Raw genomic sequence first — 50,613 nt, 5'->3', positions numbered from 1 at the left:
TTTGTTAGTAATTGGTTATGCCGCAAAGATATGCTGGGTTGCGATGCGTGTCAAGGCGGAAAATAGAATGGTTACTTCATAATTTTATTTGAGCGCTTGTTTCAACGGAAATAACAAAAAATGGGGTGATGGTTGTACATCGTATTTACGATTCTCACCCCGTCTTTTGTTTTATAAGAGCGTTACTTCCTATTTACTTTCAATCTCCAACACACCTTTCGTTAACCCTTTTCCGGAAGCTTCCAGTATAATCTTTCCAGGCTTGTCGGAAGAAGAAACGATAGCAGTCATCATACCGTTAAAGACCTTCATTTTCGGTGTCTGGAACGATTCGAGCGAAGCAGGATTTCCGTTGGCTCCTGCACGGTATGTTCCCGCACCTTTCACTTTGAAGTTGATAACATTGTCGGCTAGCGGGCAGAGATTCCCATCTTTATCCACTACTCTGACAGTTACAAATGACAAGTCTTTTCCGTCAGCTTTAATTTGTGCGCGGTCCGGTGTCAGTTCGATATGATGAGGCTTTCCGGCTGTATGAATCTCCTTTTCAGCGACAGCCTTGCCGTCTTTGTCATAAGCCACCACTTTCACTGTACCCGGTTCGTACTTCGTATCCATCCACATCAAGCGATAACGCTGCTGGCGTTTAAGGTTGGCCATAGAAACGGAATCGGCACTGTTGTCAATTGTTACAGAGAGGTCTTTCGTGCGTTTGCCTTGGCTCTTGCCGTTGATGAACAGCTCGGCAGACGGATAGTTGGTATAGACAAATATAGGTACTACTTCCCCTTCGTGTCCTTCCCAATTCCAATGAGGCAGGATATGGAGCGTTTCTTCTTTCTTGTTCCAATGACTGCGATAGAGATAATAACGGTCTTTCGGCAATCCGGCAAGGTCGATGATTCCGAATAAGGAAGAATGGCTTGGCCAGTCCGTATAATAAGGCGTCGGCTCACCCAGATAGTCAAATCCGGTCCATACGAATTCTCCGATACAATACGGCAAGTCTTCATGCTGAATGAAATCATCTTCGGGCAGATTAGACCATCCGCAGTGTTCCACGTCATAAGAAGAAGCCTGGTGGTCGGGATATTTATGCATCGAACGGCGGGCAACAGGCAGTTTGTACACACCGCGCGAACTGAGCGTTGAAGCAGTCTCGCTACCCAGGATAATCTGTTGTGGGATTTTCTTGTAATTCTCTTGATATTTGTGCGGACGATAATTAAATCCGGCTACATCCATCACGGCAGCCATATTGTTATTAACTACGGCATCGGGAGCATCCATCCCTTGAGTGACGGGACGTGTCGGGTCTTCACGATGGCAAATGTCTTGCAGAAAGCGGGAGAGCTTAGGACCACGGTCGCCGTTCCACTGGTCGGGAACTTCATTACCGATACACCACATCACCACACTGGGATTGTTGCGGAACTGATGAAGCAGATTTACTAAATCCTTCTCCACCCATTCATCGAAAACCTTATGATAGCCATTCTGCAATTTAGCACCTTTCCATTCATCGAATGATTCGGCCATTACCATCATGCCCATCTCGTCACAAGCACGAATCAATTCCGGTGCAGGCATATTGTGGGAAGTACGGATGGCGTTGCAACCCATATCCTTCAATATACGTATCTGTCGACGAATGCCGGCTTCATTGGCGATGCCACCCAAAGGACCTAAATCATGATGATTGCATACACCCTTGAACACAGTACGTTCTCCATTCAGATAAAATCCTTTGTTCGGGATGATTTCTATAGAACGGATACCGAAGGGTGTAGTATATTCATCTTTCAGCGTATTTCCTTCATAAACCTTGGATACGGCAGAATAGAGTGACGGTGAGTTGGGCGACCAAAGTAAAGGAGTATCCACCACGAAATTCTGTTCAAAGACTTTTTCGTCATACTTAGTCCCCTTTTTCTCGTTGGTGGCTACTACTTTTCCGTCGGGAGCTTTCAGTTCGGTCACGATACGGTAATCGGTAAAGGACTTGCCGGAAGGAAACTTAAGACTGGTCTTCAAGTTCACTTTGGCGAATTCCTTTTTCACGACAGGAGTAGTCAGTTGCGTTCCCCATGTCGGGATATGGGCATCCTCGTTAACCACCAGATGAACATTCCGGTAAAGCCCTGCTCCCGGATACCAGCGTGAAGACTCGTTTTCGTTTTCCAGACGGACGGCTAATGTGTTTTGCCCGTTCGCTTTCAGGTAAGGGGTGGCGTCAATGCAGAAAGAGTTATAGCCATAAGGCCAGCAACCTGCTTCTTGTCCGTTGATATACACATGGGCATGACTCATGGCACCGTCAAGGATAAGGGTTGCTTTCTTGCCGGAAGAGAATCCCGGAGCCTCAAAATTCAGGCGATACCAGCCCACTCCGACAAAAGGAAGTCCGCCTGTACGTCCTGCGTGTTCCATTGCTTCCTTCTGACCATCTTGGGTGATAGCTACTTTCTGTTTGTCATTGTCGATACTGAAAGGGCCATAAATAGCCCAGTCGTGCGGGACGGTAACAGATTGCCATTTGGTGTCATCATACTCTTTCTGACTGAAATCCTTGTTGTCTTCGCGGGTAAATTTCCATCCCTTTTCAAAGGTCTGTTCGATGCGCACTTGTGCGACTGTAAATGTCGGTAAAGCTGCTAATAGAGCTACTGCGATTTTAAGATGTTTATTCATAAATATATGGGTAAAGATTGTTTTTCTTTTTGATTTTTAAGTTATGTGTCCTCTTTCACTTCGTCTTTTGTTTCGGGTGGATTCAGACTGCTTCCACAGTATTTGCAAAATTCCGCATTGTCTTCATGATCGGAACGGTGGCAGTTGGGACATTCCTTGTCCCTTCTTCGTTTATAATCTTTCATCATCGAAGCCGATACGATACCTGTCGGCACGGCGATAATGGTGTAACCGATAAGCATCACACAGGCAGAAAGGAACTTCCCAAAACCGGTGACAGGAGTGATGTCTCCGTAACCTACAGTAGTCATGGTGACAATTGCCCAGTAAATGCTGTTTGGAATATTGTTGAACTGTGAGCCGGGATGCGTGCCTTCAATCATATACATCAACGTGCCGATAGAAGTAACCAAAATCACAACAAACAGAAAAAATACCGCAATCTTTTTGCTGCTCTCGCGCAGGGCTGTGAGCAGCCGTTCGCCTTCGTTTAGAAAGTTGAACAACTTGAATACACGAAATACCCGTATCAGCCGGAAAGCACGTATGATAAGCAGGTAGCGTGCACCTGGGAAGAGTAGCCCGATATAGAGTGGCAGGGTAGCCAACAGGTCAACGATGCCGAAAAAACTAAGAACGTATTTCCGGGGATGGGGCGAGCAATAAATTCTCGTCAGATACTCGAACGTGAAGAAAGCGGTGAACAGATATTCCAGCACGACAAACGGAGTCGTCAGGTATGAAGGAAGTCCTTGCAGGCTTTCAATAATGACGAGTAACACGCTGACCAGGATACAGCCGATAAGAATCACATCGAACAATTTCCCTGCAGGGGTATCCGATTCGAAAATGATGACGTATAACTTTCGTTTCAGTTTCTCATCATGCAGAAAACGTTGGATTCTTTCTTTCAGTTTCATAATAAAGAAAAAATGGTGTTAGTCAATCACCCAATTCTTGTTGTAGGCAACAGTCTTTTGCGGGTTGTAATACATTCCTTCCTGTGTGGGGATATGGAGAACATAGGTTTTACTGGTTTTGTTTTTCAGCGAAGTGTCGCGCAGCCATGGGTTGGCGTCACGGAGTTGTGCATAAGTGATACCTTGTTGTTTGGCAAAATCGCTCAGGTTGTCGATGGAAGTGCTGACAGTCACTTTCTTGTATGGAATAGCCGGGTAGAGATGTTCTCTTTTCAGCAGGAATCCATACCGTTGCGGGTTGCTTAATATTTCTTTGGCAGCGAGCAGACGGAACATATAGCGTGACGTTTCTTCCACCAGCCATAAGTCCATGGCATGGCTTGCCAGTTGCTTGTCGAGTTGGGAAGAGATGCGAGCCTGTCCGGCATTATATGCAGCAGACACTGTCAACCAGTCGCCATATTTGTCATACGCCTGTTTGAAATACTTGCAGGCGGCAACGGTTGCCTTCTCGATGTTGTAACGTTCGTCCACGTTATCATTCACTTCCAAGCCGAATTCCCGTCCGGTGACAGGCATGAACTGCCACAGTCCGGCTGCTCCGGCAGGAGAGCGGGCGATGTTGTTCAGGTTACTTTCAATCACCATCAGATATTTAAAATCATCAGGAATACCGTTCGCTTTCAATATCGGTTCCACGATAGGAAAGTAGCGGTTGGCACGCTTTATCAGGAGCATGGTTGTAGAGTGCATATAGGTGAATGCCATCATTTCGCGGTCCATCCGTTCGCGGCGGTCATAGCGGCGAAGGTCGATGGTGGTTCCGTCGAAAGTGACTTGGGTGGGCACAGTGGGCGAGGTGACGCAGTAGGGCACTTCCGACTTGGCCGAATGTTGTTCATTGACATGGCTGCTACCTATCAGAGTAGGGATAGTGGCACCAATGCAGAACACAGATATAAGAGTTAGGATATAGTTGATTTTAGTTTGTTTCTTCATTTTAATTCTTTATTTAATTTAAAATAAGCAGCCTTTTAGCATAGTTCATACCTGAAGCAATCCATGCCCAAGGCAATTATGCTGCAAGGAAACCTTGCTTCAGCACTACACCGATTGCAAAGATAATCTTATTTTGTTTTTTTCAAAGAACTTTTCCTGTATTTTATACGTTTTGCTAGTATAGTTAAATATACAATAGAATCAAAATGAATATAGCAATGACCGGAGCTACCGGATATATAGGTAAACATCTCTCCAACTATCTGACCGAAAAGGGCGGACATCGCATCATTCTAACCTGGTTGCTCCGCAACAAATCTTCCAATATACTTTCATCCGTGAAATGGCGAAAGCCTACCACGCGTGGGCAACAGTCGTTGTTCCTCAAACAGTCTTTCGAACCCTCGACTTGAACCGCTATATGGGGCTTTGATATGAAATAGCCCGCTACGAGAACCGCTGCCGAACGCCGTGGCTACGATACAAACCGATTGCAATGGATCGAGCAATTCTAAAAAAAACAAGATTATGGATTACAAAATTATTCATCAGCCCGAACAGAAACTGTTCAAGACAGAAGTAGACGGTCGCACCGCCTTTGTACAATATCGCCTTTTAGGTGATTCTTTCGACATCATCCACACGATTGTTCCCCGTCCGATAGAAGGCCGCGGAGTAGCTGCTGCATTGGTGAAAGCCGCTTATGACTACGCGTTGGCTAACGGAATGAAACCGAAAGCCACCTGCTCATATGCCATGAGGTGGTTAGAGCGCCACCCTGAACTGGGATAAAAAAGAACAAAAGGATCTGAGTATGGAGTGTTCCGAGTGGCTATATTGAAAACTGGTATCGTGTTGTTACTTCAAATTCTGGAGATGTGCAAGTTGTTCAAGGGCATCAATATAGGTGTTCTGAAAACGTTTGGTTGCCGAGTAGGCAGGAGCGACGCCTAACCCTTTCGTTCCTGCAATGGAACTGATAACCGCCAGATATCCGCCGCCATTTTTCTTGAAATATGCAAAAGCGGTATCCACCATGCGGATAAATCCCTCTACATTGGTACGTGCCGTATTCAGCTCCACTTCCATAGTCTGCCTGCTATTCCAATTTGCCAGCCTTCCAATAACAGGCATTTTGCTACTTCTTGCCCGATGCCGGAGGTGGCTCCTATAATAATGGCTCGTTTCATTAGAAATATATATGTTTAGATTAACGTTGTTTTCCTATAAATCCAGCAAATGCCGGATAGTTTCCCAGGGTGCATATAGCAACATTCGCGGACCGGAGAAGCGCATTACCTGCCGCATCCGTTCACGCATTGCCGGTTTGTAGCAATGTACCGTGCACTTCTTGCACGAACTCTTCTTCTCCCCAAACGGGCAATGGTCGAGACGCGCGTGTGCATAGCGGAGCAACTCTTCGCAATCAGGGCAAAGGGCGGTATTCTTCTCCTTTTTGCGGCAGTAGAGCCGAATCATCAGTTCTACGGTTCTCTTCTCGTGTGTGATACGTTGTTTTTTCATCTTTTTTTTTACTGTACAAAGATAAGGAAGATTACAGAGAATTTATCCAATTCTGTTTTGTATCTTTGCGGCATGAGAAAATTATTATGTCCGCAATGTAAGATTGCTGCTCTATATGTAAAGAACGACCGGAATGAGAGGTTGTTGGTCTATGTGATGGAAGATGGAGAAATTGTACCCAAGAATCCGGCAGATTCCATGGAGGGGTTCGATTTGACAGAAGTCTATTGTTTAGGCTGTTCATGGCATGGCTCTCCTAAAAGACTGGTGAAAAGATAAGGTAATAGATTCTTTTTTTTGCCCGGTGCGATGTTTGAAAGAGGGCGGAAACTTAAAAATCCGGTTCTTTCTGTATGCAGATGATGTCTCCGTAGACAGGATGGCGGAATTCTATATACTCGGCATGAAGATAGAGTCTGTCCGCTTTCTTGCCATAAAGTTCGTCTCCAAGAATGGGACAGTCCAATCCTTTCGGATGGGCGGCATGTACACGTAACTGATGGGTGCGTCCGGTCAGCGGATAGAAGGCGATGCGGGTATATTGCTTTGATTTTGCGATTATCTGATATTCAGTAACAGCCTCTTTCCCGTATTCTTCACTTACTATCTGGCGGGGACGGTCGAGCGGGTTCAAACAGAGAGGAAGTGAGATTATTCCTGTCTTTTCGGCCTCTGCTATGCCCCCGTCCAGTAAAGCGATATATCGTTTTTTTATGCTCCTGTTCTCGAACTGTGCCTGCAAATGCCGGTGCGCTTCTTTTGTCTTTGCGACAAGTAATAATCCCGAAGTCGCCATATCGAGCCGGTGTACAATCATAGGTCCCGTTGCATCAGGATATTTTTTCTTCAAACGGTGATAGACGGAATCCATATCCTCTGTCTTTCCTGGAACGGACAACATTCCCGCCGGTTTATTGATTACCAATAACCACTCATCCTCAAACACGATTTCCAGTCTCGTATCTTTATGAACATTATCCAATAACGGATTCTCGTCTACTTCCAACCCCTGAAGCATATGTTGCAGAATCGGCTCACATTTTCCCTTACAGGAAGGGTAGTAATAACCATGATGTCTGATTTCATTTTTCGGAGAATCTCCCCACCAAAACTCAGCCATAGCCAACGGCTTTAGTCGATGAAGATACGCATATTGCAGCAATTTGGGCAACGCGCACTCACCTGCACCGCCAGGAGGTACTTTCCGTACAGTCTGCTCAAAAATAGTACATAAGTCTTTCACTTCTCCTTTCGCATTCAACATCCGAAACTCTCCAAACAGCTTTTGCTGCAAAGCCGCCGAACGTTCTTTCCGTTCTGCTTTCAATCTTTCTATTTCATCCTTGAAACGATTAACTTCCGTTTCTCTCTCTTCCAACCGCTTTTTCCAATACTTCTCCTTTCGCTTATATTCAGCTTTCTGATATTGGCTTTCCCGAATCAAAATAGCTTGTTCTTCTTCGGAAATACCATTTGGAGACTGGCGTCGAATCTCTCTGGCCTCCTTCGCGGCTTTTAGTTCCGCCTTGCCCTGATTCAACTCCGCCTGTGCCTGTTCGGTTTCTATCTCCCGTTTTTCTTTCATCTCAAGATAGGAGGGACTATTCTCCAATTCATTGATGCGGATATTGATAGCGGAAATCTGTTCTTCCTCAATCTTGAAAAATCCTTGCGGTTGCAGCAGGTCATAAACAGGAGGAACGAAATAACAATGAAGGTTCTTTCCTGCCAAATTGCCGGAAAAGGCGGCTAAATAACCTATCCTGCTTTTTTCGTCCGTACCTTTTTCTTTGGCTTTGTTCATGGTTCCTTCCGTTTCCTGCACTACAACCAACACCCCGAACATCTTTCCAAGAGCTAATTCTTCCTGCCATTCCTTCCGGCCTGCGATATACTCTTTCACTTCCTCTGCCGCCAATACGCACAACGGATGGGGCGTATAATGGAAAGGATAAGTGAATTTCGCCGGTAGCGCAATGTGTGAAACGGGCTTTTTGAAAAAATGTATCATCGGTTTATATTTGAATGTGATTATTGGTGCAAAAGTAAGGTAAATCCGCGAATTTTGTTCTATATTTGTGACGGATATTATCTACCTTGATGTATTCGACCGCCTGTTGCTGGACGGCAGGCTGAATCCGGATTTAACCATCGACGACCTGCATCTGAATGGCAAAGGTTACAGCATACTGGCCGAAGCTGTGAAACAAGCCGTCGGTTTGTGAGTGATACCCGACTTCTTTTGTTGCTGCTTTTATCGTAAAAATAGATGGTATATCAGTTTATTTTTCCTAATTTTGCCATCAGTTAATAGATTAATAACCCCCATAAAGCGATAAGACTATGGAAAAAGTAATTATCAATTCGTACGAAGAATTTGAAAAACTGGTAGGCAAACAAATAGGCGTTTCTGATTATGTGGAACTCTCTCAGGAACGTATCAATCTTTTTGCAGATGCGACACTGGACCACCAATGGATTCACGTAGATACGGAACGTGCCAAAGTGGACAGCCCTTATCATAGCACAATAGCTCACGGTTATCTGACATTATCCATGCTGCCGTATATGTGGAACCAGATAATCCAGGTGAACAATCTGAAGATGATGATTAACTACGGCATGGATAAGATGAAATTCGGTCAGGCTGTGTTGGCAGGACAGAGCATCCGCCTGGTGACTACACTTCATTCATTGACCAATCTCCGTGGTGTGGCAAAAGCCGAAATCAAGTTTGCCATCGAAATCAAGGACCAACCGAAGAAGGCACTCGAAGGAGTCGCCGTATTCTTGTACTATTTCAATTGATTTAGTTCATGAATAACATAAATAAAGAAGCTGTTTCTTTGACGGGAGACAGCTTCTCTTGTTTTTGATATGTTCTACTTCTTAGCTTTCATCGCCTTTAGTATATTTTTGCGCACAGCACGGATAGCAGGACTTAATAATTCGGGTTCCATAATTTCCAGCATTGTGCGTAACTCCTGTTGCAACTCCGGAATAGAGCAAGTCAGTTGATAGGCAAGTTTTATGCAAAGAGACTGTACTCCGCCCGGTTCCCGCCGGGTTATGACACGCTCCAGACAGAAATCGAGGAAATCCATTCGTGGCGGATTGGCTGCCGGTTGCCGGCTAAGCAGGTTCAGGAGCATCCTTCGTTTTCCCGAATGCGGACAGGACATCGCCGCGTCAATCAGTTCATCCTGTCTCCGGCTCAACCATTCCACATCTTCCTTTGAGAAATGCGTACAAACCCATAATGCCTGATAAGAGACAATCTCGTCCTCGTCAAAGATAAATTGATAGACTTCTTCTCTGAGCTGTCCGTCATCTTGTATGAAGTGAAGTATCTCTCTGATATCTTCGATATGCAGACGCTCGGATAATTTTGCACGCAGGTTCATGTGGCTTTCTTTTTAGGGTTAACTTTCACTTTCTTTGATATTCGCTTCTTTCAACTGTAAATGTAGAATCGGATAAGGTTTGCCCATACCGTCCGTTTCGTCCCTTCCGGTGATTTGGAATCCCATATAAAGGTAAAAACTGAGTGCTTTTTCATTCTGTTCGTTTACGTCTACTTTGTCCATCTGTCTTTTCTGGGTAGCATATTCCAGTAACCGCTTGCCATATCCTTTTCCCTGCTCATCGGGATTTACGAATAACATCTCGATTTGTTCGTCGCTCAGTCCCATAAAAGCCACAATCTTTCTACCGGCATCCCGGATAATGTATAGTTCTACCGCCGGTAAATAGTGATTACGTACCAACGGCTTGTAATACTGGATATGTTCTTCCGTGAGGAAATGATGTGTGTGGCGTACCGATGCTTCCCAGACTTCCAGAATCTCGTCGTAATCCTGCGGGGTAGCCCGGCATATATTAGGAAGATAGTAACACAAATGATCGAATATATTCCCGTTGTATGTCAGTTCCGCCTGATGCAGCACGCCTTCATAGATAAAACCGTTCCGTTCGAGCACCTGCTGAGACCGCTTGTTGTGCGGGTAGCAATTGGCGGTGATGAGGCTGAGTTGCAGTTCGTTGAACCCGTAATTGAGTACAGCCTGCACCGCTTCTGTCATATATCCTTTGCCCCAATACGCTTCGTCAAGCCAGTATCCCAGCATACGCACCTGCGGATTTTCCCGCTTCAGGTCGGGGACGATTCCGATGGAACCGATAAGCAGCTGCGTGTTTTTCAGTGTCATTGCCCAAATATTCTCCTGGCCGATAAACACATTCTGAAGAATCTCCCGCGATTCCTCTATCGTCTTATGTGGCGCCCATCCTGCATTATTACCTAAGTTCGGGTTTTGGCAACAGGCAAAGAAAACTTCCGCATCCTCTTCTTGGAAAGGGCGGAGTAGCAGCCGTACCGTCTCAAGGCTACAGGGCGTCACAGTTTCCCCTGTTTCAGTTTTCTTTTCCATCTTCTTTCTTATATACACATTCTATACGATTCCCGTCTGGGTCAAGGACTATACTTTCAAAATAACCGTTTTCTTCCATCACCGTATTCTGTACATCGGGGCGGCTCATTAATTCCAAAGAAGGTCCTTCACCGAAAGATATGAAGTAAGACTCGAATCCTTTCTTGGGATTCACATATTTTTCATTGCTTTTTCCACCCAGAAAGCGGATATAGAACTCTTTCAATTCCTCCAACTGAGAAGTCCGGATAGCGATATGATGTAGTTTCATTTTGAATCAGATATTCTTTTTATCGTTATGGCTGTTAACTATTATTCCCTCTTTTAGTTGACTGCATCACATATTCATAAACGATACGTGAAATATCAGCGATAATCTTACTGTTGTCCGCAAAACTCTCTTCAGAATCTTTCACGAAGACAGCTATGCTATAAGTGCGTCCATCGGGTAAAAGAACGAAACCGATGTCGTTACAGCCAATCTGTTGTCCTTTCGCATTACGGTCTCCCGTTCCGGTTTTGTGACCTACGGTTACTTTTTTATCAAGCAATGGAGCAACCAAACGGTCTTGCCCGGTCTGGCATTCTACCATTGTCTGCCAGATAAAATCCTTATATTCTTTTGCAAACAACGGTTCCCGCCGGAAAATCTCCAATAACTCGGCGGCAGCCAACGGCGTACTCCAGTTTTGATAACACAAATCCAAATCTTCGTGCATGGCAGCCTCCGTACCGACGATGGCACAATCCTGAATACCTAACGAATGGATATATTTATCTACGGCATCCGTTCCACCCTGATAATTGAATAGTATATCGCAGGCATTGTTGTCGCTCTGTTGAAGCGTGTATCTTAGCAGGTCGGCAATGCTCATCTCAATCTCGCCTTGCGGATACTTATCCCGTAGCGGACTATACGTATCCGGTTTCAAATCCGATTTCTCTATCTTTAGCAGCGTATCTAATGACTGTTTGTGTTTCGCCATATAATCAGCCAGTGCCAACGCCTGATGAAATTTGAAAACACTCATTAAAGGATAATGATTGTCATTATTGACTGTTATCGTATCTTTTCCGTCTATGATGACGGCAATCCCTATTTCGGCTTTCTTGTCTTTGATAGCCTCCTTTAATTGTGCCTCAAGAGGGACACTCTGACAGGAAAACAGCAGGATAGGAATTAAACAAAGAAACACAATGAATGATCGCATAATCAATTTCTTCTTTTAGCGGGTTATTAATTTTCTATTGAAATCACAAAGGTATGAATAGAAATTTGAAAAAGTGAGGATGATATCCTAAATTCTGTTATAACAAAATTGTAAACAAAAAAATTAGGTTTCATATGCTTTTTCCGTTATATTTGTGGAATCTTGTTACTTTACAATTTATAGTAACGGAAATCTATACGAGTAATCCAGAAGCAAATCATCCATTATCTGAATCTGATAGATTATCAGAACCGTATCCTTGAAAAAGTAAAGAAACTGAAGTATTTGAAAGACCAGTTCCTGTTGGAAGAGCATACAAGTATCCGTTCTGTTGCTGCACAAAAAAATCCCGTTTGGATGGAGCCGCAGGTCGGCTATCGCATCAAACTCTCCATTGATAATCTACGTACTTCCGATGAGGCTTTTCAGATTTTGAAGAAACTTGTCGCACGGCAGAAAAATACTCCGAAGGGAATGAAACAATTGGCAGATGCCATTCCGGAAGGATACCTGGATGGGCAGTCGCAAATGATAGATACCGTAAACCTGCAGGAAGTGCATAATTCAGTACGCTGCTTCGTGCTATCCTCTTCTTTTACAATGCTGACAAACTAAGATTGGGCATTCCGAAAGAGAAGAAAAGTTTCGATGCTTTCTATTTTCCTTATGCCAATTCTTACATTATCTATGAGGTGATGCGGGAGAATGGGGCGTATTGTGTGGTAGCTGCCAAATCTCAGGGACGGGTGTTTTTCCGTTTTATTGATGCGCCATTCCAGCAGGACTGGTTTATTGACGAGCATAATGTGGTACATTCCGAATGGGGACGTATCCGCGAACACATCGGTGCGAAGATTCAGATTACTGCACAAGTGACTAGCTATGAAATGTATCGGGACATTATTTTCGGTAATAACCGCAAGCACGAGATGATACCTTACCGCAAGTTTGCCATTGTGGAAAGTGCGAAATATCAGAATATTCCCCGTACGATACAGAACGTCTTTTTGAATTCCAAACTGGATGCCGATTTTATAAAAGATACCATTATCCGTTCGATGAGTGATGAGGATATCTCTGTCGATTTGGATTTCTATCGTAGCCAGATTAAGGAGTTTGAGCAGGAATACAGGGACGTGATGCTTTGGTTTACAAAGAACAAGAATGGAGAAGTGCCTGTCCGGAAGATGGCGGAGAAAGTAATGAACGCCTATCGTGACTTGATTTATACCCAAAAGCAGATTGGTGAAGGGCGTGCGGAGCTTAACTTTGCGGAGAAACGGGCTTTGCATGAGATTCCGTTAGTGAAGGAGGAACAGGCTAAAGCGGAGACAGAGCGTGAACGGTTGTTGCGGCTTATGGGTGAACTGCAACAAAAGTATACCAAAGAACGTGATGGATTGATTACGGAGATAGGTGTAATAAACGATTTGTTCAAAAAGATACGTGAGAAACGTCTGCATTACGAGCAGATGCAGATTGAAGAAATCATCAAACGGGTATCTTGCGAAGAATTATTGGTTCAGGAACTGGAACAAGTCCGGAATATGAAATCGGAACTGACAAGGGCTTATGAGGATGTATTGAGTAAGTACCGATTGCTGTTTGAAAAACTGGAAGCTGATTTCCGTACTTTTGAGAATAGCCAGCAGGCACGGATAAATGTCCGGAATGCAGAGATTGCCGGTAAGCAGGAGGAATTGATGCAACAGCTTCGTGTGGAAGAAGAAAAAGTAAGGGTAACGCAAGAAGAGAAAGTGCAGACAGTGGATAATCGTATCCGGCAGTTGCGCGATGAACAGGCACAGTGTAACCTGAAACTTCAAAAGGTGAAATACGAACATCCCCATCAAAAGGAAATGTCCGATTGTGAAGACGGTATCAACGAACTGCGCAAAAAAGACAAGGAACTGGAACTTAATATTCGTCAGCAGCAAGGAGATATAAAGCAGTTGAGACAGGAGTGTGAATGGAAAGTAAAAGAATTGAAATGGGAATTTCAGGCAAAGATGGAGTCTGTCTGCACAGAGCGGAGCGCGATTGAAGAACAGTTGCAGACATTGGATGCCTTGATTGAGAAACGAAAAGGTTCGTTGTGCGAATGGTTGGAGAAGAATAAACCGGATTGGCAGGAGACGATAGGCAAGGTGGCGGATGAGGAACTAGTGCTGTACAACAATGAATTGCAACCTCAATTAGTGAATAAGGAGTCTACTCTGTCCGGCATTTGTTGTCGTTTATGAAATTCTTTCTGAATGAATTTTATGCTAAATTGGGCAATCGTGCGGAGTTTTTCATTCCTGCGGATGTGAAGAAACGCCTCAAGGACGGCAACCGGCAGCTTTATGATAATCAGTATTTGCGTTATCGGGCCATGTTGGTTTCTGACGAACGTCTAAGCCCATTGGTGGCAATGATTCATAAATATGGGAAAGCGTATGAACAGGAAGGATATATAAAGTATTAAACTAGTCATATGATTACACTGGATAATTTTGAGAACGTTGTCCCCTTCTGCTCTCTACAAAATAAAAAAATGAAAAATATCTGTCATCTGTCACAAATTGTGTTCTAATTTGCAGATTATAAGCACTTAATGGTGTGACAGCACAAGGTGACAGCAGTGTGACGGCAATAATGCTGTCACATAAGAAACAAAGAATACCGGAAAGATAGAACGTTCAATCGGCTGTCTCTATATCTCTGAATGGTGTCCTGTCTTGAAATCAATAGTGACAAGTGGTGAAACTGTAGTTTCTGTATTGTTTGAAACTTTAGTTTCGTATGCTTGAAACTGTAGTTTCGATTACTTGAAACTTTGGTTCCAATTACTTGAAACTTTGGTTCCAATTACTTGAAACTATAGTTTCTATTCGTTGGAACTATTGTTTCTATAAATTGGAACTAAAATTTCATGCAGGAGAAAATCAGTTGACCTGTAATTAATAACTTGTCATCCTTGCCGGTCTCGGATATTATGACTAACTTAGCAATCTCAACGCTCATAAAGACGCTGACAAACATACTTATTATCAAATTAATGAAAATCACTCAATTTCGTAAGAACGAAGATACGATAGCGCTCAGCGTAATGGATCTTGATATACTGGTGAATAAGATAAAGACGGAAATAAAATCCCGTCCTGTTTCTACCTTCAGAGAGCATCTGCGATATACCCTTTCCGATAAACGGTGTGTGTTTGCCGATAAACTTCCTCAGATAATTCCCGCCGCCGAATTCCGAAAAGTAAACGGTCAGAAGCAGATGAAAACCTACAATGGTATGGTGGAACTGACTGTCGGTCCTTTATCCAATAAGTCCGAAATCGCTTTAGTGAAACGAAAAGCCTGCGAGCAACCGCAAACTCGTTGTGCTTTCGTAGGTTCAAGTGGCAAAACGGTGAAAATATGGACTACCTTCACCCGACCGGACAACTCCCTTCCCAAAACACAGGAAGAGGCGGAACTGTTCCATGCCCACGCCTATCGGTTGGCTGTGAAGTGTTATCAGCCCCAAATCCCGTTCGATATCCTTCCCAAAGAACCGACTTTGGAACAATATTCACGCTTATCCTACGACCCGGACATTATCTATCGTCCGGATTCGGTTCAGTTTTATCTCTCCCAACCGTCATCCATGCCCGAAGAAACCACTTTCCGCGAAGCGGTTCAGTCGGAAAAATCTCCATTGATCCGTGCCATGCCGGGATATGATGCTGAAATGGCTTTCCTGATGCTTTTCGAGGCTGCCTTGCGCAAAGCATACATCGATCTTAGGGAAGCGGGACTCGAATTGCGCGAAGACACATGGCATCCTTTAGTCGTACAACTGGCTAAAAACTGTTTTGCTTCGGGACTTCCCCAGGAAGAAGTCGTGAAACGTACCGTTTTCCATTTCTATATGCACAAACAGGAAGCGCTTATCCGACAAATGATTGGCAATATATATACCGAATGCAAAGGTTTCGGCAAGCATATCAGTCTGACCAAAGAGCAGCAACTCGCCTTGCAGACCGAAGAATTCATGAAACGCCGCTATGAATTCCGCCATAACACCCAAATCGGCGAGGTGGAATATCGTGAAAGGCTTTCTTTCCGTTTCCGTTTCAATCCTCTTGACAAACGTGCGCTGAACAGCATTGCCTTGGATGCGCAAATGGAAGGCATTCCGTTGTGGGACAGGGATATCAGCCGTTATGTCTACTCCAATCGCGTGCCCGTATTCAATCCGTTGGAAGATTTTCTCTACCGGCTTCCCGGGTGGGACGGCAAAGACCGTATCCGCGCGTTGGCAGCCACCGTTCCCTGTAAGAATCCGTATTGGACGGATTTATTCCACCGTTGGTTCCTCAATATGGTTTCTCATTGGAAAGGAAGCGATAAAAAGTATGCCAACAGTGTATCGCCCTTATTGGTCGGTCCGCAAGGAACGCGCAAATCTACCTTTTGCCGGAGCATAATGCCCCCTTCCGAGCGTGCCTACTATACCGACAGCATTGATTTCTCCCGAAAGAAAGATGCCGAACTTTATCTTAATCGTTTTGCGCTCATCAACATAGATGAATTTGATCAGGTGAGTTCGACGCAACAAGGCTTCCTGAAACATATTTTGCAAAAGCCTGTACTGAATGTGAGGAAACCCCATGGGAGTGCCGTGCTCGAAATGCGTCGTTACGCCTCGTTTATAGCTACGAGTAACCAAAAAGACTTGTTGACCGACCCTTCCGGTAGCCGTCGTTTTATTTGCATCGAAGTGACCGGAGTGATTGACACCAACCGTCCGATAGACTATGAGCAGCTTTATGCGCAAGCCATGTATGAATTGGAACATGGCGAGCGTTACTGGTTCGACCGGGAGGAAGAAAAGATTATGGTGGAAAACAACCGTGAATTTGAACAAGTTCCGCCGGAAGAGCAACTTTTCTTCCGTTATTTCCGTGCCGCGCAGTCGGAAGAAGGGGAGTGGTTGTCTCCTGCCGAGATTATGGAAGAAATCCAAAAAGGCAGTTCCATCCCGATGTCTGTCAAAAGGGTTAATTCTTTCGGGAGAATACTGAAAAAGCAGGAAATCCCTTCCAAACATACGCGTAGCGGTACACTCTATCATGTGGTAAGACTCATGAGCCGGTGACGGCAAAAAATGCCGTCACCTTGCTGTCACCTCTTGCTGTCACAGTCTTATCGGTTCATTACGAATGTATTAACCCCTAATCTGTGACAGATGACAGCAATTTACCAAATATATTCTTCTGTGTAGCGTTGGTAAGTTGGTTCTTCTTTGATTCCTTTATTGCGGAACAATTGTTTGATGTAGGCTTGGTCTTTAGGCATAAGTCCCCGTTCTCCACGATAAAACCTGTAATATCCTGTTTTCCCATAGTGTCCTATCAATTGTATTCTGATACTGACCGCATCTTCATAAGGGATTCTGTCGAGCAACCGTTTTAGCCCCCACGCCACATGAACTTTGACGGCAGTCTTGAAACATTCGCATTGGTTCCCATCCGCAGGATAACGTGCCGGATTAACGATGGGAATATAAAGGTAATCGGCTGTTTCACTTTGTGCAGCTATGTAGCGCAAGCATTTTGCGGCTTGCGGGCATCGGTCGTTGTAACAACGGGCGAATTTGTAGGGGACAGACAGACTGTCGGATTCTTCTTTCATTTTGTAGGGATTCTTTTATTTGTGAAATATTTGGTTGATACGTTTATATACGGGAAAATATTCTTCACAAAAGTAGGGCTTTATTTTGGGAATGAGAAACGTTTGGACAAATATTACTGATATGTAAGAAGTCCTTTTCAAAATTTGTGTAAATAGAAACAGGATTCAGTTATGATTTTGTTTATATTTGAATCCTGTTTTTTGTATTCTAAAATCTTAATTTATTCCTCTTGCTCTTTTTGAACTTCTAGCTGAATGGTTAATTCGGATTCAGCTATATCGCACTTTTCAAACAAATATCGTAGACAACGAAGTTTGTTCTTATTATCCATTGAGGTCCATAGGTATTTGCCATTAGAAATTTTTGTGCAATATTGTTCATTATCGCCTGGTGTTTTCCAAAAATAGCTTCCTGCATCATACAGTGATTCCACTATGTCTGGATACTTGTCAGATAAAATATTCACGATGCGTAATAACATGCTTTTCCATGTTGTCTCAGTGTACGTCTGTCCAAATAGTGTGAATCCACGCAATAATCTATTAGCTGGATTAAATGTTTCATCTTCAAGACTAATTTCATCAATAGGCTTAGGAATTGGTTTGAATTCTGTTTTTGGCTGAGGATATAAACTCATAAAAATGTCAACTATTTCTTGACCACGTTTAATAAGTTCAGCCTCTGTCCACTGATTACATTCTGTTACTCCACGTGTAAGGCGATATATGGAATCTTTATAGCCTGGATATTTTGTTCCGCTCTTCATTTTACCGTCACGTTTAGTAATAAATGAGTTATTACTAAGTTCACTATTGATTCCAGTCAAAGTCAGGTTTGCAAAGGTATGAAGGTATTTCTCTTTTAGAGCTTCATACTTGCTGCCAAGCATCTGGCGCCATTCGTCATTAAGTGTTTGTGGCATAATATGTTCAATGCTTGCATTTTTTTTATTCATTTGATTAGCAACGTCATTGTACTCACCTGAAATAGCATTTTCGAGGCGTTCAAATAAAAATACTTGGAAAGGTTTTGGCATGTGATATGCGTCACGAGTCTTGATGGCTTCAATAAATTGTGTGTCACGAGGCAACTGATAGTTACCATCTCTTCTCATAATGTGGTATGTTAAAATTTCGGCGTATCTGTACGGACAATCTATACCGGCATCTTTATATTCCTCATAACTTTTCAATACATCTTTGTGTAGAGCGCAGAATACTTGTGTCAAAGCGTTACCGGGAATATTGCATACAATACGTCTTGCCATAAAGTTTTCTATTAGGTCAATCACATTATAGATTTCCGACTCTGATAGTTCTTTATCTTTGGCATATTTTAAAAATGGAATGAAAAACACGTTAAAAACATCTGTTTGGATGTTACATATTTGTCGCATTTTCTTTGATAGTTTTTCGGTAGATAGTTGTGCATTAGTCGCTTGATAATAGAATTTTGCATAGTCCAACATCTTAGCAAGCTCAACCTTCCTATCACGGTCCTCCATGTACTTTTTCCATTCAAAGTATAATAGATTTATACGTGGCGGACGTTGGAGTTGTTGAATTATAGTTAGATAGTCTCTTAGGAACATTGTAGGCTCATTCCCAGTTGACAGTTCAATCTTTTGCCAGTATTTTTTAAAATACTCTTGTTGCTCTTCTCTTGATAGTGACATTAGGAGATAATTCCTAATTTTGTCTGCTTCTGTAAGAGCAAGGCCGGTTGAGTTTAAACTTTCGAAGATAAGTTGTGCATCATCGCTTGATTCGAGCTCAATAGAAATTATTTGAAGTTTTTCGATTGCATTCAGCAATTCATCAAAAGTGAAAGGCCGATTTCCTTTTGTAAGTAATTCATAGAAATGAATGTAGTTATTGGTAATTTTGGAGTCCGTCACAAACTTTGTCGGGTCGCCAGCAAATACTTTATCGTAAGCCTCCATATCCCTTTCTATAGGGACAAGTTTATATTTCCTTTCAGATGCACAATATTTTGCCATTAGGAAAATTTCTGTGGCTTCATCTATTTTATAAATATCACTTATCTCCATTTCTCCTTTTTCTGAAGCATGTATCGCTGCTAAAAGAAGAATAGAAATGGTTGTAATACGTTGTTGACCATCTATAACAAGCCTGTTATTCCCAATTGAATCAGCTACTCCTGTTACAATAGATCCGAAGAAATGGTTCCTTTCGGAATGGACTAGCTTTTTCAGATCGTTAAACAACTGATCGCAATTTTCTTTTTTCCAGTCATAGTTCCTTTGATATACAGGAATAATTAATTGCATTTTGTTTCCTTCAATATATTTACTAAGAGGTATTTCATGTCCTTTCATATGTTATTCAATTAAATCTTTAAAAGTCATTGATTTTTTTTATTATATCCTTCTTGTATTTCATCAGCAGCTATTGAGTAGTAGCTTGGTTGAAAGTTATACTTTTGTATACTTTCATTGATAGAGTATTCATCAGAATCATTATCAGTCCATTGCTCACATTGATGGATAACTGTTTCCAGTGCATTTTCAGCTTCTTCTGGTGGATATTTATATTTTTTCAAAAGTCTTTTTATCATACGGCGCATCCCTGCTCTGGCGGATTCTTTTTTCTGCCAGTCAATTGTGCGATTTTTGCGTAGAGCGTCTGTTAACTCCTTTGTCATCGCAACTAGTTGTTCGTTCGTATATATATCTTGTACTGCTCTCGGTTTGGTCAAAGCATCGTAAAATGATTTTTCTTCTGCAGTAAGTCCTAATTCATTGCCTTGATTTTCTGATTCCGAGATTTCTGCAGCAAGCTTTAATAACTCTTGAATGACTTCTTCATTAGTAAGTAATCCTTTCAAATAGTTAGATAATGCTCTGTTTAATAAATCAGAAAACTTTTCCGCTTGAACTAAATTAGTTTTTTGATATATGGTAACTCTTTCCGCCAAAAGTTTCTTTAATAGCTCTATTGCTATATTTTTCTCTTTCATTTTGGATATTTCTTCCAAGAATGCTGTGTCAAAAATGGAGAATTCGGCTTTTACATCCGAGAATAAATTGATTATACCTTCACTTTTTACACTTTGTTTGATAAGTTCGCCAATACGGGCGTTTATTTCTTTTTTGGAAACTTTACCTTTGCCTGTCATTCTGGATAGTAATATGCGTACTGTCTCAAAAAAAGCTGCTTCATAGCGTTGTTGCTCATTAAGCAGGCTACGGCATAATGTGATTGAACTATGTAATAGGGACGATTCCTTTTGGAATAGTTGCATTTTATCATTCTTATTACTGTCCATGAGGAAGTTGACTCCCCCTTTGATAATTTGTGCACGATCGTTATCTGTGCCGGATTGAAAGTTGCTATAATCAAAACCGTGGAAGATATCTCGGCAAACTTCCAATTTCTCTTGAAACTTAATAAGAGCAGTTTTTTTGATATCGGGATTGCCGAATCTTTTTTGATCTCGCACTGTATAGTCGTGCATTGCTTGTTTCAATGCTTTGGCTATTCCGATATAGTCGACAACAAGTCCACCGGCTTTGTCATTAAAGACGCGGTTCACACGAGCTATTGCTTGCATGAGATTGTGCCCACTCATTGGCTTATAGACATACATTGTCGCTAGAGATGGTACGTCAAAGCCTGTAAGCCACATATCTACGACTATGGCTATTTTCATAGGGTCATTGTTGTCTTTGAATTTCTTGGCAAGTTCTTTCTTGTATTGTTTGTTGCCAATAATGTCATGCCACTCTTCCGGATCTTTATTGCTGCCTGTCATTACCACCTTCACTTTATCAGTCCAGTCGGGGCGAAGTTCTAAGATTCTATGATAGATACTCATTGCGATAGGGCGGGAATAAGCGACGATCATTGCTTTTCCTGTTAATTCAAATTGCCTGTTTTCTTCGTAATGATTTATAATATCTTTGCACAGTGAATCTATGGTAGCAGGTGCGCCAAGTATCTCTTCAAGGTGCGACATTTGTTTTTTACTCTTTTCTATCTGTTCTTCAGTAGCACCTTCCGACGCAAGTATTTCATATTCGTCATCTATTGCTTTCAATGTATCTTTGTCAAGATTCAGGTTGATGACACGAGATTCATAGTACACAGGACAAGTTGCACCATCGGATACTGCTTGTGTCATATCGTAGATGTCGATATAGTCGCCGAACACTTCTGTTGTATCTCGATCTTTAGTGGAAATGGGCGTTCCTGTGAAACCTATAAAGGACGCATTGGGTAATGAATTATGTATAATTCTTGCAGTACCGATTGATATTTTTCCAGTTTCTTCGTTTACTTTTTCTTCAAATCCATATTGTCCTCGATGTGCTTCATCAGTCATGACTACAATATTTCTTCTTAGAGACAGAGGTTCGTCAGATTCCTCAAACTTCTGCATTGTAGTGAAGATTATTCCGTTGGCTTCTCGTCCGGCTAATAGTGATTTTAAATCTTCCCGGCTTTTAGCTTGTATGGGTATTTGGCGCAAGAATTGTTGGCATTTGGAGAATTGAGTATAGAGTTGATCGTCCAAATCATTCCGGTCGGTAATAACTACAATAGTTGGTTGGCTTAATTCATCCTGAAGAAGATGAGCGTAAAATACCATTGATAGTGATTTTCCGCTTCCTTGCGTATGCCAGAAGACTCCGATTTTTCCGTCACCTTGTGTTGCCTTTTTAGTTCGTTCTACTGCTTTCTTCACAGCAAAATATTGGTGATAGGCGGCTAAAATCTTTGCAGCACCTGACTCTTCTTTAGAAAAACAAATGAAATTCTTGATAATGTCAATGAAACGTTCTTTTATGAATATTCCTTCAAAAAAGGTATCATAATCAATAAACTGGGAACTTTCATATTTCCCGTCTTTGGTTTTCCATTCCATATAACGGTCTTCATTGCTGGTGATCGTTCCCGCTTTTGAGCAAGCCATGTCACTCATTACACAAAAGACATTATATACGAAAAGTGAGGGAATTTCTTTCATGTAATTACGTAACTGAAGATAGGCTTCAGATACATTTGTTTCTTCTCTTGATGGAGATTTTAACTCAATCACAACGAGTGGCAAACCATTGACAAATAGAATAATATCAGCACGCTTTTCTGAATTTTCAACGAACGTCCATTGATTAATAACTTTAAAGTCATTACGCTTGATGTTTTTGTCATTGTAATCTATCAGGTAGATGATATCGTTACGTTGTTCTTTTCCGTTGAAAAAAGAGACCTCGATTCCATGTTGAAGATAGTCCATGAAAAGCTCATTTCTTTGTGGCAGGCTACCTATTTCGATATCTTTTAGTTTAGATATGGCTTCGTCAATTGCCGGGCGAGGTTTTCCATAATTGATAGTGGTTAAGCTTTCAATTAATTGTTCTTCATAAAAAGGTACATAATAGTCCCGTTCAATATTGGGACCATATTGATGCTGATAGCCTAAGTTCTCGAAGAGAGCTATCAATGCTTTTTCATAACTACCTTCTGTAAATGACATATTTTCGTTCTTTTGCTAAGTTATCTAAATATGAAAAATATATTTCTTTGTATGCTTGATAGTCTTGTTTATATAATGCTTCGGAAGCAGATAAAATAACTCCACCTAATTCCAGAGGATTTTCTTCGTCAAACAGTTCGTTAAATTCTTGGCAGTCTTCATAATGTATGCGTGAGTCTCTTTTACTTGCATGATTTATATAATAATGTATAATAAACCCACCTAACACATCTGTTATTTTGTATGCCAGTAAGGACATTGTTGTACTCATTGAGATATGGTTAATGTCTTGACCGTGAGACGCAAATCCGGAAATATTTCTTATTTCTGCTAGTTTTTGGGAGACTGACGCTATTCTCCTGGCGAGTTCACATAAATCATCTTTATAGCATTCATTTGCATCTATCAGACAATTTATTGTTTGCTTTACCAAAGCTTGAAATTGCCCATAGTTATCGTGTTCGATATTTTGATTAGTAAGTATTGTTTTGCATATACTTTCAACTAAACTTTTACAGGTTTCTATACATAATGCAGGATTCGTTTCAACTGTCTTTTCGATGGTTGAAATGTGAGTCTCAAAGTAGTTGAAACTCGGTGTTTGGTTAATATATTTTCGAATCCAAAGCATAGTGAATATATTAGGCGATTAATTTAAATTATCATTTATCCGACGGTTTAGCTCGATTTTGGAATCGAGAGCGTACAAGATAGATACTATCTCTTTTTGAATACCTTTTGAAGGCATTTTTACCTCTAACTCCTCAATCATTTTTTTAGTAAGTGCATTTCTTGTAGCACCACCTTGTGATAAGGATAATAACTGAGGTTTAATATATTGCAGATAATACAGCAAGTATCTATAATCTACCTTATCGTTTCCTCTTATAATAGCAACGTGTTGATTTACTCTTGCCGGAAGTACATTGTTAGGTACAATACATACTCTTGCAACAGAATCTCCTGTTATATTAAGTAGTACATCCTTCTCATAAACTTCAACATTACTAAGTTTTTCAGCTTGCACTTCATTGATATAAGCCAAACCTAATTTGGAGAATGAAAAATCCAGTACATTTTGGCTTCTTATCAATGCGATGTTACCACCTAAGTAGGAATCTCGTCCTCCTTTAGGTGTTGCGCCACTACCTATTTTACTGGTTATTTCTCCTAACTTATATTTCTTCCACTCTTCCATAAATGAGAATTTAGCGGGTTAAATCGTTGGTTTCACTATCATCAGTATCTCTTAATTTAGCTTCTATCTCTTCAATGGTAGGCATAGTACCTTCCACTTTTTCGGGATAGAACTTTTCCAAATCATATTCGGATATACCCAAAGGTTGGTTGCTTGACTCCAAAGCATACTGAGCCTGTATGTGGTCTTTCTCTTTGCAAATTAGTAAGCCAATGGTTGGATTATCTCGTCCTTTTTTACGTAGTATATGATTACAAGCTACCACATAACCCCCTAATTGCCCGATGTCAGCAAACGCAAATTTGCCAATCTTTACTTCCACTACCACATAGCAAGAGAGGGAAAGATTATAAAAGAGCAAGTCAATAAAGTTTTCAGTTTCACCTATCTCCAAACGATATTCTTTGCCCACATAAGCAAACCCTGTCCCTAATTCAATAAGGAAACGGGTGATGTTATTCAATAGTGCATCTTTGAGTAACCGTTCATTGTAACGTCCTGTTATTCCGGTAAAAGCAAAGTTGTAAGGATCTTTAGTCAGTTCCTGTGCAAGGTCGCTCATCACATCGGGCAATGTTTTTGTAAAGTTAGTCAGTGCCTTGCCCTGCCGCTCATAAAGGTCGGTGCTAATGAAATTGAGCAGCATACTACGACTCCAGCCGTTCTCCACCGTCTGGTGAACATAGAACAGAGCTTTGTCTATATCGTCTTTCACTTTATCCATTATCAAACAATGGTGTCTCCATGGGACTTCAAATATTCCACCAACTTGGTGGAATAATTCCGTTTCATTTTTTCCACCAAGTTGGTGGAAAGTTTTTAGAGCATCCTTGTATAACAAATAAAACTTCCTACAATAGTAAATATTGCTCTTTGACAAACCAGCCGCATTGGGTATAGCTTCACGTAAATCTTTGCTCAATCGAGTGATAACACTTTCGCCCCAGCGTTCTTCTACGTGCAATTCAACAATGTCACGACCTAAAAACCAGTTGAATTTCAACTGTTCCACATTTACTTTCACCGCTGCCTTTATTTGGCTTTGACGGTAGCGACCGCAAAGGTCTTTCACCCATTGCAGATATTCTTTATCAAGTATGTTTATTGACTTGTTCATCGTAATCTATAATACTTCAGTTGCGTTAATTTTTAGTTCTCCTGACATCAGCTTCGGGAGAAGTGTGTCGCGTAGAATTGTTAACCTAATACTTTCCTGTTCATTTCTTAGTATTTGGTCGAAATACGGTTTAGTCAATGAACTGAATGCTTTAAGTATTTCTTTATCAGGCATCAAAACTACCATCGCCTTAATTATTTTAGAATTGACAGCAGTTGCAATGGATGATGTGCTTCCAAGCTTTTCGTAATTATACCCTTTTAATAAGAAATATGTATATTCCCTATTTTCATCCGATGTGATAAATCTTGCTATAGCTTCATTAGTTGTTAATTCAGTTCCTGCAATTCCAACTCTTCCGATTGTAAGTTTAAAGCTTAGTAGAATTGTATCTTTGGGAACAAGTATAATATTATGCCTTTTAATGGCTTCATGCGTCAAGAATTCAGATGATGTAAAAACAAATCTTCCACATGATCCTAAATCTGAAATAGATACCCATGTATAATCAGATGAATTACTGGAAAACCATATTTGCTCTTTTCGTGGTGGGGTCTTACCAATATTAATATTATAAAAATCCTCGGCTTTACCAACGCGACACCCTTCAGGAATCATCCCCAGTTCCGATTCCACGAACTTCCCATCCTTGAACGGCTCAAAATCCACGAACCAAGCCTTGAACAACGCTTGTGCCTGCTGCTCTAAATTATCATTTATCCGACGGTTTAGCTCGATTTTGGAGTCGAGAGAGGAAAGAACGGAGGCTATGGCTTTTTGAGTATCAATCTTAGGATAGTCAATTAGGATTTCTTTCAGTTCTGACTGCTTGATACCAGTTACCGTTGTGCCAGTTTCTCTCGCTTTTAACCTATTTTGTCCAATATTTGACAAAAAGAAATATTTTAGATATGTATTATCCAAAACTCCTTCTTTACCTCGTAGGCAGACTATTCTTTGGGCTAAAGCTATTTTCTCATCCGTTAATTGTGCGACTTCGCCTAATGGAGCTTCTGTTGTAAGAACAACGTCTCCCACCTGCGGAAACCCTCTAACCATCCAACCATTATAATCTTCTGTCGGAAGAAATTCAGTAGGAGTATCTATTCTTCCATTTTTGACTATTTTAGCTGTAATTAAAGGGATACCACAATCAACTTTATTGGGAGTCTTACCACGATAATCAATCAAGGTGTCTAAAATATCTATAAGTCTATCCTGTCTCCACTGTTCCATAAAAAGATATCTAATTATGTGTTAAAAAGATATTGTTCTATAAACTTAATATAGGTTTCAAATCGTTTTGCATCGTCATTATTTATAAACGATATTGTTCGATACTCTATATCTTGTATGTTACTTAAAACATAATTTTGTTTGTCTTCATTATTTCTTGTTCCAGCACCGTGTGGCTTAGGTAATAGCGATGTCATCCTATGTGCCAAATGTTTACTGGTTCCAAATAAAACATATCCATTAGTTTTCTTGTTCCTAAGCTGATACACTCCGCTTCCCAATGGGGCATTTATGTATTCTCCTTTTCTCGGGTCTGGAAAAGATTTCCAATCACTCCATCCTGTATTATATGTTTCTTTCCATTGTTCCATAAATGAGAATTTAGCGGGTTAAATCGTTGGTTTTAATCTCCCAAAAACCGTTTCTTTTGCCGTTTTTGCGTTCGATGATGCCTTTTTCGGTCAAATTTACGGTAATGGTCTTGACTGTTCTCTCAGATTTTCCTATATGCGCAGCAATTTCTTTTTGCGTGGCTTTAGGCTGTTCTCGCAAGAAGTTAAGCACAGCTATTTCTTCCAAAGTGCAATTCAAAGTGCAAATATTACACTTTGAGGCAGCGTCATTGGATGCACTTGCACTTTGAATGTTTTGTGAAGAAGATTCTTGCACAAGCATTGTCCGGTTCTTCAGCTCGTTATGCTCATGTAGAATCAAGTTTCGGAAGAATGCTTCAATATATTCTGTAGTAGCATAAATGCTTTTGCTCAAATTGTTGTAGTTGGCGCGAACCAAGGCATTACGGAAATACCACGAATGATTGGCAAACGCTTCATTGCTGATGTCGAAGCCAAACGTGCGCAGGTATTTGATTGTAAACACTGCTGTTGTACGGGTATTCCCCTCACCGAAAGCGTGAATTTGCCAAACTCCGGATATAAACTTGGCTATATGTGTGATAGCCTCGTTGATATTCAAATCCTTATAACTGAAATTCTTCTCTTGCATGAAATCATAATCGAGCGTTTCGCGTATGCTGTTGGCACTGGCATAAAGAACAGTTTCGCCTTTCAGCACCCACTCCCTTTTGGTGATATTGTAATCCCGGACCTTTCCTGCAAATTTATAGATACCTTGAAAAAGGCGGCGATGAATGGTGATATACTCAACAGGCGAGAATGTGAATGTTTTCTCCGATAATATCTCGGCAATACGTGCCGATACCTTATCGGCTTCTTCCGTTCTGTCTTCTATGTCTGCCCTGACGGTCTTAGACTCATAGTAGCTATCAATAAGTTGTTTGGCTTCTTCGATAGTTATATCACCCTCAATATGCTGACGTGCCGTTTGTATCAGATATTCAGACGGTTTTAAATCATCCACCGCCTGCAAGCCGATAGCGGTTTGCCAAGCATAGCCTTTTTCTCTTTTTTGAGGCTCTCCTTGTCTTATATATTCTTCAAAGTCATTCATCGTCTAATGTTTTTAGCTGTTTAATTTATCAATTTTAATCTTTCCAGACATCAATTTGGGTAGAATTGAGTCTCGAAGATTCGTAAGTCGCAGCGATTCGGATATAATGTTCTTTTTCTTTTGTATTATAGAATTGACTATGTCAGAAAATTGATTTAATACATTGTTATCAGGAATCGCTATTGACATTCCTTTTAGATGTATTGGACCAAAGTTTGCTTGAACACTGCCAGAAGCTAACTCTATTTGTTTATTGAGGAAAAGAGAAGAACCTAAATATCCGTATAAAAAACCTAATTGTCTATTAATTCGAGGAGTAAATCGGATGACACTGGTATTCAAACATAAAGGAAGATATTCTTTAAGTACTAAAGCCTTTCTGCCCAATGTCCCTGAGCAAGATATAACAATATCATTTTCTTTGAGCATAAAATGAGCATATTTACCTTGAGCCTCCTCATCCGAAATCATATTGGCATTTTGTATATTAATGATGTCATTATTGATGCATCTAATGTTGATAAATTTAGTACCATTATTAACATATTGCCAATTTCTAATTCCTGGGCCCTCTTGAAAATTAAAGATACTAGAAATAGATTGTATGTTCCATCCTTCAGGTATCATTCCCAATTCAGAATCTACGAACTTTCCACCTCTAAACGGTTCGAAATCCACGAACCACGCCTTGAACAACGCCTGTGCCTGCTGCTCTAAATTATCATTTATCTGCCTGTTTTTGTAAAACAGATGATTCTTATTGTTATATGTATTGTATCTTATCCGCATTTTTAATTAATGTATTTACGATGAGATAGTTTTACGTTATTTTGATTAACCATAGCATAATGCATGGTAGTATCAATTTTTACATGACCAAGTAACTTTTGTACTTGTTCTACAGGCATTCCTTTATCTATAGCCATTGTAGCAAGTGTTCGTCGGAATTTGTGAGGATGGACACGAGCAATTTTTGAAGAATGCCCAATTTTACGTAACCGAACCTCTACACCCGATATTTGCAGTCGATTATGTGGCTTGGCAAGAGAGACAAATAATGCCTTGTTTCTGTCTTTACGGGAGCTAAGATATTGTTGCAGATGTATTTTAGCTCTTGCATTGAAATACACTATCCGTTCTTTATTTCCTTTGCCAAAAACAATGCATTCTCGTTCATTAAAATTGATGTCTTCTCGGTTTAGTTTTACTAATTCACCGACACGCATTCCGGTTGAGCATAAGAGATCAATCATTGCAAGGTCACGAATTTCCGTACAGTTGTCGCGAAGGTGCTCGATGTTCTCATCAGTAAGCACTTCTTTGATTTGTGTGCCGGTTTTTACTTTATGGATTCTATGTATAGGACTCTTTATAATATAATCCTCTTCTTCAAGCCATGAAAAGAAGGAAGAAAAGATTCGTCGAATATTATCTATTGTCACTTTACTGGACTTATGCTTGCGTTGGAATACAGCCAAGTATGCTCGTATATCTTCTGTAGAATAGTTTACTACTTTTTTAGGCATAGTCTTGAAAAGTTGTTTGACTGTTGAACTATAATATTTGATAGTCGGAGTAGTACAGCCTTCAACTTGCTTTGCGGACAAAAAGATTTCAAGCAGACGGTCGTTTGTAGCAGCATTTTCATGCTCTTTCTCACCGTCTTTTGTAATAGTGTATTTACTTATAACTTGAAGTAATACTCCATTAAGTTGAGCCATTTGTTCTATACTTAAAACATCTGTCATCGCATTGCTAATTTCTTGAATCAAATTTTCTTTCATATTCTTCTATTATTTGGGTTGATTAATGAATCGAAGAATATAGTAATATTTATTTGATTGTGAATCCTATACTAGATAATTGTTTGCGAATTTCTTTTTCGAGGTCATGGGATTGTGCAAATAAATCAGATAATTCAGAAGTTAAACGTTCCATTTTTTCTTGAAACGGTTCCCCGTCATCTTCTGTTTCTGCAATTCCTACATACCGCCCCGGGGTGAGGATATAATCTTGTTTGGCTACATCCTCTATTGATACAACAGCACAATAACCTTTTTCATTTTCTAAAGTTCCTGAATTGAAAGCATCAAAAGTACCCGCTATTTTCATTATATCTTCTTCGGATAATTCACGGAGTTTGCGAGTGACCATACTACCCATATTACGGGCATCAACGAACAGTATTTTATTCGTCTGTTTTTTAGCCCGGTTGAGGAACCATAAAGAGACCGGAATACCTGTCGTATAAAAAAGTTGGGAAGGTAATGCTATGATACCTTCTATTAGATCTGCCTTTATAATATTTTCGCGGATAGTTCCTTCACCGCCTGTTTGCGAGGATAGAGAACCATTGGCAAGTACCATTCCTATACGTCCTTTTGGGGAAAGATGATGAATCATGTGTTGAAGCCAGGCAAAGTTGGCATTTCCAGCAGGAGGTATACCATATTTCCAGCGTACATCATCCTGAAGTTTGTTAGCTCCCCAATCACTTAGGTTAAACGGAGGGTTTGCCAGAATGTAATCAGCTTTTAGTGTAGGATGCTGGTCATCAAAAAATGTGTCAGCGTTGAATTTTCCAAGGTCGGGCTCAATGCCTCGAATCGCCAGATTCATTTGAGCCATTTTCCATGTAGTGGGATTGCTGTCTTGACCGAATACTGATATGTTATTGATATTTCCATGATGCCGTTCGATAAATTTGGCTGATTGTACAAACATTCCACCAGAGCCGCAAGCCGGATCGTATACACGTCCACTATATGGTTGAAGCACTTCAACTAATGTACGGACAATACATGATGGCGTAAAAAATTCACCGGCAAGTTTTCCTTCTGCTTCTGCAAACTTGGAGAGACAATATTCATAGGTACGCCCTAGTATGTCCTTACTGTCCCCATGTTCTTTCATTTGAACGTTTGTAAATAAATCCACAACATCCCCTAAACGGCGTTTATCTAATTCTGGTCGTGCGAAGTTTTTAGGAAGAATCCCTTTTAAACGAGGATTTTCTTTCTCTATCAGTCGCATGGCATTGTCGATGACAGTGCCAATCTCCGGAGTATGCGCTGCTTCTGCTATGACCGACCAACGAGCCTCTTTGGGTACAAAGAAAATATGCTCATAGGAATATTCATCTTTGTCTTCCTCAAAGCCTTCTCCTTCATTGATAAGAGCTTGATGTTTTGCTTCAAAACTGTCTGATATATATTTAAGGAAAATAAGTCCTAGAACGACTGATTTATATTCTGATGCATCCATGTTGCCACGTAATAAATCAGCTGCTTTCCATATTTGTTTTTCAAATCCTAATTCGGCTGTATTTGTCTTTGCCATACTTATAGCTATTTTTTTACTATTGCGATTTATATTTTATATGTATTCAATGTTTTTGGAAAACATTGATGTCAATCCTGCAAAAATAGGAATAATCAGTAATGTTTATCTTAACATTTGCTGTGTTTTTGTTATAATTTCCCGAGTTTTTTCAGTCTTGAACGGATAGCACCATTATTACGTTCAAAGATTTCTGTTAATTCTTTGATGCTTTTTCCTTCTTCATATAAGCGAATTAAATATTCGTCAGCTTCTTTTTCCCAAGGTAAATAAGCATTTCCGTATTCTTGTCTCTTTTCTTCTAAAGAATATTTTTTCTCTGGTTTATTTTCTTTTTTTGTTTCTAAAGACCAATATTCAATAGCTTTGTTGATAGCATCTCTGAATTGTAATAGCTCTGAACGGTCTATGAATATTTTTTCTCTTCTGAAATTTCCGGAACCTATATTTTTACTTTGGGTTATTTTGAGATATTGTTCTTCATTATTTTCTTTCAGATCAAAGAATAAATCTCCGCTATGACTTGATAATCTATATTCCATAATGTTGTCGTACTTTAAATTGGGAGTAAATGTAGGCATTATTACTGATGTTGTTATTATAAATGGAGTAAAATTTCTTCTTTCTGTGGCTGGAGCACGCAAAAACTCTTATTTGAGCAAAAAATGTACGTTAAAAATATGATTTGAGATGTTATTCCTATTATTTATAAATGTAATACCTCACATAACTTATCTACAATAACTTTCTTCTCATTACTACCAATAGTAGACAATCTCACCAACGGAATACCATACAACTCCAATATATGATCCTTCTTAACATCACGTTCCGCCTGCCTTGTCCCAAATTTATGATACATATAACCGTCTGTCTCAATAGCCAATATCGGTTGTTTGCTCACACGATTATAAATCAGAAAGTCGATATGGGTATTAATATTTGCAGCATATTTGCTCTCTTCAGCATTTAGCAGAGAATAGTCCTGAATCAACATATAAAGAGGTAAATGGCAAATGATATTCAAATGACGCATATTGATGTTCTCTTGCAGAATGTCTTCTCCCATTGATTCAGATGATTGCGGGAATGGTTGCCTTTGGCGGTTCTTATGGCACGGATTACGTCCTTTTCTCCTTTATCACGTGTCATGATAACAAGATTCCCGCCATAAAATTTCTGATTGCAGAAGTTGATGATTTTAGGGTGGCACCGATAATGCTCCCGTAATAAAGTCTGCGGTACATTCGGAATCACTTTGCAGACAGATTGTAGGAAACTCATACGGGCACAATCATATTCAGCCTTAATCAGACATGCGTTAGCGATAAAGTCCAACTTTTTCTTATCTTCTTCCGTGACTACATTGGGGAACTGCATGGTGTCTCCGACAATGATTGCATTTTTAGCGCATGATAATGCCAAAGCTCCTGTTTCTACCGAAACCTGTGAAGCTTCATCCATAATCAGATAATCATATACGGCATCCCGATGCAGGCTACTTACTGATGAAAATGTAGTGCTTAGTATAAATCGGATACTCTTTCTGTACCTCCCGCTAATTATCTTTCAGGTCTTCTAAAGTAAAGGCTGATTTGTCATGATTATTGCCATAAGTACGGAATAACTTATTTTTCAGATACTTCATCGATGCATCAGCCATTTATTAGCCATTTCCGCTGCATCTTTGTTGGCTAGTTCCTTTTCTAATTTTCTAAATCGCTCTTAAAATGGATAGTGTCTCGATGTTTGATAAGATTCTTCTTGGAGTGGCTATTTGATAATTGGTAGGATCCGGTTTGTGTTCTTATTATTTATCGGTTATTTCGCAGATAAAAGTAAAAGTAATTTCTTGAATACCCAAAATAGAAATGAAAAAAATGCAAAACTACTTTATCAGGCTGTTTATTGCTGCCGGGTAGGGTGAGATTTCGTTTCATATAGCCGAACGTGATATAAGGCCTATGTTTTACTGATGAAATCATTATCTTTGCAATGAAATGGAACTGTTAATTAACAAAGAAGATATTATGCTTGCATACACATACGTTGAACACGGGAAATTTGAATTACAGGAGAAGCCGAAACCGGGAATAATAGATTCACGGGATGCAATCGTGCGAGTGACTCTTGGCAGTATTTGTACTAGTGACCTTCATATCAAACATGGCAGTGTGCCGCGTGCTGTACCCGGAACGACAGTCGGACATGAGATGGTGGGTGTCGTAGAAGAGATAGGGGCTGATGTCACCTCAGTCAGGCCCGGAGATAGGGTAACTGTGAATGTCGAAACTTTCTGCGGGGAGTGTTTCTTTTGCAAGCGGGGATATGTCAACAACTGTACCGACCCAAATGGCGGTTGGGCTTTGGGTTGCCGCATTGACGGCGGTCAGGCAGAATATGTCAGAGTTCCTTATGCTGACCAGGGACTGAACCGTATTCCTGATACAGTCAGTGACGAACAGGCTTTGTTTGTGGGCGATGTGCTTGCAACAGGCTTTTGGGCAACCCGTATCTCGGAGATTACCAAGGATGATACTGTGCTTATTATTGGCGCCGGTCCTACTGGAATCTGTACTTTATTGTGTGTGATGCTGAAGAAACCACAACGTATTATTGTCTGTGAAAAGTCACCTGAAAGAATCCAGTTTGTGCGTGAACATTATCCTGATGTATTGGTAGTGGAACCTGAAAACTGCAAGGATTTTGTGATTCAAAACAGTGAACATGGGGGTGCTGATGTTGTATTAGAGGTGGCTGGCAGTGAAGATACTTTCCGCCTGGCGTGGGAATGTGCCCGTCCCAATGCTATTGTGACTATTGTAGCTCTCTATGACGAACCACAAATTCTTCCTTTGCCCGATATGTATGGCAAGAACTTGATTTTCAAAACTGGCGGAGTGGACGGTTGTGATTGTGCTGAGATTCTTAATCTGATTGAGGAGGGCAGAATAGATACTACTCCTCTTATTACACATAGATTTCCGTTGAACGAGATTGAGGAAGCCTACCGTATATTTGAAAATAAGTTGGACGGAGTCATTAAGGTAGCCATTTATTAATGAACTGCTATGATGAATGAAGCGATTGTATGTCTAATTGAAAGTTATAAGTAATAATATGCCTGTTATCGAAATATCATCTTTATCCCATCCCGGAGTTGAAGTGTTCAGTACTCTGACTGAAACTCAGTTACGTAACCGCACCGAACCAGACAAGGGCATTTTTATTGTGGAAAGTCCGAAGGTTATTAAAAGAGCTTTGGATTCCGGTTATGAACCTTTGGCTATTTTGTGTGAGCGTAAACATATTGTCGGTGATGCTGCTGAAATCATTAAGCGTTGCTCTAATATACCTGTTTATACCGGTGGCAGGGAATTGCTTGCTACGCTGACCGGCTATGTCTTGACACGTGGTGTTCTCTGTGCCATGCGTCGTCCCACGCCACGAAGTATGGAAGAAGTATGTCAAGAAGCCCGGCGTATTGTGGTAATTGACAATGTGGTTGATGCAACCAACATCGGTGCTATTTTCCGTTCGGCAGCCGCTCTTGGCATTGATGCCGTATTACTGACGCACACCTCTTGCGACCCGTTAAACCGCCGTGCAGTCAGGGTATCTATGGGAAGTGTTTTCTTTGTACCATGGACTTGGATGGATGGTTCTCTCTCTGAACTGAAGAATTTAGGGTTTCGCACGGCTGCTATGGCACTCACGAACAACTCTATTTCTATTGATAATCCTATCCTGGCTGTTGAACCTAAATTAGCTATCGTGATGGGGAATGAGGGGGACGGACTTTCCTGTGAAACGATTGCCAAGGCTGACTATGTAGTCCGTATCCCTATGTCGCATGGCGTCGATTCGCTCAATGTAGCTGCTGCGGCCGCTGTGGCCTTTTGGCAACTTCGTGCTCCACAATCTTGAGATTAGTGTGTACCAAAGTTATAATAACCATATACTTATTCTCCACTGATAGTTGCTACAATTCTCCGATTACTACCGTAATCCCGGAATTCACAGAGATAGATGCCTTGCCAAGTTCCGAGATTCAGCTTTCCATTGGTAATGGGTACTGTGACGGTTGTTCCTATAATGGAACTTTTTGCATGAGCCGGCATGTCGTCATCTCCCTCTAAAGTATGTTGATAATATGGTTCACGTTCTTTTATCAAGTGGTTGAAGATGCTTTCCATATCAACCCGAACATCAGGATCTGCATTTTCATTAATACTTAAACCGGCAGAAGTATGTTTGATAAATAAATGCAATAACCCTACTTTGGGCAATGGTGGCAAATTACGCAGTATTTCTCCCGTTATAAGATGAAAGCCACGTCTGCGTGACTGTAATTCAAATTCTACTTGTTTCCACATATTATTATAGTTTCATTTCTATTTTGTTCCACGTAGTTTTGAAACAACTCAAATCCTATTAGATTCAATGCAGCGTTGTTATTCACGAAATGTAAAGTCTATCATATCTCATGAATTCTAATATGATTCTATTTTCAGATGTAATATATTATGATAATTGATTATCAGTGGCTTACAACTTAAAAATAGATTGCTCAAAATTTTACTTGTTTTTTCGTCAAAAATCGAAGATTTAACACTTTCCTTCGTTGCCTATCTCAAAACAGAGGGAAAATGGGGAAACCGCTCTCTTTCGTCCCGAAACCTCCGCTTTGCAAAGATAAAACATATCGGTGATAATTTCACCGATTCGGGCTGTAAAATGGAAGGCAGATTTACGGATTCTTCAACGGATTTTGGGGTGTACTTTTTGTGGTTTGGAAGGGCGAGTATTGCTTTGCATTTGGGCTAGGACTTCGGATTCTTTTGCAGCCAAAAGAGAAAGTCGGCAGATATGGCTTTGGCGAAGCCATCTTTTTCTCTCTTTGTTAGCTTTACTTTAATGCACGTATATATGAATACGGAGATAAAGTAAAGTTCGTTTCGGTGATTTATACTGTGATTCGCTTGAAAAAATGTATTCAATCTTGATTTATTCGCTCGAAAAAGTGTAATTTTATAGCGGAAAGAATAAGATTGCCCTATGCTTAAAAGAAAAATAGAGACATATTTAGCCAACTGGAAACAGACTGAGGACAGAAAGCCCCTTGTGATAAAAGGTATCCGCCAGTGTGGGAAGACATATATTGTCCAGAAATTCGCAAGGGAGAATTATGAGAGTGTGGTCTATATGAACTTCATTCTTGAAGCTGACAAGAAGTCTGCCTTTACTGGCAATATAGATGTCGATACCATCATTCTCAATCTCTCCGCTCTGATTCAAGGCAGTCGTTTCATTGAAGGGAAAACCTGTATTATCCTTGATGAGATTCAAGAATGCAAGGAAGCAAGGACAGCCTTGAAGTCATTTCATATAGACGGACGTTTTGATGTTATTGCAACAGGTTCTCTTTTAGGGGTGAAAGGCTATGGTCAAAGCAAGAAAAAGAAAGAGGATGTCGGACAAGATTCTGTTCCTGTCGGATATGAAACCGTGATTGATATGTACCCATTGGATTTTGAGGAATTTCTATGGGCAAACGGAATCGGTGAGGTGGTTATTGATTCTGTCAAGTCATGCTTTGAGAACGAAAAAACTGTTCCAAATGGGATTCACAAGGCAATGATGGAGCTGTTGTACAGATAATGCGTTATCCTTGAAGTCAAGGTAAAGTCGGGTAAGGCAAAAAGCATGACTACGGTTCTGAAGAACAAGGATGTGTATCATGTCAAGAATGCAATCAAGTTGGGCCAATATAATGTAGGACGTGAGGGGGATATACTCACCATTCCGCTTTATATGGGATTCCTTGTTGAGGATAGGCTAACGGATGTTATCATTCCTGATGTTGATTTGAGTTTATTGACTACCATTTAATTATAAATAAAGGCATTATGGCAAAGCAAATATTAGTAGGAATCAGAGAACAAGATTTGAACGAAGTTGCTCATTATCTTATGATATATCTCCCATTCAATGAGGAACTGTGTAGTTATACCGATAATTGGTTGGGTGAACTTTATGAAAACAAGTATCCTTTGGTCTCTAAGGGAATGTGGTCAGCTATAATTGACTTGAAAACGCATAAGCTCTTGAATTGGAAGCAAGAGTTTGGGTGTTTGTATTTTCAAGTCAAGGTATGTGATAGCGGAACCTATTTCTTACTTGATAAAGACAAAAAGGTGATATGCAAAATTGCCGGTTATGTTCCCAATGGCTTAATACCAGAGACGGATGATTGTGGGGATTATATCCGTTTAAGAATCAACTATGACGGCACGATAGAAAATTGGCCTGATGAGCCAGACTTTTCTGATTTTATAGAGGGGGTCGGAATCGTTGAGAAAATTGATACGAGCATTGAAGAAGAACCAATACTCGACACTAAAGTAGAGTTCACTTATAGCCAGTTGATGGCAAAGTTGCTTCGTCTTCCGAAACACCTACAGATGGAAATTGGGAGGGCCTTGATAGCGAATGCATCGGAAGGATTCGAGGAGGAAGAAGACGAAGGGTCTCTCTAATCAGAAATGCTTAAAATGGAAGATTAGGAATGATATACGGCTTGCTATAATTTGATAATTAAAAGTATAATTCTATGGATACGTTAAGTCTCACTAAAGTAACATTATTGTTCATCCTAACTTTAATAGAAAGAGACGATGGACAAAAGAAACAAATTCTGGAGACGCCAACAAATGGCTCGTGTGTTTAAGGCTCGTATGATTCTGTATGCCGCTTATGTTCATTGCATCATTCGTGAGGATGGAAGCTATTATGAACATCCTCATTGGTTTGAGTTGGCAAAAGACAAATGGGCACAAGTTTACAAAACTACAGGTACTCCGTGTAGCTGTTGGATGTGCAGGGGATTTGAATATGACCGCAAGGAGTATAAGAAAGAAACTTTGCGTATTATTCGGGAATCAATGGAGTAGTTTAAAGGGACAGGATAGGAACTAAATCTGTGCCATTATGCGCACAGATTCTGTTCCTTACTATTTGTGTAGGGCAAGACTTTATCAAAGATTAAAAACCACTACCGATATTCAGAATAAATATCTTGTAATGTATCATAAAATCCCCAGCCACAATTCGATACGCTATCAATAAGCTTTTCAATCCGTTCGTAATGACAGGCTAACAATCCGTTGAGAAAGATAAAGCGCATAGCCTTGTCGAAATTTCCCTCCAGTGTTGTATAGAACTGTTCCCACATATCGCCAAATTCAAGTGTGTATTCGCATCCTTGTTCGATATAGAACAACATTAAATCGGCAACAGTGGCCGGCTCCGGTTTTAGCTTTTGAAAATCGGAAATGACTTTTCGACATTTGGCAAATGACGGCTTTTCGGAAAATCCACGAGTTGGGAAGAACTCGTTTCTGATAGCTTTCTTGCTCTTTTCTAATTCAGCGTTGCAATCTGGGGCAAGATAAAACTCCAGATAATCTTTTGCCTCTTTACGTGCATCGTATAGTTCAAGAACAATATCGGTTATCTGTTCTTTTGTAAGTGACAACAAGTGTTTTTTTAGCTTTGCTTTTGACATAGATTGATTTTCAATTGATTGTGTATTTTACATTCCTGCTAATTTCCAAACAATCCTTTTTCTTCCATATATGCTTCCAATTGATATGTTATTAATCCAGCTGTTTTCTATAAACTGAATCCAATGTGTTTCCATCTTTGTCTTTCCATATCAACCAGCCATTATTACTGCTACCAATACAGAAATCTGCGGCAGTACTGGGACTTGAAAAAGTTTTATCTGATGTCAATACCAATATTCCGTTCTCAGTAGAAGTGTAATCTTGAAGCATTTTTTCTCGTTTTTCTTTCCAGTTGAAAGACGGAACCATTGTTTTGGCAACAGTACTTCCTTTTAGGACTGTAAAGCCATCGGAACTATAGAAGCCCTTTGCATTGCATCCTCTACCTTTGGTGTAGAATAGATGTTCTTCTTTGGGTTGTGATACATCAAAAATATTGCAACCGATAAATGATGCCAGAAACTTCACATCTTCGAAAAATTCATCCATTGAGTCCTGTTGATGCTCTGGTAGATTCGGTGCTTTAGGGATTTGTTTATTATCGCTTAAAACAAAAGCGTTTGCTTTCTTGGCTTCGGCTATCGCTTTATGTTCTAGGTATTGCACATCAACTTTAGTCATATCGGCATCTTTCGATACGAATATGAGTGCTTTTTGCCAAAACGCTTTTTTGCTGTCGTGATCTTTTACACGTTCTTTGAAATTTTCCGTTTCACCTATATATGCCTGCGGTTTTGTTAATTCATCTTCCCCCAGTAATATATAAAATGCAGGTTTTTGTAACTTCTCTTGTGTATTCAAATAGGAGAGATTAGAACGTGGTACGACAAACATTTGGCAAATTTTGTTGCTAATGAATGCGTATTGAGTTCCTTTAGGATCTCCGTCAATTAAATATGTTGTTACAGTCTTTCCCATAAATATGTCTAAATTCAATTACTTTGAGGTATAACTCATTTAAGAACTGACTTTTCTTAATGCAAATATACACTATTATCGAATATAATTCGCTCTATTTGCACTATAGAATCGTATCAAAGAATGAAATTGAATAGAATAAAGGCTGTATTATCTGAAAAAAGGTATCTCTCAGACATGGTTGGCAAAGAAACTCAACAAGAGTTTTAGTATGGTAAATGCTTATGCCTGTAATAGGATTCAACCAAATTTGGAGACCTTGCAACAGATAGCAGAGATATTGCAGGTCGATTTGAAGGATTTGATAACCGACAAATAAGGATAGGTGACATGAAGCAGTTTTCGGAAGCGACACGGGTGCAGATGCCTGCAATGGTTCACCTCACCCGAATAGGATATACTTACTTCGGCAAGTTGAGTGAAGATAAGAATGGCACGGTCTATGACGGTGATACGAATATTCTTTTGCAGGTATTTGAACGGCAGTTTAAGAATCTGAATCCCGGACATGAGGGAGAGTTTCTTCAAGTTTTGAAAGATATTCGTAAGGAACTGAACGATGATGACCTCGGTCGAGGCTTTTATAACCGTCTCAAAGCTGTTTCGCCTGTAAAGCTGATAGACTTTGATAACATTGGGAATAATACGTTTCATTTCACAGCCGAATTTACCTGTAAGAACGGACAGGACGAATTTCGTCCTGACATTACTTTATTCGTAAACGGATTGCCACTTTGTTTTGTAGAAGTGAAGAAACCCAACAATCATGGTGGTATGTTGGCAGAGAGCGCACGAATGAATAAAGAACGCTTCCCGAATAAAAAGTTTCGCCGCTTCATCAACATTACGCAGTTGATGATATTCAGCAATAATATGGAATATGATGCGTTGGGCGGTATCGTACCCATACAAGGGGCTTTCTATTGTACTGGGGCACGTTCATACGCACCATTCAATTGCTTCCGTGAAGAAAATTTAAGCGGTCAGAAAATAGCACCGTTCCATCGTGACTATCCGTATAAGGAGATTGACAAGACGGTGGAAAAACAGATATTGTCTGATTACAATTGCCAAGTCATTCATACAAGTCCTGAGTACCAGACAAATCTCGATTTCAACACCCCTACAAACAGAATCCTAACATCCATGTGCTCGCCTGAACGGTTGTTGTATATCATTAGATATGGTATTGCCTATGTCCGTATGGAGCGTGAGGTGGATGGCAAGATAGAATCTACCGACCAAAAGCATATCATGCGTTACCAACAATTGTTTGCATCGTTAGCTATTCGCCAAAAACTGGCGGAGGGGGGGATCGGGCGTAGTCTGGCATACACAAGGGAGTGGTAAAACCGCCTTGTCATACTATCTGACCTATATTCTCAACGATTTCTATTCCAAACAGAATAAGGTTGCCAAATTCTATTTCATAGTAGACCGCCTTGACCTTTTGGAACAAGCCACACAAGAGTTTGAAGCTCGTGAATTGGTTGTATCTACCGCCAATACAAGAGCCGAACTGATTGAGCAATTCCGCAGTAATCAGGCACAACAAGGTGTAAGCGGACAGGCAGAAATCACGGTTGTGAACATTCAACGCTTTGCCGAGGATAAAGAAAAAGTACGCATCAGTGATTATGCAACCAATCTTCAACGCATCTTCATTCTTGACGAGGCACACCGAGGATATAAACCCGGTGGCTGCTTTCTTGCCAATCTCTTTGATGCCGACGCCGATGCGGTTAAAATCGCACTTACAGGTACCCCGTTGTTAAAAGAGGAACGTGCTAGTTGCAAGGTGTTCGGAAACTATTTGCATACCTATTATTACGATAAATCCATTGCGGATGGCTACACGCTGAAAATCATACGTGAAGATATAGAAACTTCCTATAAAGAGCGTTTGTCTGATGTGTACGATAAACTGGAAACCCTTGTGCAAAAGAAAGACATTCGTAAGTCGGAAATCATAGAGCATCCAAGTTATGTAAGCGAGTTAGCCCGTTACATTATGACGGACTTAAAAGAGTTTCGCAAGATACAAGGAGATGATACTTTAGGCGGTATGGTCATTTGTGAAACCAGCGAACAGGCAAGGCGGCTTTATGATGTATTTCAAGAAGAATGGCAGAAGTATCAGCCGAAGCCCATCAAGATAAAACTTTCCGATGGTTCGTATGTAGCGGGTGAACCGGAAGTGGATTACAAATCAAAATACAGACCGCTGAAAGCCGGAATCATTCTTCACGATACGGATGACAAGGAAACTCGCAAGCAGATAGTCAAGGACTTCAAGAAAAATATGACAGTGGATATTCTCATTGTCTTCAATATGCTTTTGACTGGTTTTGATGCGCCGCGTTTGAAACGCCTGTATTTCGGGCGCAAATTGAAAGACCACAATCTGCTTCAAGCCATAACACGTGTAAACCGTCCTTATCCCGGTATGCGTTACGGTTTTGTCATTGACTTTGCCGACATCAAGCGCAACTTCAAGGAAACCAATGAAGCATATTTGCAAGAGTTAAACCGCTTTAATGACGTGGATGAGACTGGCGAATCTGCTGCCACCGATACCTTTACCCAAGTCATTGAGGACAAGGAAGAGATATTGAATCAGATGAAGAAAGTTCGGCAAACGCTTTTCAATTACACATACGATAATGCGGAAGAATTTTCTTCTGAAATCTCTACCGAAGAGGATAAAGCTGTATTGCTCAACCTCAAACAGGCATTGGAATCAGCCAAGAACATGGCGAACATCGTGCGTACATTTGGTGATGATGAGATGAAAGAGCAATTTGCCAAACTCGAAATCACCAAGTTGCCGCAACTACTCTCTGAGGTGCAAAGACGGATAAGTATCATCAATCAGAAAGAGGCTTTCAATACAAATGAAGAAACGAAAACTCTAATCAATGAGGCAATGATGGATATAGAATTCACTTTCTCCAAAATAGGACAAGAGGAAATGCGCCTTATATCCGGTGGTGTGGAATTGAAAGAGAAATGGCAACGTACCATTTCTTCATTTACCCAAAACTTCGACCAAGACGATCCGGAGTTTATCTCGTTGCGTGAAGCCTTTATGGAACGCTTCAAGGAACACGGTTTTGTGATTGACACGATAGCCAAGTTCAACGAAGAAACACAGGCTTTGGATGAAATCATCGGTCGTTTGCAAGACTTACAAAAACGCAATAATGTCTTGTTGAAAAAGTACAAGGGCGATGAAAAATTTGCTCGTGTACACAAGCGTATTCGTGAAGTGAATAAGCAGAGGGAAGATAAGGGACAGAAGCCTATGTTCTCTTTCCTTGACGAAGAGATTGCTGCCATTCTCAATATTATAAAAGAGGATGTGGATGCCAAAGTGTATGATCGTAACGACATTCTGAAAAAGGATGCTTATTTCGGGCGTACGGTAATGGCTCTTATCAATGGATGTCTGTTCCATTTCCCACAAATAAAGCCCGAAATGGAGGATTACAAATTTATTCAGACACGCATTTCACAACAGTATATCAACCAATATAACGCCACTTACGGCATTTCATAAAGATTATGTCAGATATTAAAGAAAAAACATTAAGGCTCATCGACGGACTTAAAGCCACCTGCCAATCATACGGTATGGGAAACGATGGTAACGAATATAAGATTATCACTCAGGTATTTCTCTATAAATTCCGATGCAGCATATTATGCTAATTGACTATCAATAGTTTATGGATTAAAAGATAGACTGATCGAAAATTTACTTGTTTTTTCGTCAAAAATCGAAGATTTAACACTTTTAACCTTAGTTTGTCTTCAAACGAAGGGAAAAAGAGGAAAATGGCTCTCTTTTGCTCCGAAACCTCCAGTTCGCAAAGATAAGGCATATTGGTGATTATTTCGCCGATTCAGGCTGCAAAATCGGAGATGGATTTACGGATTTGCAGGTTGCTTTTGTGTCTTGATGAGGGGCGAATCTTGCTTCGCTTTTGAGTTAGGATTTCGGATTCTTTTGCAGCCAAAAAAGAAAATCGGTAGATATGGTTCGGCTCGGCTTTGGCGAAGCCATTTCTTTTTCTCCCTCTGTTAGCTTTACTTTAATGCACGTATATATGAATACGGAGATAAAGTAAAGTTGGTTTCGGTGATTTATGCTGTGATTCGCTTGAAAAAATGTCGTATAATGGGAGTGATTCGTTGGAAAAAGTGTAACGAATCCGATTTATTCGCTTGAAAAAGTGTAGAGCTGTTATATTGTGCTTGTCTGAGCCTTCATAATTTACAACTCAAAATCTCTGTAAATTATACCTTATCTGATATAATATCGAATATTTGTACCAACTTTATACCCGGAAAGGTATAAAGAGATTCTGCGTCATCAAACTGAATAACATTCAAAGGTATAATTCTATGGATATATTAAGTCTCACCAAAGTAACATCATCGTTCATCCTAACTTTAATAGAAAGAGACGATGGACAAAAGAAACAAATTTTGGAGACGCCAACAAATGGCTCGTGTGTTTAAGGCTCGCATGATTCTTTATGCCGCTTATGGTCATTGCATCATTCGTGAGGATGGAAGCTATTATGAGCATCCCCGTTGGTTTGAATTGGCAAAAGAGAAATGGGCACAAGTTTACAAAACAACAGGTACTCCGTGTAGCTGTTGGATGTGCAGGGGATTCGAATATGACCGCAAGGAGTATAAGAAAGAGACTCGGCGGATTATTCGGGAATCAATGGAGTGAGCTAAATGATAAGGAACTGAATCTGTGCATTAATTGTATAGGTTCAGTTTTTATGTGGCATATAGACCAAAAGGTTACGTGGATTTTCTCGGAAAGTAATGTGTGATATAGGATTTATTTGCTAATTTTGCGCTGTTTTTGAAACGATATAAAAACTGGCAATGCAGAGAAATAGAATGAACATATTATCTAAGGTCACAATTTGGGGTAACAAACGTCCTGAATCTGTGTTGTGTGTTCATGTCTTTGGCATTGAACCTTGTATTATAAATACTTTCCAACGAAGAACATAGCATGGTGTAGTTTATTCTACCCTGATTGAAAATATAAACTGAATAGTTGGAGAGTCTTTACCGAACTTTCCAACTATTTTGTTTTTATACCCATTTGTGACAGTTACCTTACGATGCTTTTCTGTCATTTCCGTCTGATGGGTGATTGACAAACAGATTATTAACGTGCAGTGATGCACATAAATTGAGAAGAAATGAATTATAAATTTGATGGCAGCAAAGTATTTTTTACATCTGATACCCACTTTTATCACGGAAATGTCATTCGTTTCTGCAACAGACCTTTTGAGAATGTGGAAATGATGAATGAAACGATTATCTCCAATTGGAATAATACAGTTGGCTTGGATGATACTGTTTTTCACTTGGGTGATTTCTGTCTGGGCGGTTCAGCTGAATGGACTAAAATTCTTGATAGATTGAATGGCAAGATATATCTGATTCTCGGCAACCATGATTTAAAGAACTTGAGGCAGGGGTATATCGATAGGTTTGAGCATGTGACCATGCAGATGCATATAGAAGTGGATAAACAGAAGATATATTTGAATCACTATCCGTTTCTGTGCTTTGATGGCGGCTATAAAGATGTATGGCAACTGTTCGGTCATGTACATACGAGGAAGAATAACACTGGGATTGATGCCACACGGCTTCAGTACCTCTATCCTACACAATATGACGTAGGTGTTGATAACAACAACTTTATGCCGGTTTCATTTGCACAGGTGAAGACAATTATTGAAAAACAAGTTGAAGAATCAAAAATGAAAGAGCAATGAAGATACAATACATGAGCGATTTACATCTGGAGTTCAGGGAGAACAGCAGATATTTAAAGCATAATGAATTGCCTGTTACCGGTGACGTGCTGGTTTTGGCTGGAGATATATTCTATCTTAGGGATAGGATAGCTCCTATGATGAAATTCTGGAAATGGGCTTCGGATAATTACAGGCAGGTTCTGATTGTTCCCGGCAATCACGAATACTATAATTATTCGGACGTGATGGAACGAGGGCTACAATGGAAGTGGATGTTCCGTGAGAATGTAGGGTTCTATCAGAATCAGGTAATCCGTATCGATGATACCGATTTTGTCCTGAGTACGCTATGGTCACGGATTAACCCGAATGACGAGTATTTCGTGTGGAAAGGTATGAATGACTTTCGCCAAATCAAATTTGACGGAAAATTGTTACAGGTAGAGGAATTCAATCGGATGCATGAGACCTGTATTGATTTTATCCGGAAAAGTGTCGAAGAGAGCACGGCTGGTCATATTGTGGTGGTTACTCATCATTTGCCTACTTTGGAGGTGATTGATCCACAGCACAAGAACTCCGTACTGAATAGTGCATTTGCTAGCGAATATGGTGATTGGATTGCCAACAGTCGGATAGATATTTGGATTTATGGACATTCACATACCAATATAGACACAGAGATTGGTAGTACAAAAGTAATCTGTAATCAGATGGGATATATTTTTGCGAATGAGCACATTGTGAATGGGTTTGATCCGAAAAAGCATGTTGAAATTTAATGATCATTAAGCAATGGATGAGAAAACTCTTTATTGATTTGGCAAATGAGGTTGGCTTGAACGCTTCGCATATAGAAGCAATGGGTGAAATGCGTCATTGTGAAATCACAGTTAGCGGCAATATGCTGGAACGTCTAGTTGAAATTCAGCATCAGTTCGAGCAACTTACCGTAATGGGGGATGATGAATACCGTGGCTTCTACATTGTGGTACCGCGACCCACTCCAGAGGAATGGGGTGATGTCGAGGAACTGATTGCTTCGGGAGAGTATCAAAGCAAAGAAGCCTTCCTTGCGGACTGGCTTGCGTTCAATCCAACGGAAACGCAGTGGTTTCATGTTACCTCTTATAAATACGAAGAGTTTCGGTCGATTCGCATTACAGACCGAAAACATGCGCATTTCGTCATAACAAATCGCTCCTCTTGTGCCGACGGAGAATCAGATGACGGATGGTATCAGGATTCCCTTGCCCGACTTTTCTGCTATTTGCAGAGGCTGGTTGATGTTATTGTTGCAAATCCTGATGGGTTCAACGACTATGTGGCGCACAATCTGCCGTGCCAGCAACGGATTGGGCGGATTGCACGAAAGGAACTCAATAGGATAGCTCCGAGCTTTAAGATTAATGTGGAAGATCGGGAAACAGCGATAAAGGCTTTGGAGGATTCTGCGAAGGAACATTCCGCACTTCATCTGAAGACTATGACCATTCGGCAATATTGCACATATTATCGTATCGCTAACGAGGCTTATGAGGCATACTACCGGAAGCGAAGTATTGGAAACCGTCTCTACGAAGAACAACCGAATATCCCGGAAGAACTGCGAGATGTAGTCTATTACAAACGAGTGAAATTCGTAGATGTAGATAAACTCTATGACATTGACAGCCCGGAGGATTTTATACGGTTTGCAACAGACCACTATGGCGAGTTGGGGTTTTCGCGCTTGAACATCATTGCATCGAAGGTGCCACAGCAGGGTTGGATGATAGTTGTTTCTAATAGCTACTCGGCAAATGTCGAGCTGGCCATTGAGGTTGCCACTGCTCTATATAAGGTCGGAGTGCCATTATTGATTCGTGATGCCGAGAAACTTTTGAGGATTCTGCGCGAAGAAGATTATGTGCGGTTAATTCCTAATACGTACCATAACTATATGGGTTATCAGGAAGAAGGTACTGTTTACGAACTGCCGTGGGAATACGAATGCTCAGACGATAGTGAATCGGATTTGACTTTGGAGCAATACAATGCGATTGTTTCTCTTGCGGAATGGCAGGATGAAGAATTGGTGAAGCCCATCGAGTGATGCTTAAATTGAAGAAGCTGGCTTTTATCTTGACTATAACATAGATAAAGGTAGAAGTCTGCTTCTTTGAAATCTCTATTTTGGTAGCAAAATCAGTATTTAATAGTCGTATCTTTTGAATTTGTGATTTTTGCGTCCGCAATATATCATTAAATAGGTAAAAAGTAATATCTTTGCATCTTATATGATAAGTTGATTATGGCTAAAAATACAATGGGAACCAAGTTGCCCCGAAAGTTGGAGCAGAAAATGTCAGTTGTGGGAGAGCAGATTAAACTGGCTCGCTTGCGCAGGAATCTGAGTGTGGCTCAGGTGGCGGAACGTGCCACTTGCTCTCCATTGACTGTGTCCCGAATAGAGAAAGGTGCACCGACCGTAGCAATCGGAATCTATTTGCGTGTGCTGTATGCTTTACAGCTTGATGATGATATTCTGTGGTTGGCCAAAGAAGACAAATTGGGAAAAACCTTGCAGGATTTGAGTTTGAAGACGAGGGAACGTGCTTCAAAAAAGGAGTAAACGATGAAGACGCTATGTGTTTATGCCGATTTTGATTGGCTCAAGGAAACAGAACTCGTTGGCGAGTTAGGCTATGAATCTCTTCGTGGCTCGGACAGCTATTGCTTTACCTTCAGCGATGAATGGCTGAAGAAACATGGAGATTTGTTCCTGAGTGATGACCTGAATAATTATCCGGGACAGCAATATACGCAACCGGAGAAAGATATATTCGGATGTTTCTCGGATGCCCTGCCGGATCGTTGGGGGCGAACGCTATTGTTGCGACGTGAGCAGATTGCTGCGATGGAAGAGAAGCGACCGGTACGGAGACTGTCTTCTTTCGATTTTTTGACTGGTATCGATGACTTTTCCCGAATGGGTGCTTTCCGTTTCAAGGAGTCAAAAGACGGAGGATTTATAAATGTAAGTGAGTCGTTGAAAATCCCACCTCTGACGGATATAAGGGAGTTGATTGCAGCCAGTGCGGAAATCGAGAAAAGCGAAGAGGGGAATGTCCTGCCTGACAGGAAATGGGTTGCCCAACTCGTGCAGCCCGGTTCTTCACTGGGTGGCGCAAGACCTAAAGCCAGTGTGATAGACACGGATAAAACGCTTTGTATAGCCAAGTTCCCATCTCGCAAAGATGATTACGATGCAGGACTTTGGGAGCATTTCAGCCATCTTCTTGCTGCAAAATCCGGTATAAATGCCGCAAAGACCAAAGTGCTGGCAACAGGAGAGAAATATCATACGTTGCTTTCGCAACGCTTCGACAGAACCCAAGAGGGGAAACGGATTCATTTTGCTTCTGCCATGACTTTATTGGGTCTTAATGACGGCGATAATGCAACTACAGGGCACGGTTATCTGGATATAGTAGATTTCATAATCCAGAACTGTACGAATGTAGAAGAGAATCTGCAGGAACTCTATCGCCGTGTGGCTTTCAATATCTGCATTGGTAATAGCGATGACCATTTCCGTAATCACGGTTTTCTTTTGACTGCAAAAGGTTGGACGCTTTCTCCTGCATACGATATGAATCCAACTTTGAATGAATATCAAAGTTTGCTTGTTTCATCAACTTCTAATAAAGCAGAGCTGAGTATTTTGCTGGATGCCAGCGAAGATTATATGCTTAACCCAAAAACGGCAGAAAAGATTATTTCAGAAGTGATTGAAGCCGTGAAAGGATGGCGAGAACTGGCAACACGATTGAGTATTTCCAAAAGAGAGATGGATATGTTTTCAGGAGTATTGGATGAATGATATGGTAGTATTTAAATTTGATAAGGAGAAAAATAACTATGAGTGGAGGATATTTTGATAGGAGCACATATGCAATGCGTGAAATCGCAGATACTATGGAGCGTGATATTGCGAGAGCTTTACAGCCAAAGCCAGAGAAGGAGCATATGGATTATTGGGTAATTTATGAGAAAGACAGCTTTAGCTCATTCCATAACTATAACAGCTATATGAAGTTTGCTAGTTATGAAGATGCAGAATCTTTTCTCCTGAGAGATAAAACTATCATCAAGGCAGAACAAAAATATGCAGACCTTTTTATCGCAGATGACATAATATTCCAGTCAACAACGCATAATATGTCTGATACTCCTGATGGTGAACAAATTCCAGTATTATACTCAATCTATCATTGTTGTTATGATCGTTATCCGGATGATGCTGATGTATTGGAACTGTCAGATGAGACGACAAATGCAATGAAGGAGGCATATCGGCAAATGCTCATAGCAGAAATATATGCAACTCGCGTAGATTGGATGATGAGTGGCGATGATAGCGAAGAGAGCTTCCGTGAACGCATTAAGGGAGATTTGGCGGAGTTTGAAAAGGAATATGCTGTTAAAGACTGGACTTTTCTATATGATGAATAAAAGTAACAATCTGTCATAAAATAAAGAAAAAGATGTATTTTTGCATATCATATGATAGATTGAGTATGATAAAGAAAGCTACCATATCAACCAGCCGGTTGATATGGTAGAATGGTTAACCGCTTCGTTTTGGTGAATTTAGGATGTATGGATTAATTCAGACAGTGAACTATGTAACCATTCTATTTTCCGCCTTGACACGCATCGCAACCCAGCATATCTTTGCGGCATAACCAATTACTAACAAAGATTATGGCAAAAGAAAAAGTAAACTACCAGGAGGTGTACGACCTCTATCAGCTGTGCTGCGAAACCAAAGACCTTCGCGAGTTCTGTGCGGATTATGGAGTGAATTACGACAAGTTCATGAACTGGCAGCGCCACCAGCTATGGAGTGAGAAGTTAGGCAAGACAGTCCAGGTGGAACAGCCCAAGGTAGCCAAGGTGCAGATAACCGGCAATCCCTGCAACAGTCCAACCGTGAAAATGGAAGTGAGACAGCCCGAAGGTGAAGCTCCGATAAG

The 50,613-nt window shown here is 40.6% G+C and carries 42 protein-coding genes and 10 pseudogenes; 26 read left to right on the top strand and 26 right to left on the bottom strand.

From position 1 onward, the window contains the following. Nucleotides 1-189 precede the first annotated feature (189 nt). Genes galB through NSB03_RS10960 form a run of 3 tightly spaced genes read right to left on the bottom strand, consistent with a single transcriptional unit; the run spans nt 190 to nt 4,610 of the window. Entirely contained in the window at nt 190-2,691 is a 2,502-nt protein-coding gene (gene galB, locus NSB03_RS10970; protein ID WP_135037197.1) for a beta-galactosidase GalB, read from the bottom strand. A 41-nt stretch (nt 2,692-2,732) separates the two neighbouring features. Beyond that, a complete protein-coding gene (locus tag NSB03_RS10965; protein ID WP_024987143.1) occupies nt 2,733-3,611 on the bottom strand; it encodes an ion transporter in 879 nt (292 codons plus the stop codon). A gap of 18 nt (nt 3,612-3,629) precedes the next feature. Then, on the bottom strand, nt 3,630-4,610 hold the full coding sequence (locus NSB03_RS10960; RefSeq protein ID WP_024987142.1) for a lytic transglycosylase domain-containing protein: 981 nt from the start codon (nt 4,608-4,610) through the stop codon (nt 3,630-3,632). Nucleotides 4,611-4,816: 206 nt separating this feature from the next. Between NSB03_RS10960 and NSB03_RS10955 the strand changes: the two are divergent. Further along, a pseudogene (locus NSB03_RS10955) lies at nt 4,817-4,903 on the top strand (NAD-dependent epimerase/dehydratase family protein); the annotation flags it as partial. A gap of 235 nt (nt 4,904-5,138) precedes the next feature. Then, a complete protein-coding gene (locus NSB03_RS10950) occupies nt 5,139-5,402 on the top strand; it encodes a GNAT family N-acetyltransferase (RefSeq protein ID WP_024987140.1) in 264 nt (87 codons plus the stop codon). Between the two features lie 72 nt (nt 5,403-5,474). On the opposite strand, the pseudogene NSB03_RS10945 reads toward NSB03_RS10950, so the two are convergent. Both NSB03_RS10945 and NSB03_RS10940 read right to left on the bottom strand, forming a co-directional pair. Further along, nucleotides 5,475-5,800, bottom strand: a pseudogene (locus NSB03_RS10945) (SDR family NAD(P)-dependent oxidoreductase); the annotation flags it as partial. A gap of 34 nt (nt 5,801-5,834) precedes the next feature. Beyond that, a complete protein-coding gene (locus NSB03_RS10940; RefSeq protein ID WP_024987138.1) occupies nt 5,835-6,134 on the bottom strand; it encodes a nitrous oxide-stimulated promoter family protein in 300 nt (99 codons plus the stop codon). A 72-nt stretch (nt 6,135-6,206) separates the two neighbouring features. Between NSB03_RS10940 and NSB03_RS10935 the strand changes: the two genes are divergently transcribed. Continuing rightward, complete coding sequence (locus tag NSB03_RS10935) at nt 6,207-6,413, top strand: hypothetical protein (RefSeq protein ID WP_024987137.1); 207 nt, start codon at nt 6,207-6,209, stop codon at nt 6,411-6,413. Between the two features lie 52 nt (nt 6,414-6,465). Here the strand turns inward: NSB03_RS10935 and NSB03_RS10930 are convergent, their stop codons facing one another. Next, nucleotides 6,466-8,145 carry an RluA family pseudouridine synthase gene (locus NSB03_RS10930; RefSeq protein ID WP_135037194.1) on the bottom strand — a complete coding sequence of 560 codons (1,680 nt, stop codon included), beginning with the start codon at nt 8,143-8,145 and terminating at the stop codon, nt 6,466-6,468. A gap of 70 nt (nt 8,146-8,215) precedes the next feature. Here NSB03_RS10930 and NSB03_RS10925 point away from each other — a divergent pair. Next, nucleotides 8,216-8,359, top strand: a pseudogene (locus NSB03_RS10925) (SGNH/GDSL hydrolase family protein); the annotation flags it as partial. Between the two features lie 118 nt (nt 8,360-8,477). Beyond that, a complete protein-coding gene (locus NSB03_RS10920; RefSeq protein WP_024987136.1) occupies nt 8,478-8,942 on the top strand; it encodes a MaoC family dehydratase in 465 nt (154 codons plus the stop codon). A 74-nt stretch (nt 8,943-9,016) separates the two neighbouring features. On the opposite strand, the gene NSB03_RS10915 is transcribed toward NSB03_RS10920, so the two are convergent. The 3 genes and pseudogenes from NSB03_RS10915 to bla form a co-directional block, all read right to left on the bottom strand. Continuing rightward, entirely contained in the window at nt 9,017-9,538 is a 522-nt protein-coding gene (locus NSB03_RS10915) for a HEAT-like fold family protein (RefSeq protein WP_257466392.1), read from the bottom strand. An 18-nt stretch (nt 9,539-9,556) separates the two neighbouring features. Beyond that, nucleotides 9,557-10,835, bottom strand: a pseudogene (locus tag NSB03_RS10910) (GNAT family N-acetyltransferase). A 34-nt stretch (nt 10,836-10,869) separates the two neighbouring features. Then, nucleotides 10,870-11,775, bottom strand: coding sequence for a class A beta-lactamase, subclass A2 (gene bla / locus NSB03_RS10900; protein ID WP_024987133.1), 906 nt, complete (start codon nt 11,773-11,775; stop codon nt 10,870-10,872). A 204-nt stretch (nt 11,776-11,979) separates the two neighbouring features. Here bla and NSB03_RS20765 point away from each other — a divergent pair. The 4 genes and pseudogenes from NSB03_RS20765 to NSB03_RS10880 form a co-directional block, all read left to right on the top strand. Further along, nucleotides 11,980-12,369: pseudogene (locus NSB03_RS20765) on the top strand (hypothetical protein); the annotation flags it as partial. Beyond that, nucleotides 12,342-14,015, top strand: a pseudogene (locus NSB03_RS10890) (ATP-binding protein); the annotation flags it as partial. The pseudogenes NSB03_RS20765 and NSB03_RS10890, both read left to right, overlap by 28 nt. A 5-nt stretch (nt 14,016-14,020) precedes the next feature. Next, nucleotides 14,021-14,242 (top strand): annotated as a pseudogene (locus NSB03_RS10885) (hypothetical protein); the annotation flags it as partial. A 573-nt stretch (nt 14,243-14,815) separates the two neighbouring features. Then, entirely contained in the window at nt 14,816-16,906 is a 2,091-nt protein-coding gene (locus NSB03_RS10880) for a BT4734/BF3469 family protein (RefSeq protein WP_257466391.1), read from the top strand. A 101-nt stretch (nt 16,907-17,007) separates the two neighbouring features. On the opposite strand, the gene NSB03_RS10875 is transcribed toward NSB03_RS10880, so the two are convergent. From NSB03_RS10875 to NSB03_RS10810, 14 genes and pseudogenes are all read right to left on the bottom strand, one after another. Then, entirely contained in the window at nt 17,008-17,442 is a 435-nt protein-coding gene (locus NSB03_RS10875; protein WP_024987130.1) for a DUF6078 family protein, read from the bottom strand. Nucleotides 17,443-17,663: 221 nt separating this feature from the next. Continuing rightward, on the bottom strand, nt 17,664-19,781 hold the full coding sequence (locus NSB03_RS10870; protein WP_257466390.1) for a DUF262 domain-containing protein: 2,118 nt from the start codon (nt 19,779-19,781) through the stop codon (nt 17,664-17,666). A 26-nt stretch (nt 19,782-19,807) separates the two neighbouring features. Further along, the gene (locus NSB03_RS10865) at nt 19,808-22,942 is read right to left on the bottom strand and encodes a type I restriction endonuclease subunit R (RefSeq protein WP_024987129.1); all 3,135 of its coding nucleotides are present in this window, start codon (nt 22,940-22,942) and stop codon (nt 19,808-19,810) included. Continuing rightward, complete coding sequence (locus NSB03_RS10860) at nt 22,923-23,573, bottom strand: abortive infection family protein (protein WP_024987128.1); 651 nt, start codon at nt 23,571-23,573, stop codon at nt 22,923-22,925. Before NSB03_RS10860 ends, NSB03_RS10865 begins: the two co-directional genes overlap by 20 nt. Before the next feature lie 18 nt (nt 23,574-23,591). Beyond that, the gene (locus NSB03_RS10855; protein WP_004304857.1) at nt 23,592-24,140 is read right to left on the bottom strand and encodes a restriction endonuclease subunit S; all 549 of its coding nucleotides are present in this window, start codon (nt 24,138-24,140) and stop codon (nt 23,592-23,594) included. Nucleotides 24,141-24,150: 10 nt separating this feature from the next. Then, a complete protein-coding gene (locus NSB03_RS10850; RefSeq protein WP_024987127.1) occupies nt 24,151-25,257 on the bottom strand; it encodes a PDDEXK nuclease domain-containing protein in 1,107 nt (368 codons plus the stop codon). Nucleotides 25,258-25,263: 6 nt separating this feature from the next. Then, nucleotides 25,264-26,493, bottom strand: a complete 1,230-nt coding sequence (locus NSB03_RS10845; RefSeq protein ID WP_024987126.1) for a restriction endonuclease subunit S — start codon at nt 26,491-26,493, stop codon at nt 25,264-25,266. A gap of 14 nt (nt 26,494-26,507) precedes the next feature. After that, nucleotides 26,508-26,864, bottom strand: a complete 357-nt coding sequence (locus tag NSB03_RS10840) for a GIY-YIG nuclease family protein (RefSeq protein WP_024987125.1) — start codon at nt 26,862-26,864, stop codon at nt 26,508-26,510. A gap of 10 nt (nt 26,865-26,874) precedes the next feature. After that, nucleotides 26,875-27,963, bottom strand: a complete 1,089-nt coding sequence (locus NSB03_RS10835) for a Fic family protein (RefSeq protein ID WP_257466389.1) — start codon at nt 27,961-27,963, stop codon at nt 26,875-26,877. A gap of 12 nt (nt 27,964-27,975) precedes the next feature. Then, nucleotides 27,976-28,752 (bottom strand): restriction endonuclease subunit S, encoded by a 777-nt coding sequence (locus NSB03_RS10830; RefSeq protein WP_257466388.1) that lies wholly within the window; start codon nt 28,750-28,752, stop codon nt 27,976-27,978. A 2-nt stretch (nt 28,753-28,754) separates the two neighbouring features. Further along, nucleotides 28,755-29,747, bottom strand: coding sequence for a site-specific tyrosine recombinase/integron integrase (xerA, locus tag NSB03_RS10825; protein ID WP_004304867.1), 993 nt, complete (start codon nt 29,745-29,747; stop codon nt 28,755-28,757). Between the two features lie 49 nt (nt 29,748-29,796). Next, on the bottom strand, nt 29,797-31,302 hold the full coding sequence (locus tag NSB03_RS10820; protein ID WP_257420450.1) for a class I SAM-dependent DNA methyltransferase: 1,506 nt from the start codon (nt 31,300-31,302) through the stop codon (nt 29,797-29,799). Between the two features lie 131 nt (nt 31,303-31,433). Continuing rightward, complete coding sequence (locus NSB03_RS10815) at nt 31,434-31,844, bottom strand: DUF3276 family protein (protein ID WP_228099371.1); 411 nt, start codon at nt 31,842-31,844, stop codon at nt 31,434-31,436. 164 nt (nt 31,845-32,008) lie between these two features. Beyond that, nucleotides 32,009-33,012 (bottom strand): annotated as a pseudogene (locus NSB03_RS10810) (DUF2726 domain-containing protein); the annotation flags it as partial. Nucleotides 33,013-33,332: 320 nt separating this feature from the next. Between NSB03_RS10810 and NSB03_RS10805 the strand changes: the two are divergent. Then, the gene (locus NSB03_RS10805) at nt 33,333-34,364 is read left to right on the top strand and encodes an alcohol dehydrogenase (RefSeq protein WP_024987118.1); all 1,032 of its coding nucleotides are present in this window, start codon (nt 33,333-33,335) and stop codon (nt 34,362-34,364) included. A 58-nt stretch (nt 34,365-34,422) separates the two neighbouring features. Then, the gene (locus tag NSB03_RS10800; protein ID WP_024987117.1) at nt 34,423-35,229 is read left to right on the top strand and encodes a TrmH family RNA methyltransferase; all 807 of its coding nucleotides are present in this window, start codon (nt 34,423-34,425) and stop codon (nt 35,227-35,229) included. Nucleotides 35,230-35,264: 35 nt separating this feature from the next. On the opposite strand, the gene NSB03_RS10795 is transcribed toward NSB03_RS10800, so the two are convergent. Beyond that, entirely contained in the window at nt 35,265-35,678 is a 414-nt protein-coding gene (locus NSB03_RS10795; protein ID WP_024987116.1) for a secondary thiamine-phosphate synthase enzyme YjbQ, read from the bottom strand. 682 nt (nt 35,679-36,360) lie between these two features. Between NSB03_RS10795 and NSB03_RS10790 the strand changes: the two genes are divergently transcribed. The 4 genes from NSB03_RS10790 (at nt 36,361) to NSB03_RS10775 (ending at nt 38,255) form a co-directional block, all read left to right on the top strand. Then, nucleotides 36,361-36,963 carry an ATP-binding protein gene (locus tag NSB03_RS10790; RefSeq protein ID WP_242357833.1) on the top strand — a complete coding sequence of 201 codons (603 nt, stop codon included), beginning with the start codon at nt 36,361-36,363 and terminating at the stop codon, nt 36,961-36,963. 45 nt (nt 36,964-37,008) lie between these two features. Beyond that, nucleotides 37,009-37,194, top strand: coding sequence for a hypothetical protein (locus tag NSB03_RS10785; protein ID WP_235827589.1), 186 nt, complete (start codon nt 37,009-37,011; stop codon nt 37,192-37,194). Between the two features lie 17 nt (nt 37,195-37,211). Continuing rightward, the gene (locus NSB03_RS10780; RefSeq protein ID WP_024987114.1) at nt 37,212-37,841 is read left to right on the top strand and encodes a hypothetical protein; all 630 of its coding nucleotides are present in this window, start codon (nt 37,212-37,214) and stop codon (nt 37,839-37,841) included. 138 nt (nt 37,842-37,979) lie between these two features. Next, on the top strand, nt 37,980-38,255 hold the full coding sequence (locus NSB03_RS10775) for a hypothetical protein (protein WP_024987113.1): 276 nt from the start codon (nt 37,980-37,982) through the stop codon (nt 38,253-38,255). Nucleotides 38,256-38,356: 101 nt separating this feature from the next. Here NSB03_RS10775 and NSB03_RS10770 read toward each other — a convergent pair whose 3' ends face one another. Continuing rightward, on the bottom strand, nt 38,357-38,869 hold the full coding sequence (locus NSB03_RS10770; RefSeq protein ID WP_024987112.1) for a DUF6155 family protein: 513 nt from the start codon (nt 38,867-38,869) through the stop codon (nt 38,357-38,359). 91 nt (nt 38,870-38,960) lie between these two features. Continuing rightward, on the bottom strand, nt 38,961-39,788 hold the full coding sequence (locus tag NSB03_RS10765; protein ID WP_024987111.1) for a GIY-YIG nuclease family protein: 828 nt from the start codon (nt 39,786-39,788) through the stop codon (nt 38,961-38,963). 123 nt (nt 39,789-39,911) lie between these two features. On the opposite strand from NSB03_RS10765, the pseudogene NSB03_RS10760 reads away from it, so the two are divergent. The 11 genes and pseudogenes from NSB03_RS10760 to NSB03_RS10710 form a co-directional block, all read left to right on the top strand. Then, a pseudogene (locus tag NSB03_RS10760) lies at nt 39,912-40,107 on the top strand (helix-turn-helix domain-containing protein). An 11-nt stretch (nt 40,108-40,118) separates the two neighbouring features. Continuing rightward, nucleotides 40,119-43,347, top strand: a pseudogene (locus NSB03_RS10755) (type I restriction endonuclease subunit R). Nucleotides 43,348-43,352: 5 nt separating this feature from the next. After that, on the top strand, nt 43,353-43,499 hold the full coding sequence (locus NSB03_RS10750) for a hypothetical protein (RefSeq protein WP_167482591.1): 147 nt from the start codon (nt 43,353-43,355) through the stop codon (nt 43,497-43,499). Between the two features lie 760 nt (nt 43,500-44,259). Next, complete coding sequence (locus NSB03_RS10745) at nt 44,260-44,535, top strand: hypothetical protein (protein WP_021862420.1); 276 nt, start codon at nt 44,260-44,262, stop codon at nt 44,533-44,535. Between the two features lie 487 nt (nt 44,536-45,022). After that, nucleotides 45,023-45,610, top strand: coding sequence for a metallophosphoesterase (locus tag NSB03_RS10740; protein ID WP_024987110.1), 588 nt, complete (start codon nt 45,023-45,025; stop codon nt 45,608-45,610). Then, nucleotides 45,607-46,374: a metallophosphoesterase gene (locus NSB03_RS10735; protein ID WP_024987109.1), complete on the top strand. Its 768-nt coding sequence runs from the start codon at nt 45,607-45,609 to the stop codon at nt 46,372-46,374. Before NSB03_RS10740 ends, NSB03_RS10735 begins: the two co-directional genes overlap by 4 nt. 17 nt (nt 46,375-46,391) lie before the next feature. Further along, nucleotides 46,392-47,687, top strand: coding sequence for a hypothetical protein (locus NSB03_RS10730; RefSeq protein WP_257466386.1), 1,296 nt, complete (start codon nt 46,392-46,394; stop codon nt 47,685-47,687). Between the two features lie 198 nt (nt 47,688-47,885). Beyond that, entirely contained in the window at nt 47,886-48,206 is a 321-nt protein-coding gene (locus NSB03_RS10725; protein WP_024987107.1) for a helix-turn-helix domain-containing protein, read from the top strand. Nucleotides 48,207-48,209: 3 nt separating this feature from the next. After that, nucleotides 48,210-49,457 (top strand): type II toxin-antitoxin system HipA family toxin, encoded by a 1,248-nt coding sequence (locus NSB03_RS10720; RefSeq protein ID WP_257466385.1) that lies wholly within the window; start codon nt 48,210-48,212, stop codon nt 49,455-49,457. Nucleotides 49,458-49,495: 38 nt separating this feature from the next. Further along, nucleotides 49,496-50,089, top strand: a complete 594-nt coding sequence (locus NSB03_RS10715; protein ID WP_128824312.1) for a hypothetical protein — start codon at nt 49,496-49,498, stop codon at nt 50,087-50,089. Nucleotides 50,090-50,341: 252 nt separating this feature from the next. Next, on the top strand, nt 50,342-50,613 hold a 272-nt coding region (locus tag NSB03_RS10710), incomplete at its 3' end, for a hypothetical protein (protein ID WP_257466384.1).

Source organism: Bacteroides acidifaciens (assembly GCF_024623065.1).
GTDB classification, from domain to species: Bacteria; Bacteroidota; Bacteroidia; order Bacteroidales; family Bacteroidaceae; genus Bacteroides; species Bacteroides acidifaciens.
The sequence above is the reverse complement of the archived record's forward strand: the minus strand, read 5'-3'. Positions and strand labels throughout refer to the sequence as shown.

Excerpts from the sequence above, each read along its gene's own strand:
- NSB03_RS10715 (WP_128824312.1), top strand. The coding sequence starts at position 49,496 with ATGAGTGGAGGATATTTTGATAGGAGCACATATGCAATGCGTGAAATC.
- NSB03_RS10720 (WP_257466385.1), top strand. The coding sequence starts at position 48,210 with ATGAAGACGCTATGTGTTTATGCCGATTTTGATTGGCTCAAGGAAACA.
- NSB03_RS10735 (WP_024987109.1), top strand. The coding sequence starts at position 45,607 with ATGAAGATACAATACATGAGCGATTTACATCTGGAGTTCAGGGAGAAC.
- NSB03_RS10765 (WP_024987111.1), bottom strand. The coding sequence starts at position 39,788 with ATGGGAAAGACTGTAACAACATATTTAATTGACGGAGATCCTAAAGGA.
- NSB03_RS10725 (WP_024987107.1), top strand. The coding sequence starts at position 47,886 with ATGGCTAAAAATACAATGGGAACCAAGTTGCCCCGAAAGTTGGAGCAG.
- NSB03_RS10965 (WP_024987143.1), bottom strand. The coding sequence starts at position 3,611 with ATGAAACTGAAAGAAAGAATCCAACGTTTTCTGCATGATGAGAAACTG.
- NSB03_RS10775 (WP_024987113.1), top strand. The coding sequence starts at position 37,980 with ATGGACAAAAGAAACAAATTCTGGAGACGCCAACAAATGGCTCGTGTG.
- NSB03_RS10745 (WP_021862420.1), top strand. The coding sequence starts at position 44,260 with ATGGACAAAAGAAACAAATTTTGGAGACGCCAACAAATGGCTCGTGTG.
- NSB03_RS10860 (WP_024987128.1), bottom strand. The coding sequence starts at position 23,573 with ATGCTTTGGATTCGAAAATATATTAACCAAACACCGAGTTTCAACTAC.
- NSB03_RS10850 (WP_024987127.1), bottom strand. The coding sequence starts at position 25,257 with ATGAACAAGTCAATAAACATACTTGATAAAGAATATCTGCAATGGGTG.
- NSB03_RS10855 (WP_004304857.1), bottom strand. The coding sequence starts at position 24,140 with ATGGAAGAGTGGAAGAAATATAAGTTAGGAGAAATAACCAGTAAAATA.
- NSB03_RS10920 (WP_024987136.1), top strand. The coding sequence starts at position 8,478 with ATGGAAAAAGTAATTATCAATTCGTACGAAGAATTTGAAAAACTGGTA.
- NSB03_RS10805 (WP_024987118.1), top strand. The coding sequence starts at position 33,333 with ATGCTTGCATACACATACGTTGAACACGGGAAATTTGAATTACAGGAG.
- NSB03_RS10930 (WP_135037194.1), bottom strand. The coding sequence starts at position 8,145 with ATGATACATTTTTTCAAAAAGCCCGTTTCACACATTGCGCTACCGGCG.
- xerA (WP_004304867.1), bottom strand. The coding sequence starts at position 29,747 with ATGAAAGAAAATTTGATTCAAGAAATTAGCAATGCGATGACAGATGTT.
- NSB03_RS10820 (WP_257420450.1), bottom strand. The coding sequence starts at position 31,302 with ATGGCAAAGACAAATACAGCCGAATTAGGATTTGAAAAACAAATATGG.
- bla (WP_024987133.1), bottom strand. The coding sequence starts at position 11,775 with ATGCGATCATTCATTGTGTTTCTTTGTTTAATTCCTATCCTGCTGTTT.
- NSB03_RS10940 (WP_024987138.1), bottom strand. The coding sequence starts at position 6,134 with ATGAAAAAACAACGTATCACACACGAGAAGAGAACCGTAGAACTGATG.
- NSB03_RS10815 (WP_228099371.1), bottom strand. The coding sequence starts at position 31,844 with ATGGAATATAGATTATCAAGTCATAGCGGAGATTTATTCTTTGATCTG.
- NSB03_RS10830 (WP_257466388.1), bottom strand. The coding sequence starts at position 28,752 with ATGCGGATAAGATACAATACATATAACAATAAGAATCATCTGTTTTAC.
- NSB03_RS10780 (WP_024987114.1), top strand. The coding sequence starts at position 37,212 with ATGGCAAAGCAAATATTAGTAGGAATCAGAGAACAAGATTTGAACGAA.
- NSB03_RS10875 (WP_024987130.1), bottom strand. The coding sequence starts at position 17,442 with ATGAAAGAAGAATCCGACAGTCTGTCTGTCCCCTACAAATTCGCCCGT.
- NSB03_RS10865 (WP_024987129.1), bottom strand. The coding sequence starts at position 22,942 with ATGTCATTTACAGAAGGTAGTTATGAAAAAGCATTGATAGCTCTCTTC.
- NSB03_RS10960 (WP_024987142.1), bottom strand. The coding sequence starts at position 4,610 with ATGAAGAAACAAACTAAAATCAACTATATCCTAACTCTTATATCTGTG.
- NSB03_RS10880 (WP_257466391.1), top strand. The coding sequence starts at position 14,816 with ATGAAAATCACTCAATTTCGTAAGAACGAAGATACGATAGCGCTCAGC.
- NSB03_RS10935 (WP_024987137.1), top strand. The coding sequence starts at position 6,207 with ATGAGAAAATTATTATGTCCGCAATGTAAGATTGCTGCTCTATATGTA.
- NSB03_RS10750 (WP_167482591.1), top strand. The coding sequence starts at position 43,353 with ATGTCAGATATTAAAGAAAAAACATTAAGGCTCATCGACGGACTTAAA.
- galB (WP_135037197.1), bottom strand. The coding sequence starts at position 2,691 with ATGAATAAACATCTTAAAATCGCAGTAGCTCTATTAGCAGCTTTACCG.
- NSB03_RS10835 (WP_257466389.1), bottom strand. The coding sequence starts at position 27,963 with ATGAATGACTTTGAAGAATATATAAGACAAGGAGAGCCTCAAAAAAGA.
- NSB03_RS10770 (WP_024987112.1), bottom strand. The coding sequence starts at position 38,869 with ATGTCAAAAGCAAAGCTAAAAAAACACTTGTTGTCACTTACAAAAGAA.
- NSB03_RS10950 (WP_024987140.1), top strand. The coding sequence starts at position 5,139 with ATGGATTACAAAATTATTCATCAGCCCGAACAGAAACTGTTCAAGACA.
- NSB03_RS10785 (WP_235827589.1), top strand. The coding sequence starts at position 37,009 with ATGACTACGGTTCTGAAGAACAAGGATGTGTATCATGTCAAGAATGCA.
- NSB03_RS10915 (WP_257466392.1), bottom strand. The coding sequence starts at position 9,538 with ATGAACCTGCGTGCAAAATTATCCGAGCGTCTGCATATCGAAGATATC.
- NSB03_RS10790 (WP_242357833.1), top strand. The coding sequence starts at position 36,361 with ATGCTTAAAAGAAAAATAGAGACATATTTAGCCAACTGGAAACAGACT.
- NSB03_RS10795 (WP_024987116.1), bottom strand. The coding sequence starts at position 35,678 with ATGTGGAAACAAGTAGAATTTGAATTACAGTCACGCAGACGTGGCTTT.
- NSB03_RS10800 (WP_024987117.1), top strand. The coding sequence starts at position 34,423 with ATGCCTGTTATCGAAATATCATCTTTATCCCATCCCGGAGTTGAAGTG.
- NSB03_RS10870 (WP_257466390.1), bottom strand. The coding sequence starts at position 19,781 with ATGAAAGGACATGAAATACCTCTTAGTAAATATATTGAAGGAAACAAA.
- NSB03_RS10840 (WP_024987125.1), bottom strand. The coding sequence starts at position 26,864 with ATGGAACAATGGAAAGAAACATATAATACAGGATGGAGTGATTGGAAA.
- NSB03_RS10845 (WP_024987126.1), bottom strand. The coding sequence starts at position 26,493 with ATGGAACAGTGGAGACAGGATAGACTTATAGATATTTTAGACACCTTG.
- NSB03_RS10730 (WP_257466386.1), top strand. The coding sequence starts at position 46,392 with ATGAGAAAACTCTTTATTGATTTGGCAAATGAGGTTGGCTTGAACGCT.
- NSB03_RS10740 (WP_024987110.1), top strand. The coding sequence starts at position 45,023 with ATGAATTATAAATTTGATGGCAGCAAAGTATTTTTTACATCTGATACC.